The 57,671-nt window shown below is 59.6% G+C and carries 52 protein-coding genes and 9 pseudogenes (2 of these 61 only partly in view); 20 read left to right on the top strand and 41 right to left on the bottom strand.

Annotated features, from left to right (window positions below):
• The 21 genes and pseudogenes from FIU28_RS05170 to FIU28_RS26800 form a co-directional block, all read right to left on the bottom strand.
• Positions 1–126: the 5' portion of a hypothetical protein gene (locus FIU28_RS05170; RefSeq protein ID WP_143571959.1), read on the bottom strand. Its footprint begins 192 nt before the window's first position; the window shows 126 of its 318 coding nt (coding positions 1–126); it begins with the start codon at positions 124–126; its stop codon lies beyond the left edge, outside the window.
• Positions 127–246: 120 nt separating this feature from the next.
• Entirely contained in the window at positions 247–1,452 is a 1,206-nt protein-coding gene (locus tag FIU28_RS05165; RefSeq protein ID WP_143571958.1) for an MFS transporter, read from the bottom strand.
• A gap of 285 nt (positions 1,453–1,737) precedes the next feature.
• Positions 1,738–2,201, bottom strand: a pseudogene (locus FIU28_RS05160) (transposase); the annotation flags it as partial.
• A gap of 352 nt (positions 2,202–2,553) precedes the next feature.
• Entirely contained in the window at positions 2,554–2,907 is a 354-nt protein-coding gene (locus FIU28_RS05155; protein WP_143571957.1) for a hypothetical protein, read from the bottom strand.
• Positions 2,908–3,375: 468 nt separating this feature from the next.
• Entirely contained in the window at positions 3,376–3,630 is a 255-nt protein-coding gene (locus FIU28_RS05150; protein WP_246660874.1) for a hypothetical protein, read from the bottom strand.
• Between the two features lie 194 nt (positions 3,631–3,824).
• A complete protein-coding gene (locus FIU28_RS05145; RefSeq protein WP_143571956.1) occupies positions 3,825–4,598 on the bottom strand; it encodes a COG4705 family protein in 774 nt (257 codons plus the stop codon).
• 42 nt (positions 4,599–4,640) lie between these two features.
• Positions 4,641–5,915, bottom strand: a complete 1,275-nt coding sequence (locus tag FIU28_RS05140) for a type II restriction endonuclease (protein WP_143571955.1) — start codon at positions 5,913–5,915, stop codon at positions 4,641–4,643.
• A gap of 98 nt (positions 5,916–6,013) precedes the next feature.
• Positions 6,014–6,619, bottom strand: a complete 606-nt coding sequence (locus FIU28_RS05135) for a c-type cytochrome (protein ID WP_143571954.1) — start codon at positions 6,617–6,619, stop codon at positions 6,014–6,016.
• Positions 6,616–7,788, bottom strand: a complete 1,173-nt coding sequence (locus FIU28_RS05130; RefSeq protein WP_143571953.1) for an OpgC domain-containing protein — start codon at positions 7,786–7,788, stop codon at positions 6,616–6,618. Before FIU28_RS05130 ends, FIU28_RS05135 begins: the two co-directional genes overlap by 4 nt.
• Before the next feature lie 37 nt (positions 7,789–7,825).
• Positions 7,826–8,317: a DUF305 domain-containing protein gene (locus FIU28_RS05125; protein WP_143576044.1), complete on the bottom strand. Its 492-nt coding sequence runs from the start codon at positions 8,315–8,317 to the stop codon at positions 7,826–7,828.
• A gap of 68 nt (positions 8,318–8,385) precedes the next feature.
• Positions 8,386–8,715: a four-helix bundle copper-binding protein gene (locus FIU28_RS05120; protein ID WP_168202865.1), complete on the bottom strand. Its 330-nt coding sequence runs from the start codon at positions 8,713–8,715 to the stop codon at positions 8,386–8,388.
• A 49-nt stretch (positions 8,716–8,764) separates the two neighbouring features.
• Positions 8,765–9,700 carry a copper homeostasis membrane protein CopD gene (gene copD / locus FIU28_RS05115; RefSeq protein WP_143576042.1) on the bottom strand — a complete coding sequence of 312 codons (936 nt, stop codon included), beginning with the start codon at positions 9,698–9,700 and terminating at the stop codon, positions 8,765–8,767.
• Positions 9,700–10,068 carry a copper homeostasis periplasmic binding protein CopC gene (gene copC, locus FIU28_RS05110; protein WP_143571952.1) on the bottom strand — a complete coding sequence of 123 codons (369 nt, stop codon included), beginning with the start codon at positions 10,066–10,068 and terminating at the stop codon, positions 9,700–9,702. The genes copD and copC overlap by 1 nt, the downstream gene beginning before the upstream one ends.
• Positions 10,069–10,105: 37 nt before the next feature.
• Entirely contained in the window at positions 10,106–11,974 is a 1,869-nt protein-coding gene (locus FIU28_RS05105) for a DUF4396 domain-containing protein (protein ID WP_143571951.1), read from the bottom strand.
• 37 nt (positions 11,975–12,011) lie between these two features.
• The gene (locus FIU28_RS05100; protein ID WP_143571950.1) at positions 12,012–12,350 is read right to left on the bottom strand and encodes a DUF305 domain-containing protein; all 339 of its coding nucleotides are present in this window, start codon (positions 12,348–12,350) and stop codon (positions 12,012–12,014) included.
• A 293-nt stretch (positions 12,351–12,643) separates the two neighbouring features.
• Positions 12,644–13,630: an FkbM family methyltransferase gene (locus FIU28_RS05095; protein ID WP_143571949.1), complete on the bottom strand. Its 987-nt coding sequence runs from the start codon at positions 13,628–13,630 to the stop codon at positions 12,644–12,646.
• A gap of 77 nt (positions 13,631–13,707) precedes the next feature.
• Positions 13,708–14,010 (bottom strand): copper-binding protein, encoded by a 303-nt coding sequence (locus FIU28_RS05090; protein WP_143571948.1) that lies wholly within the window; start codon positions 14,008–14,010, stop codon positions 13,708–13,710.
• 23 nt (positions 14,011–14,033) lie between these two features.
• On the bottom strand, positions 14,034–14,549 hold the full coding sequence (locus FIU28_RS05085; RefSeq protein WP_246660873.1) for a cupredoxin domain-containing protein: 516 nt from the start codon (positions 14,547–14,549) through the stop codon (positions 14,034–14,036).
• Positions 14,550–14,560: 11 nt separating this feature from the next.
• A complete protein-coding gene (locus FIU28_RS05080) occupies positions 14,561–15,952 on the bottom strand; it encodes a multicopper oxidase family protein (protein WP_143571947.1) in 1,392 nt (463 codons plus the stop codon).
• A gap of 14 nt (positions 15,953–15,966) precedes the next feature.
• Positions 15,967–17,433, bottom strand: a complete 1,467-nt coding sequence (locus FIU28_RS05075) for a TolC family protein (RefSeq protein ID WP_143571946.1) — start codon at positions 17,431–17,433, stop codon at positions 15,967–15,969.
• A gap of 8 nt (positions 17,434–17,441) precedes the next feature.
• Complete coding sequence (locus FIU28_RS26800; RefSeq protein WP_143571945.1) at positions 17,442–17,735, bottom strand: hypothetical protein; 294 nt, start codon at positions 17,733–17,735, stop codon at positions 17,442–17,444.
• 295 nt (positions 17,736–18,030) lie between these two features.
• Between FIU28_RS26800 and FIU28_RS26285 the strand changes: the two genes are divergently transcribed.
• Entirely contained in the window at positions 18,031–18,201 is a 171-nt protein-coding gene (locus FIU28_RS26285; RefSeq protein WP_168202864.1) for a hypothetical protein, read from the top strand.
• Between the two features lie 182 nt (positions 18,202–18,383).
• Here the strand turns inward: FIU28_RS26285 and FIU28_RS05060 are convergent, their stop codons facing one another.
• Positions 18,384–18,659, bottom strand: a complete 276-nt coding sequence (locus FIU28_RS05060; RefSeq protein ID WP_143571943.1) for a metal-sensitive transcriptional regulator — start codon at positions 18,657–18,659, stop codon at positions 18,384–18,386.
• A 53-nt stretch (positions 18,660–18,712) separates the two neighbouring features.
• On the opposite strand from FIU28_RS05060, the gene FIU28_RS05055 reads away from it, so the two are divergent.
• Genes FIU28_RS05055 through FIU28_RS05045 form a run of 3 tightly spaced genes read left to right on the top strand, consistent with a single transcriptional unit; the run spans position 18,713 to position 22,342 of the window.
• Positions 18,713–21,400, top strand: a complete 2,688-nt coding sequence (locus FIU28_RS05055; protein WP_143571942.1) for a heavy metal translocating P-type ATPase — start codon at positions 18,713–18,715, stop codon at positions 21,398–21,400.
• Between the two features lie 54 nt (positions 21,401–21,454).
• Positions 21,455–21,880 carry a YeeE/YedE family protein gene (locus tag FIU28_RS05050; protein WP_143571941.1) on the top strand — a complete coding sequence of 142 codons (426 nt, stop codon included), beginning with the start codon at positions 21,455–21,457 and terminating at the stop codon, positions 21,878–21,880.
• 3 nt (positions 21,881–21,883) lie between these two features.
• Positions 21,884–22,342: a DUF6691 family protein gene (locus tag FIU28_RS05045; RefSeq protein ID WP_143571940.1), complete on the top strand. Its 459-nt coding sequence runs from the start codon at positions 21,884–21,886 to the stop codon at positions 22,340–22,342.
• A 255-nt stretch (positions 22,343–22,597) separates the two neighbouring features.
• On the opposite strand, the gene FIU28_RS05040 is transcribed toward FIU28_RS05045, so the two are convergent.
• Complete coding sequence (locus tag FIU28_RS05040; RefSeq protein WP_246660970.1) at positions 22,598–23,866, bottom strand: MFS transporter; 1,269 nt, start codon at positions 23,864–23,866, stop codon at positions 22,598–22,600.
• Positions 23,867–23,868: 2 nt separating this feature from the next.
• Positions 23,869–26,298: a heavy metal translocating P-type ATPase gene (locus FIU28_RS05035; RefSeq protein WP_143571939.1), complete on the bottom strand. Its 2,430-nt coding sequence runs from the start codon at positions 26,296–26,298 to the stop codon at positions 23,869–23,871.
• A gap of 35 nt (positions 26,299–26,333) precedes the next feature.
• Here FIU28_RS05035 and FIU28_RS05030 point away from each other — a divergent pair, with 35 nt between their 5' ends.
• Entirely contained in the window at positions 26,334–27,020 is a 687-nt protein-coding gene (locus FIU28_RS05030; protein WP_143571938.1) for a DUF6629 family protein, read from the top strand.
• Between the two features lie 553 nt (positions 27,021–27,573).
• On the opposite strand, the pseudogene FIU28_RS05020 reads toward FIU28_RS05030, so the two are convergent.
• The 3 genes and pseudogenes from FIU28_RS05020 to FIU28_RS26635 form a co-directional block, all read right to left on the bottom strand.
• Positions 27,574–28,335, bottom strand: a pseudogene (locus FIU28_RS05020) (CHAD domain-containing protein); the annotation flags it as partial.
• Positions 28,336–28,807: 472 nt separating this feature from the next.
• Positions 28,808–29,083, bottom strand: coding sequence for a hypothetical protein (locus tag FIU28_RS05015; protein ID WP_246660871.1), 276 nt, complete (start codon positions 29,081–29,083; stop codon positions 28,808–28,810).
• A 64-nt stretch (positions 29,084–29,147) separates the two neighbouring features.
• Positions 29,148–29,393: a hypothetical protein gene (locus FIU28_RS26635; RefSeq protein ID WP_210245476.1), complete on the bottom strand. Its 246-nt coding sequence runs from the start codon at positions 29,391–29,393 to the stop codon at positions 29,148–29,150.
• A 247-nt stretch (positions 29,394–29,640) separates the two neighbouring features.
• Here FIU28_RS26635 and FIU28_RS05005 point away from each other — a divergent pair.
• The 12 genes and pseudogenes from FIU28_RS05005 (at position 29,641) to FIU28_RS04950 (ending at position 42,261) form a co-directional block, all read left to right on the top strand.
• Positions 29,641–30,402, top strand: a pseudogene (locus FIU28_RS05005) (IS5 family transposase).
• 203 nt (positions 30,403–30,605) lie between these two features.
• Complete coding sequence (locus tag FIU28_RS05000; protein WP_143571936.1) at positions 30,606–31,331, top strand: Bax inhibitor-1/YccA family protein; 726 nt, start codon at positions 30,606–30,608, stop codon at positions 31,329–31,331.
• A 25-nt stretch (positions 31,332–31,356) separates the two neighbouring features.
• Positions 31,357–32,148 carry a polyphosphate kinase 2 gene (gene ppk2, locus FIU28_RS04995; protein WP_143571935.1) on the top strand — a complete coding sequence of 264 codons (792 nt, stop codon included), beginning with the start codon at positions 31,357–31,359 and terminating at the stop codon, positions 32,146–32,148.
• Positions 32,149–32,530: 382 nt separating this feature from the next.
• Positions 32,531–33,091: a Spy/CpxP family protein refolding chaperone gene (locus FIU28_RS04990; protein WP_246660870.1), complete on the top strand. Its 561-nt coding sequence runs from the start codon at positions 32,531–32,533 to the stop codon at positions 33,089–33,091.
• 57 nt (positions 33,092–33,148) lie between these two features.
• On the top strand, positions 33,149–33,406 hold the full coding sequence (locus FIU28_RS04985; RefSeq protein WP_143571934.1) for a DUF2933 domain-containing protein: 258 nt from the start codon (positions 33,149–33,151) through the stop codon (positions 33,404–33,406).
• Positions 33,403–34,095, top strand: a complete 693-nt coding sequence (locus FIU28_RS04980; RefSeq protein ID WP_143571933.1) for a methyltransferase family protein — start codon at positions 33,403–33,405, stop codon at positions 34,093–34,095. The genes FIU28_RS04985 and FIU28_RS04980 overlap by 4 nt, the downstream gene beginning before the upstream one ends.
• Positions 34,092–34,559: a hypothetical protein gene (locus FIU28_RS04975; protein WP_143571932.1), complete on the top strand. Its 468-nt coding sequence runs from the start codon at positions 34,092–34,094 to the stop codon at positions 34,557–34,559. The genes FIU28_RS04980 and FIU28_RS04975 overlap by 4 nt, the downstream gene beginning before the upstream one ends.
• 390 nt (positions 34,560–34,949) lie before the next feature.
• Positions 34,950–35,219, top strand: coding sequence for a metal-sensing transcriptional repressor (locus tag FIU28_RS04970; protein ID WP_143571931.1), 270 nt, complete (start codon positions 34,950–34,952; stop codon positions 35,217–35,219).
• Positions 35,220–35,258: 39 nt separating this feature from the next.
• Positions 35,259–36,473, top strand: coding sequence for an efflux RND transporter periplasmic adaptor subunit (locus FIU28_RS04965; protein ID WP_143571930.1), 1,215 nt, complete (start codon positions 35,259–35,261; stop codon positions 36,471–36,473).
• Positions 36,474–36,476: 3 nt separating this feature from the next.
• Positions 36,477–39,716 (top strand): efflux RND transporter permease subunit, encoded by a 3,240-nt coding sequence (locus FIU28_RS04960; protein ID WP_143571929.1) that lies wholly within the window; start codon positions 36,477–36,479, stop codon positions 39,714–39,716.
• A 20-nt stretch (positions 39,717–39,736) separates the two neighbouring features.
• A pseudogene (locus FIU28_RS04955) lies at positions 39,737–40,339 on the top strand (MFS transporter); the annotation flags it as partial.
• A 735-nt stretch (positions 40,340–41,074) separates the two neighbouring features.
• Positions 41,075–42,261: pseudogene (locus tag FIU28_RS04950) on the top strand (IS3 family transposase).
• A gap of 15 nt (positions 42,262–42,276) precedes the next feature.
• On the opposite strand, the pseudogene FIU28_RS04945 reads toward FIU28_RS04950, so the two are convergent.
• The 6 genes and pseudogenes from FIU28_RS04945 to FIU28_RS26280 all read right to left on the bottom strand — a co-directional run.
• Positions 42,277–42,468, bottom strand: a pseudogene (locus FIU28_RS04945) (transposase); the annotation flags it as partial.
• Positions 42,469–43,088: 620 nt separating this feature from the next.
• Complete coding sequence (locus tag FIU28_RS04940; protein ID WP_168202863.1) at positions 43,089–43,337, bottom strand: phasin family protein; 249 nt, start codon at positions 43,335–43,337, stop codon at positions 43,089–43,091.
• Between the two features lie 141 nt (positions 43,338–43,478).
• Positions 43,479–43,955, bottom strand: a complete 477-nt coding sequence (locus tag FIU28_RS04935; RefSeq protein WP_143571926.1) for a hypothetical protein — start codon at positions 43,953–43,955, stop codon at positions 43,479–43,481.
• A 27-nt stretch (positions 43,956–43,982) separates the two neighbouring features.
• A complete protein-coding gene (locus FIU28_RS04930) occupies positions 43,983–45,182 on the bottom strand; it encodes an IS256 family transposase (protein WP_143571925.1) in 1,200 nt (399 codons plus the stop codon).
• 928 nt (positions 45,183–46,110) lie between these two features.
• The gene (locus tag FIU28_RS04925; RefSeq protein WP_143571924.1) at positions 46,111–46,338 is read right to left on the bottom strand and encodes a hypothetical protein; all 228 of its coding nucleotides are present in this window, start codon (positions 46,336–46,338) and stop codon (positions 46,111–46,113) included.
• A 279-nt stretch (positions 46,339–46,617) separates the two neighbouring features.
• A complete protein-coding gene (locus tag FIU28_RS26280) occupies positions 46,618–46,782 on the bottom strand; it encodes a hypothetical protein (RefSeq protein WP_168202862.1) in 165 nt (54 codons plus the stop codon).
• A gap of 853 nt (positions 46,783–47,635) precedes the next feature.
• On the opposite strand from FIU28_RS26280, the gene FIU28_RS04920 reads away from it, so the two are divergent.
• Complete coding sequence (locus FIU28_RS04920) at positions 47,636–47,821, top strand: hypothetical protein (protein WP_143571923.1); 186 nt, start codon at positions 47,636–47,638, stop codon at positions 47,819–47,821.
• A 516-nt stretch (positions 47,822–48,337) separates the two neighbouring features.
• On the opposite strand, the pseudogene FIU28_RS26795 reads toward FIU28_RS04920, so the two are convergent.
• The 7 genes and pseudogenes from FIU28_RS26795 to FIU28_RS04885 all read right to left on the bottom strand — a co-directional run.
• Positions 48,338–48,664: pseudogene (locus FIU28_RS26795) on the bottom strand (hypothetical protein); the annotation flags it as partial.
• Positions 48,604–49,044 (bottom strand): annotated as a pseudogene (locus FIU28_RS04910) (IS701 family transposase); the annotation flags it as partial. The pseudogenes FIU28_RS26795 and FIU28_RS04910, both read right to left, overlap by 61 nt.
• Positions 49,045–49,388: 344 nt before the next feature.
• The gene (locus FIU28_RS04905; protein ID WP_143571921.1) at positions 49,389–51,107 is read right to left on the bottom strand and encodes an HAD family hydrolase; all 1,719 of its coding nucleotides are present in this window, start codon (positions 51,105–51,107) and stop codon (positions 49,389–49,391) included.
• A gap of 350 nt (positions 51,108–51,457) precedes the next feature.
• A complete protein-coding gene (locus FIU28_RS04900; protein WP_143571920.1) occupies positions 51,458–51,739 on the bottom strand; it encodes a hypothetical protein in 282 nt (93 codons plus the stop codon).
• Positions 51,740–52,376: 637 nt separating this feature from the next.
• Positions 52,377–52,838, bottom strand: a complete 462-nt coding sequence (locus FIU28_RS04895; RefSeq protein ID WP_143571919.1) for a rhodanese-like domain-containing protein — start codon at positions 52,836–52,838, stop codon at positions 52,377–52,379.
• A 385-nt stretch (positions 52,839–53,223) separates the two neighbouring features.
• Positions 53,224–54,261: pseudogene (locus tag FIU28_RS04890) on the bottom strand (zinc-dependent alcohol dehydrogenase family protein).
• Positions 54,262–54,463: 202 nt separating this feature from the next.
• Positions 54,464–54,673 (bottom strand): dodecin, encoded by a 210-nt coding sequence (locus tag FIU28_RS04885; RefSeq protein WP_143571918.1) that lies wholly within the window; start codon positions 54,671–54,673, stop codon positions 54,464–54,466.
• Positions 54,674–55,909: 1,236 nt separating this feature from the next.
• Here FIU28_RS04885 and FIU28_RS04880 point away from each other — a divergent pair.
• A complete protein-coding gene (locus FIU28_RS04880) occupies positions 55,910–56,656 on the top strand; it encodes an endonuclease/exonuclease/phosphatase family protein (protein ID WP_210247752.1) in 747 nt (248 codons plus the stop codon).
• A 19-nt stretch (positions 56,657–56,675) separates the two neighbouring features.
• Entirely contained in the window at positions 56,676–57,638 is a 963-nt protein-coding gene (locus tag FIU28_RS04875; RefSeq protein WP_143576036.1) for a lysylphosphatidylglycerol synthase domain-containing protein, read from the top strand.
• Here the strand turns inward: FIU28_RS04875 and FIU28_RS04870 are convergent.
• Positions 57,635–57,671: the end of a phospholipase D-like domain-containing protein gene (locus tag FIU28_RS04870; protein WP_143571916.1), read on the bottom strand. It continues 1,400 nt past the right edge of the window; only the last 37 of its 1,437 coding nucleotides appear in the window; the start codon falls outside the window, past its right edge; the stop codon is at positions 57,635–57,637. The two genes, FIU28_RS04875 and FIU28_RS04870, sit on opposite strands and share 4 nt — an antisense overlap.

Here is a 57,671-nt window from a genome sequence, read left to right as displayed (position 1 = left end):
TTCCTTATTGACATCTTCTTCACCGAGAATTTTCTGGCATTGAAGCACAACCCCAGTGGTGGATACGAAGAAGAACAACAGGGCAGCAGCTAAGCCTGCCCAGCGATGAAACTGGCGAGATGTCATGCAATAAACTCAGAATAATAAAAGCGTTCTTATCGAAGAGACATGACCAGCTTTTGCAAAACAAAGACTAATTATAGAAACGTTATCGCAATGAGCATGACACCTGTTTCTCGCGTACTATCACGTTGCGACGACTGTTTTCCGGCTCCACACAATCAAAAGGCCAACTAACGCAATTGCGGTGAAAGCTGCGCCTGCGAAAAACGTCATGCGTGGGCCGTAAACATCCCAAAGCCCTCCAGCAATTACGCTGGCAGCCAGCATGGCGACGCCGCTCGCTAGATTGAACATACCAAAGGCCGTGCCACGGAGGTCTGGTGGAGCCGTGTCGGCAACGAGCGTGGCAAGCAGGCCTTGGGTAAGACCCATATGCAAACCCCAGAACACTACGCCAACCAGTACCACGGGCACCGTTGTCCCGAATGCGAGAATAAGGTCGGCGACGACCAGCATCGCTATTCCCACAAATATAATTCCATTCCTCCCGATTCGGTCGGAAAGAACGCCTGCCGGATAAGACACCACGGCGTAGACGACATTCATCACGACCATGATGGCTGGTACGATCGCAATCGGCATGCCGACATTCTGCGCCTTCAAAATGAGGAACGCTTCACTAAAACGCCCAAGCGTGAAGATGGCGGCAATCCCAACAACCACCCAGAACGGCGCAGTGAGGCGCTTGACGTCGCTCAGTTGCATGCGAGGTTTTGTATCTTTGACCGTCGTTGACTTCTTCGGTTCCTCGACGCCGTACACTAAAAGCGCGAACGCAATGAACGCGGGAATGACAGCAATCCAGAACACCAGCTTGAAATTGTTCATGGTCAGAAGCATCAGGCCGATCACCAGTAGTGGCCCGACAAATGCGCCGACCGTATCGAGCGACTGCCGAAGGCCAAAGCTTGCTCCGCGGATGTGTTCAGGTGCGATGTCGGCGATAAGGGCATCACGCGGCGCACCACGGATACCTTTGCCGATGCGGTCAACTAACCGCGCGCCCACAAACCACCCGATACTTGACGCCAAAGGGAACACTGGCTTCGTAAAAGCTGCCAGGCCATAACCGATGACGACAAGCAACTTGCGGCGACCGAGCCAGTCCGAAATCGCGCCGGAGAACACTTTGGTGATCATTGCCGTCGCTTCGGCGATGCCTTCAATGAAGCCAACTGTCACCATCGAAGCACCAAGGACGGTGACCAGATAGAGCGGGAACAGCGCGTGGATCATCTCTGACGAGATGTCCATGAACATGCTGACGAACCCGAGCGCCCAAATTCCGCGTGGAATGTCCAGCCATGATCTGTTCTTAGTTTCGCTCATTGCTCGTCACCCTTTCAAGCGTATCACGAGAGCATGAGCGATCTTGGTCGCATTCACAAGGATGTGGATCCTGTCGCTGCGATGATGGGGGTGTCCAGCGGCACATTGTGGATGTGCACTCAAAGCATACGCGTACTGTTCGTCGCCCCGTGGGCCGACAGGGTAAAGGAAATTTGTCTCGATATGGTATCCACGATGGCAGCTCGTGGACACGATCCTGGACTTCAGCAACAACTATGCGCCAAGAACATCCGTCGTGGCAGGCGGGTCAGGCCGTACGCTTACATATCGTCCGTATTGGGATGCCAGAGAGATAATCGCTCTCGTCAGCGCATCCTCATCAGCCCGGACGATCGTGGTGTAGCGCTGGGTCCCGCGCGGTTGACCGACGATCCGGCAGGCCTGGCTCTCCGAGAGACCATACTTCCCTCGAATGCCCTCTACTGCCTGCCGGTGCCGTTCGGGGCTTACAAGTTTCCCGAGGCAACGTCCTTGAGCACCTGTTTCTCAAGCGACAGATCCGCGACCAGGCGTTTGAGGCGGACGTTCTCCCGCTCCAGGTCCTTCATCCGCTTCGCCTGATAGAGTTCGAGGCCGCCGTACTCTTTGCGCCAGCGATAGTAACTCTGCTGCGAAATGCCCGCTTCGCGACAGGCAACCGGCGCCGCTTTGCCCTGCGACATCAACACTTCGATCTGGCGCAAGAGCACCACGATCTGCTCCGCCTTAAACCTTTTCTTCGGCATCATCAAAGCTCCTTTCCAAGTTCAGTTTCTCACAAAGCTTGGTCCAAAAAAGCCCGGGCAGGTCACGTTGTGGCGGTGGAAGTAAATTAAACTCAAAAAGAAATTGGAGGGAACCCGTGCAGAAAGCAATGTCACTGGTTATTCTTCCAGTTGGAATTCGTAGTCCTTGACGTCGGCTCGGGCCGTCGTACCCGCAACAGCCACGGCAATGCCGATCGCCGCTGCCCGGAGGGCGCGCGTGGAATTGTAGCTCTTCATTGTGAAATCCTCGATGTCCTGATGTACCGCGAAGGCGGCATGCGTTTATCCGCGCGGCCTCTGGCCGACGCAGTGGCAGACGGCGTGTCGACGCCGATCAGATCGAGATTCGAGGGGGATGGTCCGGAGGGACACCGACGAGGCCGTCGGCCGCCACGTCGTAGAGCGCGAACGATAACCGCCGAGCCTGGAAGGAAGTCTGGACGGCGGCGTCGGACGCCGGCTCCGCCTGTGCGACCGTGAGCATGCACCTCGCCATGAGCGGGCAATCCTTGCAGTCGTCGGTCGGGTGTCCGACCGAACAACACGGAGTGTCCCCGGACATGGCCGACATGTCGGTCATTTCCGCAGCGGCCACCCGGTTCGCCGCCGCAGGCGTTACCAGCGGCGCCAACGTCAGCCCAACGATTACGAAGACCGCGAGCGTTAGACGGATAAGGCGACGATTCATGACGGAACCCTAACTCCGACCCGGATATTTGCGAATAACCATGTTTTCCGTAGCCCTTTATGCAGAATCAGAGCGATTTCGGAAGCTGCACCAGACCGTTTTCGAGAGCATCGCCAGTCAATCTCTTAAGTCGTACTGAGAATGTGACGCACTTCACTTCTTCGAAACCCTAGAAGGTTCCGACGAAGTCGCCACCCCACGGCGGCAGATCTCCGGTCCCGTAAATCTGCTGATTAGTTCAAAAGCGGAGTTGCCGCATAAACTGTAGCGATAACCTGACTTTCTTCCGGACTCTTGAATCACAAACAACCGTCCCGAAAGCGACATCGTTGCGAGCTGCGATAAAGCAGCCCTGTACGGCCGGAATCCCCGAATCGCTGACGAAAGCAAATCGGTTCATTGGGGCGCCCATAGCGAGGAACGCATGAGCTCGCCCCGTGGAATCGTTTACGCGGTCGGGGTGGACATCTATTTCTTGTCGCCCATGTGATGATTTTCTGTTTTTGGGCCGCCGCTGTAGTGATGGCCGTTAGTGGTCGGAGCGGTAACCTGCGGCGCAGCTTTGTCCTGTGACACCGGATGCTTCATCATGTGCGGCACGACCGTTTTAGGACCGCCTTCGTAGTGATGAGCATTGGCATCGTCCGAAGCGGCTTGTGCCATCAGCGGGGCGGTGACGAACTGCAGTGCGATGAGCGTTACAATCATTTTTCCGGTAAGCATCTACATTCTCCTTGTTTGGATGCAGTAGGTATATTCCGGAATTTCCTATAACCGATTGACTCAAATCAAGACTGCGTCCTGTTATTGCCAGGTCTGATCACGACGTACGCAGCATTGCGTCTCACCGACGATCAGAGTCGCTTCCGATTGGATCCGTTGAGATGAGCAAGCCGTCAACGATGTGCTTCACGGCTTCACTCCGACGTCCTACCGCTTGGATGGCTACCCGCCTTTTGCGGAAATAGGACGATGCAGACCAGCATGAACACTAGAAGAACGGCTGAGGCTGTGAAGCGTCCGAACGCCATGCCTCCGTCCGCGACCGGCTTGTCGAGCAGGTCGCCTACCGTGGCGCCCAGGGGCCTGGTGAGGATGAACGCGCTCCAAAATAGCAGAGTTCGGGAGGTGTTCGTCCAGAAATACGTCGCGGCGACGGCCGCCAGGCCGGCACCGAATACCAGCGCTCCCTTTTCGTACCCCAGCCCCGTGTCGTCGGCCATCCAATCGCCGAGCGCGGTGCCTAATGTCTGCGAGAAAAGGATCGCCGCCCAGTAGTAAGACTCGATCCTGGGCGACGCCACCGTGTCGACGGCCACGGATCCGGCCGACCAATACCACGTGGCAAGCGTCACCATGAGGAGCACGAACAGAATGGATGCGCCGCCCGCGTAGCCGATCTCCAACGAGCGGTCGGCGAAATCCGCGAGGGTCGTGCCCGCAGTCGTTGTGGCGACGATGACCGCCCAGTACAGAAGCGGGTGGAATTTCCGTGCCGAGATCTGCGCGACCACGGCGAAGATGAAGAGCCCCACGAAAATCGCGCTGCCTATCGCGTAGCCCAGGTTCATCGACATCGTGACCGCGTCGCCTGCGGTCTCGCCCAACGTCGTCGCCGCGATCTTGATCACCCAGAAACCCAGCGTGACGGCGGGTACCTTGGACATGTCGGTCTCTTTGGCTTCCGTCATAAATGGCTTCCTCTGCATGTAAATCTGTTCGTCTCCGGACGCTCAGGGGAGCGCCTTCGAAACCGACCTGACCGCCTTCAGACCCTCCCCGAAACGGATGATCGACTCCCGATGCCGTTCGAGCTCGCCGTAGGCGAGATATCGGACGTCGAGATCGACGACCGCGGCGAAGGCCGGTCTGGCCATCTGCGCCCGGACATCGGCTTCGCGGCCGTCCGGCGCTACCAGAAAGATGCCCTTGAGCAGGTTGCCGCAAGGACCGAGCGCGAGATCGAGCATTCTGACGATTCCGGAGTAGATCGAAGTGGTATGCTCGACCTCGAATGCGGCGTGGATCGCTCCATCCCTCTTGTCCAGCCAGAGCACGTCAATGAGCCTTACGGCATCGATCCCCGCCGATCCGTCGAACGGACGGAGATCTCCGGCGCATCCGTCCGACAGCCGCCCTCCGCCATAAGCACGGTTGCGGTCGTTGGATGCGATCCAGACGTCGTATCCCAATCCAAGACCGATATCGCGCAGGAGACCCTGCATGTCGGTATGGGTCCGATCGGTTTCCGTCTCGCGGCCCGGCGTTTGGGCGGCCGCCTTTTCGCGCACCTCAGCGAGGTCGCGTTCCCAAGCTGAGATGCCGTCGGCGCCTTCAAGCGGAGGGGCCGGATAACGGCCCGTGCCGACGTCGAACAGGAAGCCCGCGACCGCGCCCAGATCGTTCGAAAGAAGGTCGCGATGCTGGGCGTTGAGCCGCAGCACGCCGGCCCGCATCGCCAGGTAGTCGGGCCAGCTACCCAGCTTCACTCGGGATCCGGTGACGGCGTTGTATCCCTTCACGATCGTCGTGTTGAACGGCGCTGCGATCGTGGGATGCAGAAAATACAGCAAGTTCGCCGCTGCCGGACCCAGGCCCTTGATCTTGCGGCCGTCCAGCGCCACGATGGCGGCGAGCACCTGTTCTTCGGTCGAACAGCAGGCGCACGTGTCGAGGAAGCGCCCGAAGGCCAGCTGATTTCCGGCATCTTCGTAGATGTCGGGTATCCGAAGCTTCGGCTTCCAGAGGAACGCGTGGTCGGCACCCTTGAAAATCTGACGCTGCTCGGCGACGGACTTCACCGCGACTTCGAGGGAAGATCCCTTGTAGACGTTGCCAAACGTGCCGTCTTCGATCTGCCGCACGACCTGCTCGATGCCGCGGCGGATGGACCGGAAGTTCTTGAGCCGCTCCTCCCAAAGGAACCAGGACCGGTACGTGGCGCCCGGATCTTCCCTCCAGGCCTCGATTGAGTATCTCAGTCGCCCGGAGGCCTCGCTAGACAACATCCCGCCCTGTCCTTCTTGTCGTCGAGACGGCGTCGACGCTGCGCCATCGTCCCGTTCTCCCACAAGCGAATGCATGCATCCAGCCATCGACCGGACCGTCAGTGCGGATGACCGGGCTTGGAGCCGCTATTTCCCGCGGCCCCCTTTCCGTCGGTTCGCGAATCCTTATCGCCGTCCATTTTCATGTCGCCCATCTCTTCGTCCGGAGGAGCATTGGCCACCATCTCCTTGTAGTGGTCCGCCGAGAGGCCCGGAAGCCGTGTCACGAAGGCGACGATGCTCCAGATGGTGTCGTCGTCGTGGCCGACGCCCCAGGCCGGCATACCGCTCATCTTCAGCCCGTGCTTCACAACCCAGAACGCCCGCTTCGGATCGATGCGCTGTTCGGACAGGTTCGGTGGCTGCGGGTAGAGGCCCGGCCGGATCTCGGAGTCCTTGATGCCCGGCGCCAAATGGCAGTTCACGCACATGGCCGCATACTGCCCCGCTCCCTTAGACACACGCTGCTCGTCCTGAAGCTCGGGCAGATCGATGTTCCTCGAGTGCGCGGCGATCGAGCGGTCGCGGATCGTCTCGATGACCCTGCGGGTGACGTCCCAGTGCGGCGCATCGGCTCCCATGTCGTAGGCGCCGGCGCCGAAGTACAGTGCCACCCCACCTAGACCGATCGATATGGCGACGATGCCCGTGACCCAACGTCTCATGTGACCGCTTCCTGCTGCGCCCGGCGATCGGCCGCGGGACGTATCGTGATCGCCGACGGCGCATCCAGCGTCCGTGACCACGTCCGGTAGAACGCTATGGCGGTCATCAACGAGATGCCCATCGTGCTCAAGGCGATCTGCGTGACGAGGGCGTTCGAATACATCTCGAGGATGAAGTGGCCGATGAATGAAAGGAATATCCCGACGCAAAAGACCTCGAGCGACCGCTTTCCGCACACGATCGCCGGCTTCAGCAACGCAGAGTGCAGAACGGACGAGTCTTTAGGGAAAAGCCGCACCACGATGACCGCAAGAGCCAGCAGATGGATGACGCGGTACGGCGCCAGATTGGTCTTGTCGTTCGGATCGAACACGTCGATCAAATCCGCGGACAGAAAACTGGTAGTGCCGATCCGGACGGCAATCGTGACGACGAAAGCGAAGACCACGAAGACGATGCTTGCAACAAGGACTGTCCGCGATCGTGTGAGGGTCTGCACCCGCGTCCGACCGCCCAGCGCCGCCCATGCACCCATCGTGAAGAGAAGCTGCCAGGCGAAGGGATTGAAGTACCAGCCGCCGGACGGGTACGCCGAGAAGTTCCAGTCGTAGAAACGAGCGGACAAGTAGACGATGACGGAAGCCCCCAATGCCAAGTCCGGCGCTCGCCGCATGAGGATCAGCAGCGGCGGAAAGCCGGCCATGATCACGATGTACAGCGGCAGCACGTCGAGATTCAGCGGCTTGAACTTCAGCAGAAGCCCCTGAGAAAGTGTAGCGACCGGCTGCTCGATCAGTCCGGCGACGTTGAATTCGTCCAGAAGATGGGAGTGGCCGCGCTGCGCGACGTAGCCGATCGCCACCGCGTAGAATACGAACAGCAGGATGTGCGCGACGTAAAGTTGCCAGACGCGGCGGAGGAGCAGCGCCGTTCCGGCAAGAATACCTTGCAGCGCCATCCGCCGCGCGTAAACGAACGCCGCCGTGTATCCGGAAATGAACACGAAGATGTCCGCGGCGTCGCTGAATCCGTAGTTTCTCGTCGTCAGCCACGCCACGGCGTTGTTCGGAATGTGATCGAGAAAGATCGCCCAGTTCGCGAGACCTCGGAACAGGTCGAGACGCAGATCGCGTCCCGGCGAAGGCGTCGGCGGAGCTTCATTCTTCATCGGTACCAACCGGTTCCGGAGTTCATTTGCGTGTTTCTCACTGCGGCAGCCTAGCCGGGAGGTCCGGCGCCCCGGCGGGTGGCGCGCTCCGGCCGAGGTCCGCGATAAGCTGCTTCATTTCAGCGATCTCCTTCACCTGCGCTTCGATGATTCCGTCCGCGAGCTTGCGCACGCGCGGGTCGCGGATGTGGGCGCGCTCGCTGGTCATGATGGCGATCGAATGGTGCGGAATCATCGCCTTCATGTAGGAGACGTCGTCGACCGTCTGCTGGCTGCGAACGAGCCACAACGCGACCACGAAGATGAGGGCGCTGCCGACGAAAATCCCGGCATTGGATCGCTTGTCCGGATACATCTTCATCATGAAGGCGAGCATGAGCGCCGCCATCACCGCTCCCATCACGAAGGCCATCCACATCCGCGTCTGGCTGAAGAACACATGGTCGATCGCATATGTGTTGAGGTACATCAGGCCGAACATCACGACCGTAGAGGCGGCGATCATTGCGCCGAAGCGCGCATAGCTCATTTTCATCATCATTGCTTCCTTGATTGCTGTTGATACAGGATCCAGCGGAACTGCTCGTTTCGCTTCCTCTAAGCCGCCATTGCGCGGCAACTCTCGGCGCAGGCCCTGCAGGCCTTCACGCAGTCTTCCATGCCGCCGATGCGTTCGCAGTCTGCGGCGCATTCGGTGCAGATCTCGGCGCATTCGCGGCAGACGTGTTTGTGATGCGGAGAATTCATCAGCATAAAATGGGCGGAGGTCCGGCAGATCTCTGAGCAGGCCGTCATGAGCCTGAAATGAGCCGGTTCGACGTGCTTTCCGCCGCTCTCCAGGCAATGGTTCATCGCCATGCCGAAACAGGTCTGGTAGCAGCGCAGGCATCGGTCGATGCATTCCTGCATGTGTGCGTCCATCTTCATGGCGGTCCTCCTTCTTGCCGACCGCCGGGATGGCAGCCGCTCTCGCCGGTCATTGTCCGATCGCCGGCCTGATCGTTCCGAGGATGCTCACGCTCAAGAGGACGAGCAGGCCCAGGCCTTGTTCGCTCAGCACGTGAGTCCGCAATTTGCTCCGCCAGACGGCGGACCCGTCCGTGTCTCCCCTTCCGGAGGCTTCCAGGGCCGGCACCAGCCAGAACCGGTTGGCCGCGGCGAGCGCCAGCATCCCCGCGAAGAACGCAAGCTTCGCCATCAGAATCTGCCCATAGGTGCTGTGCAGCAGGCTGGACACCGACCCGACGAGGAGCCAGCTATTGACCAGACCGGTTCCGACGAGTGTCGCCACGGCCGCGTAACCCATGCCCGAGAAGCGCATCAGGACGCCGTCGACGTCGACGGCGCCGGGACCCGTCCTCGTCCCGGCATAACCGAGCAGGATGAAGCCGAGCGGCGCCAGCCCTCCGAGCCACGCGCCGGCGGCAAGGAGGTGGCCCGCGTCGGCGGCCACGTGCACCAGGCCCTGCCATCCTTCCTCGATCTGGGAGTGCCCGGCACCGGCGAGTGAAGCGAGCAGTCCGGCGGCGAGGAAGGATGTCACCAGATCCAGTCCCACCGTGGCGCGCGACGACGACTGCAGGATCGTGACCGCGACGAGCGCCGCGGCGACGATCATGCGCACCGTCCAGACGACGCCGAAGCCGGTGTCTCGGAGGACCGAACCGACGATCTCGGGATCGGCGAGATCCGCCAGCGCGCCGCTCATGTTGGCGACGGAGAAGGCGAACCAGGCGAGGCCGCTGATCAGAGCGAGGAATGCCGACCAGCGCAGAACCTTGCTCCTCCAGCGGACGAGCGTCTCGGGCTCGGCGCCTGCGTAGGCGTAGAGCGGAAAGAACGCCGCCCCTGCCAGCGTGGTCGATGCCACGTAGTGCAGAAAGCGTGCAACGACGAGCCCGAGATCGATCATCAACGCGCTACGCCGAAGGAGTAGCTGCCCTTCACCTTGTGGGTGTCGTCGGACACCGCATGCCATTCGACCTTGTAGTCGCCGGGCGCCAGTTCATCCTTGAGGGGCACGATCATCAGCTTCTTGTTGGTCGGATCGGTGGTCGCCTTGCCGACCGAGATCGCCTTTCCGGACTGATCCTTCAGTTCGATGCCGGAGAACTGCGGGAGAATGCTTTCGTTGAACAGGACGCGGATCTGCTTCGGCGCAGGCGACGCCTTCCCGGCTGCGGGCTCGGCGGACTGGAGCTCCGGATGGGCGTAGGCCACGCCGGTCGTGAGGAATGCTGCGATCAGCGTGACGGCGACGATAGAGGTCTTCTTGAACATCGGTCTTCCTTTTGGTGATGCGGATATCTGTGTGGTTTCAGTGGACGTCCAGAACGAGCATGAGGCCTCCGCCGCCCTTCTCTTCGACGTTGTTGTTGGCCGTGTGGTGGGGGATATGGCAGTGGACCAGCCACTTGCCGGGTTTTCGCGCGGTCCAGACGACGTCGTAGCGCTGCCCCGGCCCGACGTTGACGGTGTCCGCCTGGTATTTGGCGCTGTCGTTCAGCGTCACTCCGTCCACGGCCACGACCTGAAACGGGCCGCCGTGGACGTGCATCGGATGCACGAAGTTGTTGTTTGTGCCGATGAAGCGGATCTTGATGGTCTGGCCGACCTTCATCGGGACGATGTCGGTGGAGGGATACGCCTTGCCGTTGATCGTGAAGTAGTTCGGCAGCGCGCCTTCCATCAGCATGGCGGGATACGTCCGCCATTCCCGTTTCAGCCATTCCTGAAGCTGGATCGTGTAGTCGATGTCGGCCTTGGACTCCGTCGACGGATCCTTCGGCGAGATCAGCAGAGCCCCGTAGAGACCGAGCGCCTGCTGACGGTCCGGATGGTCGTGACTGTGGTAAAAATAGGTGCCGCTCTGGGCGACGTCGAATTCGTAGGTGTAGGAACCGCCCGGCGGGACAGGATCCTGCGTGACCTTCGCCGGCCCGTCCATTTCGTTCGGCACGATGAGACCGTGCCAATGCACCGTCGTGCTTTCCGGCAGAGCGTTGTGGAAGTTGATCCGGACGTGCTCGCCCTCGGTAAGCTGGAGCCGCGGTCCGGGCACCTGGCGGTTGTACGCGTAGGCCTCGACCGCGACGTTCGGCAGGATGTTCCAGCGGATGATCGAAGCCTCGATGTCGAAGACCTTGATGCCGTTCTCGATGCGGGGCTGCAGCACCTGGTCGCCCTTGGCGTCCGGCGGAGCCGTGTACGTCACCTGTCTGGGCTTCACCGCGGCCATGTCCTTCATGGCCTCGCCGGGCAGATCGAACGTGTTGATCATGCCGGGCGGCATGATGGCGCCGTCGACATCGCGGACGCTCAGTCCCAGATTCACCGAAAACCCCGGAACGACCATCCCGGAGACCAGCAGAAATCCCGTGACGCCGGCGAGCGCGGCCAGCTGAGGACGCGTGGCATCGCCGCCCATCGCGTGTCCGCCGCCCTTCTTCATCTGACCGTGGTCCATTCCCGCCATTGCAGGCTTCGCTGCATCGTCCGCGTGGGCTTTCGACGCGTCGCCGGCGCGTACCGTCATCAGGCCGTGCTTGATCTTCTTCTTCACCATCCAGACGTTGAAGGGATATGCGGTGGTGAAGCCGACCATCACGCCGAGGGACATCACGCCCCAGAAGATGAGCTCGAGCGGATCCATCGCGCGCATGTCGCGACCCATCATCAGGAGGCTCATGGCCGGCGCCATGCCGGCCATCATCGCGTTCATGCTGATGAACTCGGGCATGAAGCTCTTACGGACGTTCTCCCAGTAGGTCCCGCCCATCATCTTCTTCATGAAGAGCGACTGGAAGATGAACAGCCCGAACAAGAAGCCGGCAACATACTCGACGATCAGGTCGATCCACATCGGCAGCCCGAGCGATGCCGTGACGACGGCCGCGAGAATGATGCCGGTCGCGTCGCCGGCGACGCAGTGGATGGTGCTTCCGACGCCCTGCTTCCACAGCGGCGACGTGAATTCTTCGTGCTCGCCCGGCCTCGGCTCCTTGTCCGCGAGGACGTAGAGCAACAGCCCGAACGGGCCCATGTAGAGCGTGACCAGGATGAACCCCCATTTCATCACGGTCGGCTCTGGGTTGCCGCTGAACTGGTCGTAGGCGACGTACGCCGTCGACCCGGCCGCGAGGACAAACCATGCGATCAGATAGTAGTCGTAGGGTAGTGCGATCATGGCGTCCTCGCGGGTTGGGGCTTCGGTCGGCTCCGGATCAGTGCTTGCTGATCCAGTCTTCGAGCATCTTCTGCTCGTCGCCCTGATCCTTGATGCCCTTCTCGGCCATCTGACGGATCATCGGGTCCTTGGTCTCCTTCAGAACGGTCTTCGACATGTCGATCGCGCCCTGATGGTGCGCGACCATCATCTTCGCCCAGGCCTTCGTCGGGTCGGGGTCCATGCCCTTCATCATCGCCGCGTCCATCTTCTCCATGGACGCCTTGTATTCCTTGTCGGCTCCCTCGGCCCGCGCGAAGCCGGGCACGGCCAGAGCGAATAGAAGGGCTGCGGCGGAGGCACAATTACGAAGTGTAGTTCGTTCGGTTCTCGTCATGACATTTCTCCATTGTTGAAACGACGCCTGCCGAAACGGCAGCGGAAAATGGTTGTTCCGCGCCGCGATCGATAAACTCCGCCGCTGAATCCGCTTCGTCGGAACGCAGGAATCCGTCGCGCGCGGCGTGTCGCGCGTGCTTGCGGATCGACGGAAGCGAAGGCCGGCCGGCTCTCAATATCTCCAATGATCGGGTGCGGGTTCGACGACGGAACGAGGCGGACGCACCGCGCGTGTCGCGGCGCGTAGCTCCTTGCGGACGCGCGGCACGGCAAGGATTCGCCTAGGCCCGTTCATGACGGCCCTCCGCCGATGCGTTCGAGTCTCTCTGCCCAGAGCGCGCTCGCGGTGGCGAAGACGTTGTAGCCCACCCACGCGTGCCGCTTGATGCGATCGAGTACGGAAAGATCCTGCACGCGAACGAACCGGGATGTCGCGACATCGAAGACGTACAGGCGAAGCGAGGTTGCGCCCATCAGATGCCGGGACACCCGATGCTCGCGATCGGCTCCGTGCTCCTCGCAGATGAACACCGCGTCGCCCGCCAGAAGGTTCTCAGCCCCCTGCAGGGCTTCGATCTCCACGCCCTCCACGTCGAGTTTCACGACGACGGCGCGGGTTATGTCGATCGCGCCTTCGGTCATAAGGGCGTCGAGTGAGACTGTCCGGACCGCTCCTTCCTCACGGGCGCCGATGCTCGCCGTTCCGAACGCCTCGTGACGGGCGCCCGTGATGCGGACGTAACCGCCGGAAGTGCCGCCGACCGCCGCGTGAATGCAGCGGAAGCGATCTCCGTTGAGCCGCGCGTTCAGTTCGAGACGGGCCGCGTTCGCGGAGGATGCCTCGATGGCCAGCGCATGATGAGATCCGAAAGGTGCGCTGGATGCGATCACGGACCAGTAGCCGAAGTTGGCTCCGCAATCGACGAAGACGTAGTCGATGTCGGACGCGCCTTTTAGGAACGCCTCGATCTCTTCTTCGTAGTCGTACCGACGGTTGAGAAGCCTACTCCAATATCCGTCCGCGAAAGGTACGGAGAACAAAGCGTCGGAATTCAGCCGGACGACGATGTCGCGGGCGGCGAACGCGGACGCGACGATCCTGCAGCCCAGCCGGTATCCGCGGTGACCGAAAGGCTGCGTGACGGCGGATCCCGCCTGCAGGGCAAGCACGGCGAGCTTCTGGGCCAAGCGGGCACCGCTCAGCCTTCCGTTGCCGCGATCGTACGCGAGCGACGATCCCATCGGGGCGGTTGCTTCCTGGCCTAGAGCTGCTTCCATGCGGTCTCCCTTGCGCGGCTATGACGACCGGCCCCCTGCCGCCGGCCGTCGGCCGGAGGCGGAGGGCATCAGTCGGGCTACTTGCTCTTCTGGATCTTGGTGATGGCGATGCCGTCGCTGCCGCGCTCGGCCGTGAACTGCACCTTGTCGCCAGCCTTGACCTGCTTGAGCATGGCCGGGTCCTGGACCCTGAAGACCATCGTCATGCCGTCCTCGTCCATGCCGAGGTTCTTGATCGCTCCGTGCTTGAGCGTAATCTTCTTTGCGGTCTCGTCGACCTTCTTCACTTCGCCTTTGACCATCGCGTCCTGCGCGAAGACGGCGGTCGAAGCGAGCAGCGAGACCGCGAGGATGGATGCTGCGAGTTTGTTGTTGGTCATTTTCTTTCCTTTCGGGGGTTGGACTACTTGACGACGACGGTGCCGATCATGCCCGCTTCGCGGTGACCGGGTATCAGGCAGGAGTATTCAAACTCCTCTGCCTTGGTGAACTTCCAGACGAGATCGCCGCTCTTTCCGGAAGCCAGTTTCTTGGCGTTGGGATCGTCGTGCTCCATGTCGGGATTCTTTTTCATAGACTCAGCGTGCTTCAGGTTCTCCGCGGTGGTAGCGAGGACGAATTCGTGATCGAGCGCACCGCTATTGCGCAGCGTGAACCTGATCTGCTCATCCTTCCGGATCTCCACCTTGCCGGGAGTGAACAGCATCTTGCCGTTCGCCTCCGTCATGGTGACCTGCACGATCCTGCCCGGCTTCTTCGCGTCGCCGGGCTCTCCGGTCGAGAAGGCGTCGTCGTGCGCATGACCGCCGTGCCCGCCCTCGGCGAGGACCGGCACGGCATGCAGCAGGACGGCCAGCGCGACGGCTCCTGTCGTTAGAACTAATTTCATCGGTTTCACCTGTTTCGGTTTGATCGGCATGGTCGAGGCCTCTACATCCCCTTCATTCCTTTCATCCCCTTCATGTTTATGCCCTTCATCTCCTGCGGGGCCGCGGGCTTCGCTTTCGTCTTGTCGTTGACCTGGCGCGGCGCGGTGCTTTGCGGCGCCTCGACTTCGTATGCGACCGTGCCTTTCGGAAAGTCGTAAGGGCCGGGATCCTTGTAGTCGTCGCGGGCGAGTCCCTCGCGGATCTTCATCACGGTGAACATGCCGCCCATCTCGATCGGGCCGAACTGCCCGGAGCCCGTCATCATCGGCAACGTGTTGTCGGGCATCGGCATCTCCATCTCGCCCATGGCACCGCCGGTCGTTCCCATCACCATCGCGTCGGGAGCGAGCTTGCCCAGGACCTTCGCCAGATCCTTCTTGTTGACCCCGATCAGATTGCGGACGTCGTGGCCCATGGAATTCATGGTGTGATGCGACTTGTGACAGTGGAACGCCCAGTCGCCGGGATTGTCGGCGGTGAAGTCGAACGCGCGGATCGCGCCCACGGGAATGTCGGACGTGACTTCAGGCCACTGCGCGCTCTCGGGCACCCAGCCGCCGTCCGTACAACTGACGGCAAAATTGTGTCCATGGAGATGGATCGGATGGTTGGTCATCGTCAGGTTGCCCATGCGGACCCGGACGCGGTCGCCCAAGCGCACAGCCAACGGATCAATGCCGGGAAACACACGGCTATTCCAGGCCCACATGTTGAAGTTGGTCATCTCGGTGACCTTCGGCAGATAGGTGCCGGGATCGATGTCATAGCTGCTCATGATGAAGACGAAGTCGCGGTCGACGGGCCGGAACGATTTGTCGCGCGGATGCACGACGATCATCCCCATCATTCCCATCGCCATCTGAACCATCTCGTCCGAATGCGGGTGGTACATGAACGTGCCGCTGTGCTTCATCTCGAATTCGTAGACGAACGTCTTGCCCGGCGGGATGTGCGGCTGGCTCAGGCCGCCCACGCCGTCCATCCCGGCCGGCAGGATGACCCCGTGCCAATGGACCGTCGTGTGCTCGGGCAGCTTGTTGGTGACGAAAATCCGGACCTTGTCGCCTTCCACGGTCTCGATGGTGGGACCCGGCGACTGACCGTTGTAGCCCCACAGATGCGCCTTCATGCCCTCGGCGAATTCGCGTTCGACCGGCTCGGCGACGAGATGGAATTCCTTCCAGTCGCCGTTCATCCGCCACGGCAAGGTCCAACCATTCAGCGTGACCACGGGATTGTAATCGGGCCCGCTGGTCGGATGCAGCGGCGGCTGCATCGTGACCTTCTCCATCGTCGGGGCTTCGGGAATGCTCGCCGCCTGCGCGCGACCAGTGATCGCGGCCGCGCCTGCGAGCGCCGTGGCTGTGCCGAGGAAGTTTCTGCGGGACAACATGGGATTCTCCATCGTCAATGCCCTCCGCCGCCGGACGCTTGCGCGGTCGTCGACGATCTGTTTTCGGGTTGGGATTCGCCGCGACCGCCGCCGTTGACCGCGGTCTGAAGTTCGGATTGCGCGAGCCAAAAGTCGCGCTTGGCCTCGATGGCCGCGCGCAACGCCGCTATGCGCTGTCTTGCCTCTGTCAGCAGCGCGAACACGTCGACCTGCATGCTGCCGAAGCGCAACTGCATCTCGTCCGAGATGATCTTGCGCAGCGGCAGCACCTCGCGCTGGTAGTGTCCGGCGATGTCGTAGGTCGACCGGTAGACCCGGAAAGCGTTGCGCGCTTCGGAGCGGACGTTGACCGCCTTCTCGGTCAGAAGGTTGAACGACTGGTTGTAAGTCTCGGCGGCCTGGCGGACGCGCACCTCGCCGCCGTCGTAGATCGGGATCTGGAACTGGACGTCGAAACCCCGCTCGCGGAACGGCGGCCCCTCCGGGTCGCGGGTCTTGCGGTCGATGCCGGCCACGTCGATCATCGTCACGAAACGGCTGGCCTGGGTGAGGTCGAGTGACTTCGCGAGGGCGCCCAATTCGATCCGGGCGATCTGGAGATCGATGCGATGCGTGACGGCATCGACTTCGATGCCGGGCAGCGAAAGCGGCCGCCGCGGCAAGACCGGCAGGCGCTGCGGCAGCTTGATGGCGACATCGCCGTCCCACAGCCCGAGCAGCCGTATGAGCCGCTCGCGCGAGCTCGTCGCCTCCTGTCGGATGGTCGCCAGATCGGCCGTCGTTTCCGCATAGAACACCTGTTCGCGGGCCTGGTCGAGCTTGTTGAGCGACCCGGTCTCGCCGAGTTTCCCCGCAAGCTGGGCGGTGGATTCGGCCGTCGACTTGGCGTCGGTCAGAAGGCCAACCAGTTCGTTGGCGGCCACCGCCCGGTAGTAGGCGCGACGGACGTCGGCGGCGAGCCGCAGAGTCTCTTCGGCAGCGCGCAGTTGCGCCTTCTGGAAGCGCTGGCGGGCGATCTCCGAACGAAACGGCAGCGTTGCGAGAGCGAGGATGTCTCCCACGATCTGGCGCTCGATCTCGACCGCTCCGCTTCCGGAGATGCGGGATATGGAGAACGTCGGGTTGGGCGGCAGAGTGTCCGCGACGAGGTCGGTCTCGGCGAGCGCCAATTCGTTGTATGCGGCCTGGAGCCCGCGGTTGCTGAGCAGCGCGACCTGCACCGCGCTGTCCACCGTCAGCGAGCGCCGAAGCAGGCTCTTGACCGCACCGTCGGCGCGCAGCGCGTCGTCCTGCGTCTTGATCGAGATGACGTCCTTCTTGATCGTCTCGCCGGCGACGCCTGCGACGACGCCCATGCCGGCATCAGGTGAGAAGGTAGCGCATCCGGAGAGGAAGAGCGACGAAAGCAGGACTGCGGCCGCTGCGGGCCTGGAGCCGCGACGGGCGGGCGAACGGCGGCGGATATGATGCGTGTCGGACATGTCCGCTCCTACTGGCCTGATTTCGGCGCGGGAGCGGCACGGTCGTTCTGCTCCCTCCACGACGACGGCGCGACAGGACGAAGGCCGGTGTAGGGAGCGACGGTCGAACGATAGCCGACGCCCGCGACTCTCGCCGATGGATCTGCCGGATCGGCTCCGGCCAAGGGCACTGTCGTCGGCAGGCAGCCCCCCAGAGCGAGGGCCGCAGCGGCCAAACCAGCGATTGTCCTAAACCTGATGGAATATAGATTCTCAACCACCGAATGAACGGCGGCGAGTCTCGCCCCAAACTGCGCAGACATTGTGCTTCCCTGAAATGACGATGGACCATAGGCGTCCACGCCCTCTCAGGCGCAGCACCCCGTCGACTAGGTCAGGTCAGGAAATGGGGGGACGATAAAGCCTATGGGGAGCGTTATCGGTAACCTTGCGGTACCCCTCGAACTGGCAAATGGCCGTCGGGACCGAAGGTGTCGCGATATCGATCAGCGTCGCCGGAAGCGCGGAGACGCACATGAGCCCGCAGCACTGTCCGTCGGGCGAGTGGGGAGCGTTTTCGGGGACCTGCTTGCCGTTCGACCCTATTTTCGTCGGAATGTGGTCGCCATCTACATCGACTACATGATGGGCTGCGGCGTGTTCGTGAACGTGGCCGTCGGAATGAACGTGCCGTGCCGGCGCATCGCTGTGCACTCGCATCATGCCGGACATATGGCCATCGTGGGTCAGGCATGGAGCGACGGAATGCTCGCCGGGCAGGGCGTATGAGATCGTCGGCGCCAGCACGCACAGAAGATAGACCAGGGCGACGAACCACCCTGCCTTCGTCCGTTTGGTCCTGGTGAGCCTAACGAGCATTTAGAATCGGTTGCTTTCGATTTCTCGGCGAGTCCATACTCGCACCATAGCCGTCGATAATAATTCCGCAAAGCTGGAACTCGAACCCAGCGTCATCGTTCCGCTCGTCCGACCACAGCCATCAGTTCGGCGATCTTCTGGCGCTGATCGGCCTTGTCGCCGCTCGCGATGGCATGTTCCACGCAATGCGAGACATGGTCTTTAAGTACCTCTTCTTCAACGCGTCGCAACGCGGCTCGGACAGCCGAGATCTGCGTCACGACGTCGATGCAATAGCGATCCTCTTCGACCATCTTCGACAGCCCACGGACCTGTCCCTCGATCCGGCCGAGGCGTTTTTTCACGGAAACCTTGATGTCATCCTGCATGAGGCCCATATACCCCTACAAGGTATGGGTTTCAAGTCGTGAGGGAGATTTAGATGACCGGGACGCAGAAAGCAAATTCGCACGGGGGTTGTGGGTGTTCATCGAAGGCTCCGGCGACGCCTGAAGAGTCGGTTTCGGCAGCGTCTTGCTGCGGAGGTTCCGCCAATGGCAAATCCCACGGCCATGAGGATCATGGCCACGACCAAGTCCCTGAAGCCGGGCGCAAGACGATAGACCCCGTCTGCGGCATGACCGTCGATCCCACGTCGAGCGAACACCGGTTCGAGCACAGCGGCGAAACTTATCACTTCTGTTCCGCTGGCTGCCGAACGAAGTTCGCGGCTGCTCCGGAGAGCTTCTTATCTAAGGCCAAGACGGCCGGAGGCGGGTGTTGCGGCTCTGACTCAACACACCAAGCGCACGATCACCAAAAGACCGTTGGCATCGGAAAGACGGTCGATCCCGTCTGCGGCATGGCCGTCGATCCGGAGACCAGCGAACACAAGCTCCAACATGACGGCGAGACATATCACTTCTGCTCCGTGGGCTGCCGTACCAAGTTTGCCGCCGATCCGGAGCGGTACCTGAACAAATCCCAGATCGATGCGAAGCATCCCCCCATCGCGGAAGGGACGATCTACACCTGCCCGATGCATCCGCAGATCCGCCAGGTGGGCCCCGGAAGCTGCCCGATATGCGGAATGGCGCTTGAGCCTGAACTGGTCAGCCTCGACGACAAGCCGAATCCCGAACTGGCTGACATGACGCGGCGATTCTGGATCGGCCTCGCGCTGGCCTTGCCCGCCGTGGTCCTGGAGATGGGCGGCCATCTCATGGCAGGCCACGGTTGGGTCGATCCGACGCTGTCGAACTGGATCCAACTCGCGTTCGCCACGCCGGTCGTGCTGTGGGCTGGGTGGCCATTCTTTGTGCGCGGTTGGCAGTCGCTCGTCACACGAAATCTCAACATGTTCACGCTGGTCGCGATGGGGACGGGCGTCGCCTATGCCTACAGTCTGGTCGCCACCGTCGCGCCCGGCGTCTTCCCACCCGCTTTCCGCATGCACGGCGGCGCGGTCGCGGTCTATTTCGAGGCGGCGGCGGTCATCACCGTCCTGGTGCTGCTCGGCCAGGTTCTCGAACTTCGGGCCCGCGAGGCGACGTCCGGTGCCATCAAAGCCCTGCTCGAACTTGCGCCTAAGACGGCTCGCCGCATCGGAGATGACGGCGCAGACCATGAGGTCCAGATCGACAGTCTCGCCGTAGGCGACAAATTGCGGGTCCGGCCCGGAGAAAAAGTCCCGGTGGATGGCTTCATTCTTGAAGGCCGCTCATCACTCGACGAATCCCTTGTGACTGGCGAATCCATGCCCGTCACCAAGGAGGCAGGCGCTAAGGTGATCGCGGGCACGCTCAACCAGTCTGGCGGCTTCGTGATGCGCGCCGACAAAGTCGGACGCGACACCCTGCTTTCGCAGATCGTCAAGATGGTGGCGGATGCCCAGCGCTCGCGCGCGCCGATCCAGCGTTTGGCCGATCAGGTTTCCGGCTGGTTCGTGCCCGTCGTGATCATCGCGGCGCTGATCGCTTTTGGCGCCTGGGCGTGGTTTGGGCCGGATCCCCGGATGGCGTTCGGCCTGGTGGCAGCCGTAAGCGTGCTGATCATCGCCTGTCCTTGCGCGCTGGGCCTCGCCACTCCGATGTCGATCATGGTCGGCGTCGGGCGTGGAGCGCAGGCTGGCGTGCTGATCAAGAACGCCGAGGCGCTGGAGCGTATGGAAAAGATCGACACACTGGTGGTCGACAAGACGGGAACGCTGACTGAGGGCAAGCCGAAGGTTATCGCAATCGTTGCCGCTCCCGGATTTGCAGAGGCCGATATCCTGCGGCTGGCGGCCAGCGTAGAACGCGCCAGCGAGCATCCGCTCGCCGATGCGATCGTGCGAAGCGCGAAAGAGCGCAATTTGGAACTGGGAAAGGTCCAAGGGTTCGATTCGCCAACCGGCAAAGGCGCGACCGGCAAGGTCGACGGTAAGACTGTTCTGCTCGGCAACTCGAACTTCCTGACCTCGCTCGGCATCGAAACCCAACCGCTGAACGAGCAAGGCGAACGCATGCGCGGCAATGGCGCTACCGTCATCAACATCGCAGTCGACGGCGAGTTGGCAGGGCTGTTTGCCATCGCCGATCCCGTCAAGGCGTCGACGGCGGATGCGCTGAAGGCTCTGGCAGCCGAAGGCATCAAAGTCATCATGCTGACTGGCGACAATCGGACCACGGCGAATGCGATCGCAAGACAACTCGGTATCAACGACGTCGAGGCAGAGGTCCTTCCGGATCAAAAGAGCGCCGTTGTCTCCAAGCTGCAAAAGGCAGGGCGTATCGTCGCCATGGCGGGCGACGGCGTCAACGACGCCCCTGCGCTGGCCGCCGCTGAGGTAGGCATCGCCATGGGCACGGGAACGGACGTCGCCATGGAGAGTGCCGGCATTACTCTTCTCGGAGGGGACCTGGGCGGCATCGTTCGCGCTCGCCGGCTTTCGCAGGCCACCATGAGTAACATCCGTCAGAATCTCTTCTTCGCATTCCTCTACAACGCCGCCGGCATCCCGATCGCCGCAGGCGTTCTCTATCCAACCTTTGGCATCCTGCTGTCGCCCATCATCGCCGCCGCCGCCATGGCGCTATCCTCCGTCAGCGTGGTTGGCAACGCCCTGCGACTGCGCTTTACGCCATTGTAACAAGCCCAACGAAGCCGCAGAGATCCCCGCGACAGAAAAAGATGAAGGACCGTCATGGCCAATTTCACACCGATATCAGCCGCAATCGGCGGCGGGCTGATCGGGCTATCCGCTGTGATGTTGATGCTGTCGATCGGCCGGATTGCCGGCATCAGCGGAATATTCGGCGGGCTGCTTGATTTCAGCGGCGAAGAAAAAGGCTGGCGCGTAGCATTTATCGTAGGGCTCATTCTGGCGCCTTTGATTGCCGGCCTGATAGGCCATGAAATGCCGTCGCCACAAATGCCGGCGAGTTGGGCCATCATCATCGCGGCTGGCCTTCTGGTCGGCTTCGGAACAAGACTCGGGGGCGGTTGCACCTCCGGCCACGGCATCTGCGGAGTGGCGCGGCTATCCGTTCGCTCCGTCGCATCAACCGCCATCTTCATGGTGGCTGCAATCGCAACCGTCGCGATCACCCGCCACGTGTTCGGGATTTGAGTCATGCTGATGATCGCTTCCTTGGTTTGCGGGTTGGTGTTCGGCGCCGGCCTGCTGATTTCCGGAATGGTCCAGACAACCAAGGTTCTCGGCTTCCTCGATATCTTCGGGGACTGGGACCCCAGCCTCGCCGTGGTCATGGGCGCCGCATTGGCCGTTTCGGCTCCAGGCTTCTTGTTGGTACGGCGCCGGGCGCAACCGCTCTTTGCCGCTCAAAACTTCTGGCCGACGAAGATGAGTATCGATCGCCCGTTGGTGGTCGGGGCGGCATTGTTCGGAATTGGCTGGGGCCTCGTTGGGTTATGCCCCGGCCCAGCTTTGGAAAACCTGGCAACCCTGTCGCCGGCCGTCATCGTGTTCGCCCTCGCTATGGCTGCGGGGATGGTCGTGCACCGTCTCTGGCAAGCGACCTCGTCAAAGATGATAAATGAAGCGACCCTTCGGACCGCTGCAGACGGATAATTTTGGTATCACCTCATCAACGCGGAATATGCGCATGGTCCCCTCGCGGGACATGCAGTATCGTTGCTGTGCTGACTATCGCGGCGGCCGAGTATCTGATGGCGCCCCAAATCCTGAATAACTGATGACTTTTTCAAGTCGGGGCGGCACCCGATACACTCAGCGCTAAGGCTTTCGCCTCGCTACGCTGCCCGCCGATGCTTCGCTCGATGGCAGGTCGTTAAGCTGAGAAACCATCAAAGGTTTTCCGCCAACTCAGTGAGTGGGGCGGCGCTGCCCGTCGTTGGCTGCTTCGCGGTGATTTCGCAGCGCTTTTGGAAGGCCGAAACTCAGAAGCAGACCTAAAAGGGTCAACACGGCCGCAAGCAAAAACGAGGCACCGGGCAGAGACGCAACATTAAATAGAAGGCCCCCGGCGGCCGAACCGGCTGCAGCACCGAGGCTCGCTGCAGCCGTTTGCATGCCAAGCTGTGCACCCCTTGCCTTGCCGCCGTTGCTAGATATCCAATATGTCAGAATCGGAGAGAGAATGCCGGCGCTCGACGCGACCGCGGCCACAACCGCAAGCATCAGAGTGAAGTCGGAAGCACGTGGGACAAGGAATAGTCCAACAGCCAAAATGGCAAGAGCGGGTGCAATAAACCAACGCGTCGTGGTGGGCTCGATCCACGGCGCGAACACGATCGCTTGCACGACGAACATCACCAAACTGCACTCTGTGAACATCATGGCGATTTGATATTGCGTCAGTCCGAGTTCCTGCTTTCCGCGAAGCGCCAATCCGACCTCGAACACGCCCACTCCCACTGAGACGAGGAAAGCCAGCATAAGAAGCCTCGCAACGAGCCATGTACGGCCCCTCGCTCTTTCGCCCTCGCGTCCGATCGTGTCCTCAGTATTTTCCTGAGCGGGAACGGTTACAGCCGCTGCGGCCGCCGCCAAGAGCGCCAAGACCGCCGTCCCCGCCAACGGGATGGCCAGTATCCCGATTGCGCCCCCGACGGGAAACAAGCTGGCGGCGCCTCTGGCACTTGCTACGCTCAGCATGGGTCCAAGCAGAAAGCCAATTATTCCCGCCAAACTGATGAAGGTTAGGCGCCGCGCTCTGATCTCTTCCGTACTCGCTAGATCTCCGATCGCAGCCAGCGCTACCGGCGTGACCGCGGCAGCAAACATTCCGCTCAAAAAGCGTTCGGCATACACCGCTGCCAGATTTTCGATGAACGCAAATATCCCCATCGTCATGCTGAATCCCAATAGTCCGATCAAGAGGACGACACGACGTCCATACCTGTCGGACAAATGTCCCCACGCCGGGGCAAAAAGAAACAGTGAGAGCGTGTAGAGCCCGGTAAGCAAACCAGTCGCGCGCGAGACATGGGTCGCATCGGTCCCTGCACCGAGGAGCCGCTCGATTAGATAAGGAAGAAGTGGCAACGTGACGCCGTAACCGATCGACACGGTGAACACGGACAGCATCAATGCGGCCATGGTGCTCGTCGGCACGCCCGACACGGCACGCATGATCAAGACATCGCCGCGGCGGCACTGAGCTCCCCAGGCGAACCAGACGGGCGCTGACGGCGGATACCTGTCAGCTTGGTCCTCTTCAACATCAGGGCGTTGATCGCGACCAACGCAGAACTGCCGGACATGGCAAGAGCGGCGATGCTCGGCCCAAGCAAAAACGGATAGAGGACACCGGCCGCCAGCGGAAAGGCAATAACATTATAGCCGACTGCCCACCACAGGTTCTGATGCATTTTTCTGAGTGTCGCGTGGGACAGTTCGATGGCACCTACCACGTCGAACGGATCGCTTTTCATGAGCACGATGTCTGCACTTTCCATCGCAACGTCGGTGCCGGCACCGATCGCGAAGCCGACATCGGCCTGCGTCAAGGCCGGAGCGTCGTTCACGCCGTCGCCGACCATTCCAACTTTCTTGCCTTGTGCCTGCAGTTCCTTCACCTTCCCCGCCTTGTCTCCGGGCAACACGTTGGCAAACACTTTTTCTATGCCGAGACTCTTCGCTATGCGATCTGCCGTGCCCTGATTGTCTCCGGTCAGCATGGCAACCTCGACGCCCCGCGCGCGCAGGGCCTTGACCGCTTCCACCGCGGTAGGCCGCACCGCGTCGGCGATAGCGATCAAACCAACGAGCTTGCCGCTCACTGCGAGATGAACGACCGTCCGCCCGGCGCCCTGCAAATCCTCGGATTTTGCGCTGAGTTCGCCGAGCTCGATCTTGTTCTCGGTCATCAGCAGCTTATTGCCGAGCAAAGCCGTTTTGCCATCGATATCGGCTTGGGCGCCTTTCCCCTCGAGATTTTTGAAGCCGGTAGCCTTCGGAGCCTTTACGTTGACGGCACGGCGCAGGATTGCTTGGGCCAAGGGGTGGTCCGATCCAGCTTCCACGGCGGCGGCCACGGATAGCAACTGATCCTCGGAGGCACCGGCAGCTATCGCCAGGTCCACGACTTCGGGGTGCCCCATCGTCAGCGTACCCGTCTTGTCAAAGATCACGACATTCAGCTTGGTTGCGTCCTCCAGCGCTGAAGCGTTCTTGAATAGGATGCCATTCATGGCGCCGAGTCCGGTTCCAACCATGATCGCCATCGGGGTCGCCAGCCCAAGAGCATCCGGGCAAGCGATCACGAAGACTGTGATCGTGAGGCTGAGTGCGAACAGGAGCGTCTGTCCTATCCACCAATACCAGACGACGAACGTGAGCAGGCCTACGGCGACCGCAGCCAAGACCAGCCACTGCGACGCGCGATCGGCAAGGAGTTGAGACGGCGCCTTGGAATTCTGCGCTTCCTGGACCAGCTTGACGATTTGCGCGAGCGCCGTGTCAGCGCCGACCTTGGTCGCGCGATACCGAAACGCGCCGCTTTTGTTGATGGTCGCGCCGATGACCGTATCGCCAACCTTCTTGTTCACGGGCATCGATTCGCCTGTAAGCATGGATTCGTCGACTAAGGACGTCCCTTCCAGAACCGTTCCGTCAACAGGGATCTTATTGCCGGGCCTGATCACGACGGTATCCCCGGATATGATCTCCGCGGTCGGCAATTCGAGTTCCTTGTCGTCACGCAGCACCGTGGCCTTGGGAGGCGCCAGATCCATGAGCGCACGGATGGCTTCGGATGCCCCGGCCCTGGCGCGCATTTCAAGCCAGTGTCCGAGTAGGATGAAGACGAGAAGAATTGCGGAGGCTTCGTAGAACTGCTGCCCACCGTAAAAGAACGTGGAGCCAACGCTGAACAGATAGCCAGTGCCCACACTGAGCACGACCAGCACTGCCATATTAGCGACACCGCTGCGGAGCGCGCGGTACGCCGCCACGACGAAGGGCCAGACTGGGTAGAGGATGGCGGCACTCGCCAGAATGAACAGGACAAGGTCTAGCCGCAGGCCGAACGGCGGCGGGATCTTAATGAAGTCCATGCCCATCGGAGAGAAAAGAAAGATCGGCAGGCTGAAGGCCAGCGCGATCCAGAAGCGGTTGCGCATGTCGCGGACCATGACCTCCATGTCCATTCCGGCGCCGTGGCCCATTTCATGCGCCATGGCGTCGGTCTTTCCCCCGCCATGCCCTTTGCTTTTTTCTATCGCCTCGGGATGGCCCATGGCGGGATGTCCGATCCCAGCATGGGCCTTATTCGAAGGCACAAGCTGGCTAATAAGAACTTCTGGACCAGGAACCGACGATGCGGGCTTATCGCAAATATGCCGGGGCAGAGCCACGCCCGCACAATGAAAGCCGCAAGTTTCAATCGCAGCTTGGATCGCAGTTGGTCCGGTTTTCCCGGGATCGAACATAACGGTCGTAGATCCAGAAACCGGGTTGACCCATACGCGTCCGACGCCCGCAACGCGCTGCAACTGCCGTTCGATCCCGTGTGCGCCGAGGACCGACAACAGGTCGCCGACTTCTAGCGTAATCTTGGTCATTGATGCTCGCTTCCGTCGGAGATAGAAGGTGAACTATGTGCTTCTGCGAACCTGTAAGTTTTGCTGCCGGCGGCATCCTGGTCGTCGGCGGACTTTTTGCGGGTTGGAAATCATTCACGACAAACAAGCGCTACTTGCCCGTCTCCCAGATGCCAACTCTGGCCGGTCTTCAGCAGATTATGGAAGGCCATGTCTGGATGGGAGTAAACAACTCCGACCCGTCCATGATCTGGTGGGCGGCCATGGGCTTTATCTTTTTCTCCTGGCTTGTTTGGCCGGTCTGGGTACCGTTCAGCATCTATTTCCTGGAGCCTCCAGCCAGTCCCCGCAAATTTCCGTTGCTCGGCTTCGCGTTGGCCGGAATTGTGTTCGGCCTGGTGCTCTTCGTCCCGCATCTTTTCCATCCGGATTGGGTCGACGTTCGAATAAACCGGCAGTCACTGGCTTACGAAGACACCATGTTTCTCGACTATCTGATCCCGCGCTGGCTGACTTATCTGATCTATGTTGTGCTACTTATTACCCCGACCATGATCTCCACCTACCTGCACATACGTTTGTTCGGAGTGACGCTGATCGCTGTTACGATTGTGGACTACGTGTTTCTGAGCTTTGCCTACATATCGTTCTTTTGTTTTCTCGCCGGCCTCGGAACATTGCACCTGATCTACATCATCGTGTGGAACAAGTGTTGTCGCGAATGCCCGGAATTATTCAAATAGGCAATTGCCTACTGCAAACGAAGTTCTATGATGGACGGGTTCCGGAATGAGCGCTCCGGACGAAGCCGTGGGTCAGCGACCGGATGCCGGTCGTCGACGTTGAGTTGAGCATGCTCGTTGTCATGGATGGCTGCTTTGCAACTGCCACGATGGTTATGATCGATGCGTGTGCTTGGTCTTGTGATCAGTCTCGGAAGAACTTTCACCATGGCAGCAAGATCCGTCGCCTCCCGTCGTCGCTGAGCGCTTCGCCGCTGGGGACGGAGCCGCTTCCGGCTTGGCAACCGCGAGCCCGGCCTTTTCGTTGGAAGTCTGACTGCCGCAGCAACCGTGTGCCGATGTGGGCTGTGAAGTCTCGTTCTTATTGGTCATCTTTTTCTCCTGTTGGCTTTGGCTAGGGGGATCCGGCTATTTAGCTGACCGGCTTGGCATGGTCGGAAACAAGCGGCATGGGCTCCAGATACTCACCTCACGTTGACGCAATCCTGGATTAACATATTGATATAGGTCACGTGCGGAATGCGGCTGCCAAAGACGACGCTTCCGCGACAGTCTAGCTTTTCCAAAATGGTCTCGCATTCAGGAGTCGGCGATGCGCCTCGGAAGCTAAGCCGAGCAGCGCTGCCATACGCTCCTTCTTTGCGCCGCGAGGACCTGCCGCAACGCGCACAGGATTGCATTTCCTAGCCGCTGCCGCATCACCGGAGCGTGCCAACTTGGCCTCGATCTCATGCTCTGCCTGAACATCGTTTTGGTTGCCGAGGCAGGTTTGCAGAGATTCGAGCGCCGCTATGAACATCTTATGCCGACTGCGGTGCTTTGGATCGGCCATGAGACTTGAAAGGAACTCAGACGCATATCGCATTTTCTTGGCTTTGATCCGAATTCGGTGGTGCTCGCCTGGCGAGAGCCGGTCGAAATGACGACTACGGTGTTTCAACCTTCTCCAACGAAGCTCAAGGACGCGGGCGACGAAATCCAGGATCGGCTGATCGCATGCAGATCGACCCTTATGCTCTTTCATACTGCACCGGGGGCCGCGCTCGATCCAGACGGAAAGATTGTCCATGAGCAGGCGAAAGCGCTTCGAATGGAGCGTGCTCATGACGCGCCCGTGGGCGCGATCCCGTTCAGAACGGGCCCGACCAGCGCGCTCCATTGCGCGCGGATGAAGGTCAACGTTTTTAACGGTTTTCGAAAGTGCGCTGCGGGCAATATAGACGTCCAGATCGCGAGCCTCTCCAAGTTTGTGCGAGATATCGCGCAAACCGCGTTTAAGCCGTCCGCATTCTTGGTCCGCCAGAATTGTTTCGAATAGCGATAGTGCTTACCGCAGTCGCCTTAGGGCTACCCGCGCCTAATGCAGCGGCTCCGCTGACAGGCGCGCTATCAGAGCGGACCTATTGAGACGTAACTGCTCGATGCAGGCTTGCGCAACTTGCATATTGGAGTTTAATTCGATCCGCTCGGCTTTGAATGAGGTCGTCCCATCGCCGCCCGGCAACGTACGGCTACGTCCGGATTAGGTGGGTGCGCGCCTGGTCTGTACGCGGCCGAAGCTTGGGGCCGGCTTTAACAAATCGGCCGGTAAACCGCGTCTCATCAGTCTTCTACCTTTATCACCTGGGACTTCTAGCGCGGTTGCAATGAGCCCGTGGCCTGGCAACAAGCTGTTGGACCTTCCCAGAGCTATCCCTTCCGCTAACATACGAATTCGTAGCCAGCAGAAACGACCGGTGGTAGCGTCGGAAACTACTCAGAGCTCCATAGGCCAGCCCAGAGCGTGATTAGCGTTGAGGCACGGATCGCATCGCTCCTTTACGTCCCGTCATCTTCTTCATCAACATGGCACATCCGCGCATGCCGTCTTTGGCCATCGCTATGTTCACCATCGCTAAATGCTTGTACATCTCCGACTTATGCGGGCCGTCAGGCATACCACCGATCATCGTCGTCATTTTAGTGAGGTGTTCCCCGGAGCACATCATCATCTTTGAGGATGCCGGGCTGACTGCGAAAGCACTGGTAGCCATGACGGCTGCGAGAATGATCGCGTATTTCATTGTGGACCCCATCAGAAAGAATCGGCGTGTTTTCCAATCGAACGGTGTGTTGTTCTAGTGTGACTTATGGACTGCGACGACGGAACGCCATGACACCGATAACAAGTACCACCAAGGCGACCACGAGCACGCCGACCCCTCCGAATCCGCCCATTCCGTAGCCCATCCCCCATCCCCAGCCGCCACCCATCATGCCGCCCCCACCCGGCCCCTGACCAGACATCTGTGCCTTCGCAACGGTCGCAAAGCTCAAAGTCGTGAGCGCAGATACCGCGAGCAAACGCGCCGAAGCGCCGAGGATTAAATACATGACAAATCTCCTTAAGACATCAAATCGGAATGTCGTGACTACCAAGGTTCCGAAGGGGCGATTTGTTCCGTTGACTGGGACGAATACAATTGGAACTGGGAAGGTCCGCTTGGAGTCATTCGCGCCCGTGCGAAGCCAGCAGCGAGTTCGGCCATGTCCGCCATGCCGCCGAAAGCGGAAGCAAATTCATAGTATTAGCAGCTCAGCGACCGATGCGATTCAAGCTCCGAAACCGGAGCCTCGAATCATGCGCTACGAACTCAGCGATTATGAATGGACCGCGATCAAGCCGATGCTGCCCAACAAGCCCCGGGCGTTCGGCGGGTAAATGACCGTTGCGTGCTCAATGGCATCTTTTGGGTCCTGCGCTCGGGTGCGCCATGGCGCGACCTGCCGGCGATCTATGGTCCGCGCACCACCTGTTACAATCGCTTCGTTCGGTGGCGTCGGGCGGGGGTGTGGGACCAAAATTATGGATGCACTTGCCGCCGGTCATGACGCGTCGGTGCAGATGATCGATACCTCCATCGTGCGCGTGCACCAACATGGAGCCTGCGTTTCTGACAACAATCACCAGGATATGGGTCGGTCGCGAGGGGGCCTGACCAGCAAGATTCACGCGGTCGTGGACACCAATGGCCTGCCCGTCCATCTCGCACTGACGCCCGGTGAGGCACACGACAATCGGCTTTGTACGGTTCTCCTCGGCTCGTTGCTTCCCGAAACGATGCTGCTCGCGGATCGCGGTTACGACGCCGACTGGATTAGGGAGCTTGCCCGCCAGCAAGGAGCATGGGCAAACATCCCACCGAAACGAAATCGCAAAGACCCGATCTGCTTCAGCCCGTATCTATATCGCGCACGGAACCTGATCGAACGGTTTTTCAACAAGATCAAGCAATGTCGCCGTATCGCGACCCGATACGACAAACTTGCAGCCAATTATCTGGCGTTCGCTAAACTCGCATCAATCCGGATTTGGCTACGCGCTAATGAGGCCACGCCCTAAGTTGGCGTAAGGCAGGTTAGTTTAGGGATGTCTGATGCTCGGAGGACTACTTATATTACTATAGGCGGAACGCTTCATCAAACATTGACATAGATTAATACCGAGCGCTTTGCGTCAAGGTATGTTTCCTGACGGGCGGGTCCCGCGGGATTGATTTATTTCAGCATACCGGCCCCAAGCCTTCGAACGCAGGAGAGCCACCCATGACCGATGATCACGCGACCCATGTGGCCGAGCTTTCGAGAGCAAAGCCTTTGCAAGCGGAGATAGACGCCGGTCTGCGGCAGTTTCTGCTGAGCGTCTACAACTACATGGGATCAGGCCTAGTCCTTACCGGACTTGTCGCCTATGGCGCGGCCGAACCCGGCCTGTACACGTCGCTGGTGCAGACCCCGGTACTTTTTTGGGGCATCGCGCTGGCGCCGCTGGTTCTGGTATTCTTTCTGAGCTTCCGCATCGAGAAGATGGGCCTCGGCACCGCACAGGCTTCCTTTTGGTCTTATGCCGCTCTCGTCGGCTTGTCTCTCGCGGGGCTCGTCCTGCTCTATACCGGCGTCAGTATCGCTCGCACTTTCTTCATCACTGCGGCAACCTTTCTCGCGATGAGCCTTTATGGCTACACGACGCGAACAGATCTTTCCCGTGTTGGCTCGTTCCTATTGATGGGGCTTTTCGGTATCATCATCGCCAGCGTGGTGAACATTTTTCTGGCGTCATCGGCTCTGCAGTTCGCAATATCACTGATCGGAGTATTCGTGTTCGTCGGGCTGACCGCCTACGACACCCAGCGAATCAAGAATGTCTACCTGGAGAGCGATGGCTCCGTCTTGGCCGGGAAGAAGGCCATCATGGGCGCACTAACCCTTTATCTCGACTTCCTCAATTTGTTTATCTTCCTGCTGCAACTCACCGGCAATCGACGTCAGTGAACCCTCTTGAAGTATCGTGAACCGAATGCCGAATAGGATAAAGGCTCGTCACAAGAACAATGGCCACGGACGAAACAAGGCAGAGCTACGCGAGCTCCAGATCGAACTGGTCAAGATTCAAAAGCACATCATCAAGCACGATCACAAGGTGCTGGTTATTTTCGAAGGGCGTGACGCAAGTGGAAAGGACGGGACGATCAAGAGGATCGTCGAACACCTCAGCCCACGGGAAACCAATGTCGTGGCTCTTGGCAAGCCAACCGACCGGGACGGCGCCTCATGGTACTTTCAACGCTACGTGCCTCATTTGCCCGCTGCGCAGGAATTAGTTCTATTCAATCGAAGCTGGTACAATCGGGCAGGCGTCGAACGAGTGATGGGGTTCTGCACCGACAAACAGTATGAGCAGTTCATCGAAGACGTCCTTCCTTTCGAGCACATGCTGATCGGCTCCGGGATTCAGATCCTGAAATACTACCTCGATATCGGCAAGAAAGAGCAGAAACGACGGCTTAAGGATCGACGGCACGACCCGCTGAAACTGTGGAAAACCAGTCCCATAGACGACGTCGCCGTGAAGCACTGGAACGCCTATACTGAGGCAAGGGATCAGATGCTTGCGCATACGTCGAGCCCATTATCCCCTTGGATCGTAGTGCGGGCCGACGACAAGCAGTCCGCGCACCTGAACGTCATCAGGGACCTGCTTGCGCGCCTGGCCTGCCCGCAAACCGACAAGCATCTTGCGGCGCCCGATCTCGGATTCGTCTTTCCGTTCGACAAGGCGCATGACCGCGCCGGATTGCTTGCAACCTGAAGCGACGCTCGAAGGCCCGTAATCGCCAGCAGGACGAAATAATCGTCACGCAAAGCCCGCAGGCACGCGCAGGCACCTTTCTTTCTAAAATGGAGAATTTGACCCGCCTCAAGTGCCCGACATTCGCTTTGGGCCACATTCGACGAGCCGAAAGGCCAAAATATTGTACTTCCCTCGTCAGCAATAGGAGGCCGGCTATGAAGCGACTGATTATGCAGCTGCACTCGCGGTCGCAGCACTTACTGCTCCGGCATCGGCGCAAGCCCCGGCCGAACATGATTCCCACCACCCCTCGGGTAGCGCGCAATCACCCCCTGTCCCTGAAAGCCCGACACCGCCCGCGAACCAGCCGGGCATGCGCTCGATGCAAGGCGGCGCTACCATGCCGATGATGAGCATGATGGAAAGCATGAAGACCATGATGAGTGGCATGTCTATGATGAACACGATGGGGATGATGCGATCGATGGGAATGACGGGTCCTGGCATGGGCGGCATGGCCACTATGGACCACGTAGAAGGCCGCATCGCCTTTCTGCGAACGGAACTCAAGATCACCGAGGCCCAAGCAAGCGCGTGGAATGCCTTCGCGGACGCTTTACGCGCCAATGCGAACAAGCTCGGCGAAATCCGCGCTTCGATGATGGGGGCGACGGGCGACGCGCAACTCCAGACGTCGACGATCACAGACCGTCTGGACCTACAAGAGAAATGGCTTCTGGCGCGCCTTGAGGGAACCCGGATGATGAAATCCGCCCTCGCCAAGCTGAATGAGGTTTTATCGGATAGTCAAAAGGGGACGGCCAACGAACTTCTCGCCCCGCATATGGGCGTGGGAATGATGGCGGTGATGGCTGCCTCAACACAGCCTAGCAAAAAGGGACAAGGGGCGATGCAACCGGATCAGATGGGACCGGGACGAATGCAATCACCACGGAACTGAAGCGGTCGAACGTCGCAATTTATTGCAAGTATCGTCTTCGCTACCTAGGAGTTATCGATGTCGATGCACGATCATTCACACGGTGAAGGCGGGACACCTCAAACCAGCTTTCTGAGATCGCGCGCAGGGCTGGTGTTCATAGGATTTGCCGTCATCGCCGGTGCGCTCCTGTTCACCGAACATAGATCGCACGTCCTTGGTCTGCTCATTTGGTTGCCGCTCCTCGCCTGCCCCCTCATGCATCTCTTTATGCATCACGGACATCACGGCAACGGAGGCACTGGTCTGCCAAGCGAGGAGAGGAAAGCACCATGAATGACTCACCGGCCTATGGTCTATGGGGCCTTGTACTCATCAATTCGTTCGTCTTTATCCTGTTCGCGTACAGCTTCTTCAAGCCTCAGACGACCCGTGACTGGCGCTCGTTTGGCGCCTTCAGCGCATTCCTGGTCGCTCTCTTCACCGAGATGTATGGTTTTCCGCTTACGATATACTTCTTCTCTGGCTGGCTGCAATCACACTATCCTAACGTCGATTGGTTTTCGCACGACGCCGGACATTTGCTTGAGATGATGTTCGGCTGGAAGACAAACCCTCACGCGGGCCCGTTCCATATCTTGAGTTTCGCATTCATTGCCGGCGGCTTCTTTTTGATCTCGGCGGCCTGGCGTAGGCTGTACGTCGCCCAGCAACACCGGGAACTGGCGACGGAGGGCGCCTATGCTTATATCCGTCACCCGCAATATGTCGGCTTCATCTTGGTGATGTTCGGCTTCCTGCTGCAGTGGCCGACCATACTCACGCTCGCAATGTTTCCAGTGCTGGTCTCAATGTACGTCCATCTCGCACACCAGGAAGACGGTAACTCCCGCTTGGAATTCGGCGAGGCCTATGAACGATACGCTGCGGCGACCCCGGGTTGGATGCCGACATTTGGCGACCACAGAGGCGCAAAGTCCTCTCGATCGGCATTTGACGACTATACAGGCCGAGGAGAGCCATGAAGCTTCCTACCAAGCAATGGCCCGTTTCGTCGATCTTCCTGATCTTGTTCGGCTCGGGTTTGCTGGCCGTGGGCGCGTATTTCCTGGTGTTGCGGCCGCCGTTGCTTCCGGAAGACCTCCGCTATGTGGGCGCGTCTCAGGCGCAACTCGAAGCCGTGGCTCCGCAATTGACGTTGTGGCTCACCCAGGTATTCCGGGTGCTGGGGGGATACATCTCGGCGACCGGTATTCTAACGATCGCACTGGCAGCGACGTCCTATCGTTCTCGCCAGTACGGCGCCGTCGCGGCCGCCGCTTTGACAGGTTTGCTCTCCATCGGTTTGATGACAGGCATCAACTTCGACATCAACTCCGATTTCAAATGGGCGTTGCTTGGCCTCGCCATCCTGTGGGTGTGCAGCCTCCTCACGTTTTTTGCCGAATCATTTGGGGTTGCGAACGCTCGTCAATATCTTGGAAGATAAGCGACTGACGCATCTAATTCTGGCTCGACGAACGCGGTCATCCTTCTCGCGGGGGATCCTCGCACCGCCATGCTTTTCGTGGGGCTTAACTCGTCGGCGGCGCTGCCGATCGTCAACGTCGTAGATATTGGCGCCTGCGCCGCCTGGACTTGCTTCCGTCTGGAGCCGCGCTTTGCGTTCGGTCCGCTCGACGGTAAGCGACCTGATCATCACCTGTTCCGTGCGCGCAAGGTCACGCGATGTCGATATCGATCATGGTAGGGGTCGGCCGCGGAGCAGGCGGCGTCCTCATCAAGAGCGCCGAAGCTTTGGCGGATGGCGAAGGTGGATAGACATTTCTGCGACCAATTGTGCCGTTGCCATATCCCCCCCGGGGGGATATGGGTAGGAATGGTACATGATCACGCCCACGAATCTCACTCGAAAATCGTTAAGCGGCTGAAGCGGGCCGAAGGCCATCTGCGGCGCGTCATCGAGATGTTCGATGAGGGCCGCTCCTGCCTGGATCTGGCGCAGCAGCTTCATGCCGTCGAGAAGGCCGTGAGCGAAGCGAAGAGGACGTTGATCCACGATCACGTCGACCGCTGTCTCGACACCGCGGCGAACGGGACCGGCAAGTCCACCGTCGACGAGTTCAAGGCCATCTCAAAATACCTTTGACCCTGCCCGCGCCAGCGCCCGGCCATGTCTGAAAGCAACATGCCCAACCGTCCGACCATGATTGTTCTCGCGTTCGTGACTGGCGCCGCGGTGTTCGCGCTCGCCCCCGGTCTCTCAATAACGGTCCAGCGTACGATCGGGCTCGGGCCGTCCAGTCCGCCCGCGAGCGCAGCGAAGCCATCGGCCGCGGAGCTCGTCTCTGGCATGGCGATGAGCGACGAGCAGATCAGGCTCGCCCAGATCGATCTGGCGAAGGTAGGACCGGGCATGATCGCCAAGCGGCTCGTCGTCCCCGGTGGAATCATCCCGCACGCGGACCGGATCGCGCACGTCTCGGTTAAACTGTCCGGAACGGTCGCCGAATTGCGCAAGAACATCGGCGACGATGTAGCCAAGGACGAAGTGATCGCCGTTCTCGAAAGCCGGGAGGTCGCGGATGCCAAGAGCGAATACCTAGCCGCCCGCCTGACGAACGACCTGCAGCAGGACCTGTCCAACCGGGACCGTTTCCTGTGGGAGGGTAAGGCCGCAACGGAGCAGCAGTATCTGCGTTCTCGCAATGCCGCCGCCCAGTCCGGCATGAGGGTCAACATCGCCCGGCAGAAGTTGATGGCTCTGGGTCTAGCAGAGAGCGAGATCGTGGCTCTTCCGGAGGCGCCGGAAGCCCGCCTTCGCCGGCAGGATGTCAGGGCCCCCATGTCGGGACGCGTTGTCGAGCGCAAGGTCGAATTGGGCACCGCCGTCGGGCGCGACAGCCTGGAGACCGAACTTTTCGTCGTCGTCGACCTGAGTCGCGTCTGGGTCGAATTGTCGGTCGCGTCAGCCGACCTCAATCTGGTCAAGGAAGGCCAAGCGGTGAGGATCTCCGCGCGCGGCCTTGAGGTAACGACCACCGGGAAGATCGTTTTCGTGAGTCCCCTCGTCGACAAAGATACCAGGACCGCGCGCGTCGTCGCCGAAATTCCGAACCCTGACGGGACGTGGCGTCCTGGGTCGTTCGTCACGGCGGCGATCGCCCTCAACGAACGCACCGCCACCACCGTCGTGCCGGTGACCGCGATCCAGAAATCCGACGGCCGGCCCATCGTTTTTGTCCGGACCAAGGACGGTTTCGAGAAGCGCGACATCACGCTCGGTCAGAAGGAGGACCAGTCTGTCGAGGTGGTCTCCGGCCTCACGGCGGGCGAGACGATTGCCACAACGAATACGTTCTCGCTCAAGGCCGAGCTTGCCAAGCCGCGCGACGAGGATTGAGCCGTGATCGAACGCATCATCGATTTTTCGGTCCAGCGCCGCTGGCTGATCCTACTGCTTACCCTTGCGGCCGCTGCGTCTGGTCTGTGGTCGCTGACACGGCTTCCGATCGATGCTGTTCCGGACGTCACCAACGTCCAGGTCCAGGTGAACGCGGTCGCACCCGCACTGACGCCCGTCGAGATCGAGAAGCAGGTCACGGTGGCGCTGGAGACTGTGCTCGCCGGGACGCCAGGGCTGGAATCGACGCGGTCGTTTTCACGAAACGGCTTCGCCCAGATCACGGCCGTTTTCACGGATCGAACCAACATCTACTTTGCGCGTCAGCAGATCTCCGAGCGCATCAACGAGGCCAAGGCGAGCCTTCCGCCCGGCGTCGAGGTCAAGCTGGGACCGATCTCGACGGGACTCGGCGAAATCTACTGGTGGGCCGTCGAGTACGCGAAGCCCGGCGCGATGGCGCCTGTCCGTGACGGACTTCCCGGCTGGCAATCCGACGGGACCTATCTGACGCCCGAAGGCGAACGCCTGACGGACGATTTTCAGCGTACCGTCCACCTTCGCACCGTGCAGGACTGGATCGTCCGCCCGCAAATGAAGACCGTTCCCGGCGTCGCTGGCGCCGATGCCATTGGCGGCTTCGTCAAGCAATTCCAGGTGCAGCCGGATCCGTCCCGGCTGATCAGTTTCGGCCTCTCGCTTAACCAGGTGATCGCGGCCATCGAGGCCAACAACGTCAGCCGGGGCGCCAATTACATCGAGCAAAATGGCGAGGGCTACGTGGTCCGGGCCAGCGGCCGAGTGGAGAACATCGAGGACATCTCGGAGATCGTCGTGACCACGCGGGCGGGCGTTCCGGTGCGCGTCAGGGACGTGGCCGAAGTCACCATCGGCAAGGAATTGCGGACCGGCAGCGCCAGCGTCAACGGCCGGGAGGTCGTGCTCGGCACGGCGCTGATGCTGATCGGCGGCAACAGCCGCACGGTCGCAGCGGCTGCCGACGCCAAGATCAAGGAAATCAGCCGGACACTCCCGCCGGGGATCTATGCGCACACCGTGCTAAACCGGACCCAGTTGGTCGATGCGACGATCGAGACCGTCGCCAAGAACCTCGCGGAAGGCGCTCTGCTGGTGATCGTGGTGTTGTTCGTGCTGCTCGGCAACATTCGGGCCGCCATCGTTACGGCCTGCGTCATTCCGGTGACCGTGCTGGTAACCGCCACCGGCATGCTGCAAGGAAAGATCAGCGCCAACCTTATGAGCCTGGGTGCGCTGGATTTCGGCCTGATCGTCGATGGCGCGGTGATTATTGCCGAAAACAGCCTGCGACACCTCGCCGAGCGCCAGCGTGAGTTCGGCCGCTCCTTGTCGCTCGACGAGCGGCTGCGCACGGTGACCGAGTCCGCCAGCGAAATGATCCGGCCGACGGTCTACGGCCAGTTGATCATCATCCTCGTCTACGTGCCTCTGCTGACCTTCACCGGCGTCGAGGGCAAGACCTTTGAGCCGATGGCGCTGACCGTGATCATCGCGCTCGCCGTGGCGTTCGTGGTGTCGCTGACGTTCGTGCCGGCCATGATCGCACTGACCGTCACCAGGCCGGTGAGTGAGACCGAGAACGTCATCATTCGGAAGCTGAAGGCGGGCTACGCACCGCTGCTGTCCCGCGTGGTGTCGTCGCCGCTGCCCGTCATCGGCGTGGCCACCGTGCTTTTCGTCGGCGCCGGCCTTTTGTTCACCCGGCTGGGACAGGAGTTCACGCCGTCCCTCGACGAGAAGAACATTGTGATGGAGGTCAAGCGTGTCCCCAGCACGTCGCTGAACCAGGCGCAGTCGATGCAGCTTCTGATCGAGAACGGGATCAGCAAGTTCCCCCAGGTCGCTTTCGTGTTTTCCCGGACGGGAACGCCCGACCTGGCCGCCGATCCGATGCCGCCAAGCTCGTCGGACACCTACATCATCGTCAAACCGCAGAGCGAATGGCCGGACCCGTCGCTGTCCAAGGACGAGTTGATCAAGCAGATCGAGGCCGAAGCCACCAAGCTGCCGGGCAACAAGGTGGGGTTTTCTCAGCCGATCGAGATGCGGTTCAACGAGCTTATCGCGGGGGTCCGCGAGGATCTCGCCGTCAAGGTATTCGGCGAAGATTTTGAGGAGATGCAGCGCACCGCCGCCAGCGTGGCCAACGCGCTGCGGCGCGTCGAGGGCGCTCAGAATGTGAAGGTCGAGGAAACCACCGGCCTGCCGTTCCTGGAGATCAAGATCGACAAGGCGGAGATCGCGCGACGTGGCCTGAGCCTTCTGGCCGTCCAGGACGTGATCGAGGCCGGAATCGGCGGCAAGGTGGCCGGGCTTGTCTTCGAGGGAGACCGTCGGTTTCAGATCATCGTCCGTCTCAGCGACGCGCTCCGCAACGACATATCCGCTCTGGAAAACCTCCCGGTTCAACTGCCGCGGCTCAACCCGAACGCCGCTGCGGCATCGGTCCCGCTGCGCGCGCTGGCGACATTCGAGCAGACCGAAGGCGCCAACCAGATCAGCCGCGAGAACGGCAAACGGAGAGTCGTGGCCACCGCCGAAGTCCGCGGGCGGGATATCGGATCATTGGTCACAGAGGCGCAGGCTAGGGTCGAAGAAAAAGTGAAGCTGGCGCCGGGGACCTGGCTGACTTGGGGCGGTCAATTCGAGAACTTCTCGGTCGCCCGCCAGCGGCTCATGGTCGTCGTGCCCGGCTGCTTCCTGCTGATCTTCCTGTTGCTGTTCGGCGCGCTCGGCTCCGCCCGGGATGCCCTTCTGGTCTTCAGCGCGGTCCCACTGGCGCTAACGGGCGGCGTCGCCGCGCTGTGGCTTCGGGGCATGCCGTTCTCGATCTCGGCCGCCGTGGGCTTCATTGCCCTGTCAGGCGTCGCCGTCCTGAACGGGCTGGTCATGCTGAGCCAGATCCGGAAGCTGATCTCTGATGGTCTGGTTCTACAGGCGGCAATCAGCGAGGGCGCGCTGACGCGGTTTCGGCCGGTGATCATGACGGCGCTGGTCGCCTCGCTGGGCTTCGTGCCGATGGCGCTGGCCACAGGCACGGGTGCGGAGGTGCAGAAGCCGCTGGCTACCGTCGTGATCGGCGGCCTGCTGAGCGCGACACTCCTGACGTTGCTTGTCCTGCCAGCGCTCTACGCCTTCTTCGCATCCACCAAGCGGGAGAAGGCTTCAGGACAAGCTTTCATCTCAAGCCGCGCCGCCGAGTAGCCGTCAGAAAGGGACGCCGCATGCTTTCCGTACTGGGCAACCGCACCTACCGTCATTTGTTCGCGGCGCAAGTGATCGCGCTGATCGGCACTGGCATGATGACAGTGGCCCTTGGTCTGCTGGCGTTCAAGATTGCCGGCGACAAGGCGGGTGCGGTGCTCGGGACGGCGCTCGCAATCAAGATGATCGCCTATGTCGGAGTGGCGCCCGTCGTCGGGGGCTTCGCCAATCTTTTGCCGCGCCGCGCCTTCCTGGTCTCGATGGACCTTACGCGCGCCGCAGTGGCGCTGGTGCTGCTCTTCGTCGATCAGGTCTGGCAGGTCTACCTGCTGATCTTCGCGCTGCAGTCGGCCTCCGCAGCGTTCACGCCGACCTTCCAGGCGACCATTCCGGACGTGCTTCCGGACGAGGCCCAATACACCCGCGCGCTGTCGCTATCCCGGCTGGCCTATGACATGGAGAGTCTGGTCAGCCCAATCCTGGCGGCGGCACTGCTCACGGTCATCACCTTCAATCTGCTGTTCGTCGGGACGGTGGTTGGCTCCCCCTGCTCGGCCGCGCTGGTGCTGTCCGTGACCATTCCCCAGCCGCAGGCCTCGCAGCGCAAGCGCGGCATCTACGAAAACTTGGTCGGATCGTCTTTCATCCCGGAAGTCACACGCATTTCGATTTCTCCGAAGGCGTGCGGCCGCTCGCTGACGGGGAACACCCGGATGCGTACGCCGATTGTGTTACAGTGATCGATTGAACCCGCCACCAGAGCCTGACTTTGCCAAAAAATGGCCAAGACCAGATGGCGTTTTGGAAGGTTGCTCCCGGACGGGTGGGCAAGAAATTGAGCGGCACGAGTGTAATTAACAGCATCCAGCAGCGCCGGCCGGCCCTTCGATCGTTCGGAGATAGTGAGGCCGCCGACTTTTTCGACGTTCAGCACGTAGGAAGGCGCGGATGCCACAACCTCCATGCTAAGCGCGGCAGGGTACGTCGCCAGAGCTCCCATTTAACGCAAATTGTCGCCTGGCAGCCGGCGATATGGTGGTAGCAGAGTTGGGTCTTATTCTGGAATTATAGGCGGAAAGTCGACAGGAAGTTTGTTTTTGACCGATATACCCGGGCACCAAATGCATTCCGATTCGGTCCTCCCATTCGAAGAGGGGACCGGCACCAGACGCTTTCCGCAGTTTAGGCAACGTGTTGTGTTGTCCATTATTTCCACTCCCATAGGGACGGCCTAACGGGAGTGTGCGGCTATATGTTCCTTAACCATCGTATGTGGGATAACCCCAACGTCTGAGTGACCTGCCCCTGCCGATTTCCTCCAGTTGAAGTTAGAGTCCGGCCCTCTGAAGGACGGACAGATGAAGCGAGCCAGGTTTACGGAAGAACAGATTATCGGTGTTTTGCGGGAGCATGAGGCGGGGGCGAAGGCCGCCGATCTGGCGCGCAAGTACGGCGTTTCGGAAGCGACGCTGTACAATTGGAAGGCCAAATTCGGTGGCATGGACGTCTCGGAGGCCAAGCGGCTGCGGCAGCTCGAGGACGAGAACGCCAAGCTAAAGAAGCTGTTGGCCGAGCAGATGCTGGACGCGGCGGCGTTACGCGAGCTTCTGTCAAAAAAATGGTAGGGCCCGCCGCCCAGCGCGAGGCTGTCGCGCATCTGCAGGCCGAACTGGGCCTGTCAGAGCGGCGGGCCTGCTCGATCGTCAGCGCCGACCGCACGATGATTCGGTACCGGTCGTGCCGGGCGCCGGATACCGAACTGCGGGAGCAACTGCGCGATCTCGCTAATGCTCGCCGGCGCTTCGGTTATCGTCGGCTGTTCGTGCTGCTGCGGCAACAGGGCGAGCCGTCCGGGCTGAACCGGATCTACCGGCTGTATCGGGAGGAAGGCCTTGGCGTGCGCAAGCGCCGGGCTCGCCGCCGCGCGGTCGGCACAAGGGCGCCGATCCTCGTCGAGGCTCGGCCGAATGCCCGCTGGTCGCTGGATTTTATCCACGACCAGTTCGCGAATGGTCGCCGTTTCCGGATCCTGAACATCGTCGATGACGTGACCCGGGAATGCCTGGCGGCGATCCCCGACACCTCGATCCCGGGACGGCGGGTGGCGCGCGAGTTGACGGCGCTGATCGAGCGCCGCGGCAAGCCTGGCATGATCGTCTCGGACAACGGCACCGAGTTCACCTGCAACGCGATGCTGACCTGGTCGGAGAACCACAAGATCGCCTGGCACTTCATCGCGCCGGGCAAGCCGATGCAGAACGGCTTCTGTGAAAGCTTCAACGGCCGGATGCGGGATGAACTGCTCAACGAAACCCTGTTCTTCGGCCTCGACCACGCCCGTTCCCGGATTGAGAATTAGGCCGACGACTACAACAGCCAACGCCCGCATTCCTCGCTGGGTTACCTGACGCCTGCGGCCTATGCCGCCACCCTCACCGCAACGTGCGATCGGCTGCGCAACCCTGACCAGCTTCGCCGATCGCACGTTGCTCACCCCGCGCCGAACGGCGTAACATCCGCCGAGGCTCTAATCGCAACTGGATGAAAGTTCAGAGGCAGGTCATGAGCCACTCGCGGACGTCGGCATTGATCCCGGCTGTTCCACGACAACAAAAGCAAAACCCGGCTCGATTGCCGAACTCCGCGCTTCACGCCGCCATTTATAAACAACGCTGGTGCACACGTCCGCGCGTCGAGCAACCTCCGCTACGACCGCCCCGGGCTCATCGGCCGCCGCCCAAATCTCCGCCCGTTCTTCATGGCTCTAGCGCCGCCGCCGCTCTATGCCCGTGATCTACGTCATCCGGCCCATGCCGCGTCGCTAACCTAGCTCGTAACTGAGATTTAACTATGCGGCATCGCCATTTCATCCGTCACAACAAGGCGGCCGCTAACGGAGGGATACCCTTTGTCATGCCGCTCGACGTTCCCGTGGTCATGCCGCCGGTCGCGGCACCCTTGCTCATGTCGGTCGAAGAGGGGTTCGCCATAGCGGGCTTGTTGGTGTCCTGCTGACCTGCGAGGCTATTGGTCCGCGCGAATGCGATGACCGTCGACGCCGTTGCGCACCATAGGCCGACAATCAATGATTATTGAGCAGTTTCAAGCTCTCAGATTGGCCGGGTCCGCCTTAAGCAGGAGCGCATTACGCCGGCGTCAAGTCGTCCGCTATGAACAATCGCGTTTTCCGTATACCGGCCGATGAAAATTACCTTTATGACGCCGCTAATGGAGTGCCTATCACCGCGCCTGTGAGGGGCGTCCAGCCGGAGTGCGAGCGATCCGGGTTCGTCTATGGCTCGACTTCCCACTCACTACGTTTAAAGAAAAAACCCGCCAGAATGGCGGGCTAATCATGTAGCGGCTGTACCTTTAAATTTTGGCGGCAGCCGGTTGAAAAGCGGCCTTGTAAAGCTCGCTAATTTTAGCGGCATCGGTGACGAAGGTCTCATAAGCCGACTTGGTGAATTCGGTCGTCAATTCCATAAAATTCTGCGGCGATTTGACAGTGGCAAGCTTCTCGAAATAGCTCTTGCTGGATTCCATGGATGCCTTGGCGAAATCTGCATGGGCGGTCGCGATGGCAGTGAAATTCGCTTGGACGGCGCTGAAATCAGTCAATGTAATTTCCCTTAAAAAGATGCCTGGGGGGCTCCCGTGCAACTATCGGCCTTGTAGGCGACTCCTGATGTTTAATGCAAGTCAAATTGTGCATCGCACAATAAAACAATTGAAGGCCGGGCAACGGGCAGCAATTGAGAATTACTCGCGCGCCAAGCGTCCCTTACCCAGGCACTGCTTACAAGTTAGTGGATAGATCCGGCGGCCTGGCTTGGCCGCCTGCGCCACAGATGGAAATCCAGTGCCTTTGCAGGCTGGACACGCACTTCCGCCGATGCAGCCTTCGACTTTACCTATTTCATCGCAGTCATTTTCCGAAAATAGCGAAAACAGCTGCATGTCGTTGTGCAAGATGGACTGCAGGCACCTGCTGTCCCAGTTGAGGGTGACCCCAGACCAGTTGCCATCGGTGACCGTGCCCTGATCGCTCTTTTCACCGCGCCAACATACGCGGTCGCCGGTTTTCAGAAGTCTGGACTCAGCACCTGTCATTTTTTCTGCCGGCCGTTTGCAGTCTTCCGCGTGGTCCAACACTATCCGTTGAATCATGCAATGGCCATGGCTTTCGGGCAATCCGCGATCGTGTCCCAACGCGTGGTGTAGCTTCTTGATGGCCACCACGATTGCCGGCCACGGCCGGGCTGGTCAGGTTGCGACTGCGGGCAGCCCGACGATGGGATTATCGCTGATGGGCGCGATGGTTTCCAGTGTCATGTAGCGGGCGCGCTGGACGGCCCATTCATCGTTCTGCTCAAGCAGTATGGCGCCGACGAGACGCCGGATGGCGTCCTCGTTGGGGAAGATGCCGACGACCTCGGTGCGACGCTTGATCTCGCCGTTGAGGCGTTCGATCGGATTGGTCGAATGCAGCTTGGCGCGATGCGTCGCCGGAAAGTTCATGAAGGCGAGTACGTCGGGCTCTGCCTCGTGCATCAACCTGGCCAGCTTGGGGATGGTCGGCTGCAACTGGTCGGCGACCTTGCGCCATTGCACCCGGGCCGCCTCGGCGTCGTCCTGGGCAAAGGCGGTGGCGATGAAAGCGGAGACCACGCGCCGCCCGCTCTTGCCGGCATGGGCCAGCGCATTGCGCATGAAGTGGACGCGGCAGCGTTGCCAGCTGGCGGTCAGCACCTTCGACACCGTTGCCTTGATGCCCTCGTGGGCGTCGGAGATCACCAGCTTGACGCCGCGTAATCCGCGCCGGGCAAGCTTGCGCACGAATGCGGTCCAGAACGTCTCGGCCTCGGAGGGCCCGATGTCCATGCCCAGAACCTCGCGCCGGCCGTCGTTGTTGACGCCGACCGCGATGATCGCGGCCGCCGGGACGATGCGGCCATTCTGCCGGACTTTCAAATAGGTGGCGTCGATCCACAGATACGGCCAGTCGCCCTCGATCGGCCGCTCCAGGAACGCGTTGACGCGCTCGTCGATCTCCTCGCACAGCCGCGACACCTGGCTTTTGGAGACGCCGCTCATCCCCATCGCCTTGACCAGGTCATCGACCGAGCGGGTCGAGATGCCCTGGATATAGGCTTCCTGAATCACCGCCGTCAGCGCCTTCTCGGCCATCCGTCGCGGCTCCAGAAAACCCGGAAAATACGAGCCCTTGCGCAGCTTCGGGATCCGCAGTTCGACCGTGCCGGCGCGGGTCTCCCAATCGCGGGCCCGGTAGCCGTTGCGCTGCACCAGCCGCTCCGCGCTCTTCTCGCCGTGGCCGGCGCCGGTTAGCACCGACACCTCCATCTCCATCAGCCGCTCGGCCGCGAAGCCGATCATCTCGCGCAAAATATCCGCGTCGGGGGTCTTCTCCACGAGCGCACGAAGGCTCATCATGTCACTGGTCATCGGTGGTTCCTCGGTTGCGTTGAGTGTTGCAACCCGATCCTACCGGCGAATCGCCGGTGACCACCACATGCCGCTGGCTCGCTACAGCGCTCTTGGAAAGCGCGCTTCGCCAGCGGCACCAGACCAAAAACCTACACCACCACTTGGGGCACGATCAAATCCGCGGGCAAATTCGCAACTGAAAAGATCACTCGGTTGGGTGTGTTTCGGCGTGGAATAAGGGCTCTTACGCAATTTTGACGATGACCGCTCGATCCCGTCGATGGCCGCAGCGATACATGGCGTTGAACAGACTCACAATTCTCAGAAGCAACAGCCGGTTGGAGTGATCCCGCTTTCGCCGCGCTGCTGGAGAAGGCCGGCAACGCCACGCCGGTGGTGTCGTTCACCGTCACCTACGCCGTCGCAAACGTGTTCCTCACGCTATGGGGACCGATCATCGTCGGCTTTTACAAAAACGCTCTGCATCATCTAGCGAAATTAAGTTTCGTATCGGGCAGGAAAGCCACTGAACAACATTTCGTCTTCCTTTCGATGGCAGCACCGGAGTGGTGAGCCTGCGGTAGGCCAATCGCTACCGGTTAGCCCATATTGCTATGGCAATGATAACCACCAGAGCCACCGCAGCATAGCCGATCCAGCTTGAAAGCGTGTCAATCATAAGCCAGCCTCATAGTAAAAGATGGTCTCGCGAGCGAGTCACGCTGCTCATATCGCGGGCTTCGGAATCATGCGGCCGTCCACAATCGTGTGAGTAACGGTTTGAGCGCGATTAGCTGATTTAAATACCTGATCAATAGCAGACCATGCGGCTAGGACTGCAGTATGCCTCTTGGGGCTGTCTCCCGTCTTCGATCCGTTTCCCGTTAGTTGGACTGTCCATTTCCAGCTGGAAGGATTTAACGTCTCGACCAGGGTAAAAGCGTGCTCACGGTAAATCATGGGGCTGCTCCCGCGGCTGAAGATCAGGAGAGGCTATAAGTTTGGCGGCATCGAACCGCACAATCTTTCGATCCTGCTCCCAAAGCTCAACGGCGTTCATTCCGATCATGCCGCGTGCTGCGATTACAGCCGCCTGATCACCGTCTTCAATAATGTCTTTCGCTTTTACGAAACGACCGTCAAGAGCTAGGAAGTAAGCTTTGTAATGCGCCATTTTACCCGCAATGTTTGAGGCGGGAGCGCTACCGAACTCTCTGTCACCGTTAACTGCCTAGGGCGGACGGTGATCTGGAGCCAACAGGTGAACCTCTGTCGGGTTCCAAACAAATAAAAGGCATTTGAGGCCACCTTACAATGTGTGCCGCTGCGGACGCACAGCGCTGCGCAGGCGCAAGGAGACCAGCTGTTGTTTGACCGGTTGACTGTAATTTTGGCTTCAGGTTATCAGGCTGCCAACGCGCTCGTGGCGGCAGCCTGCGCACTGGGTCGCAGGTCAAGCTTTGCGCTCTTCACTGTCCGCAGCTGCTTCGAAAAGCCGCTCCAACTCTCTCACGTATTCGCGAATGCGATCCCGCTCTCCCGGATCGGTGGCACCAACTAGCATCCGCGTTGCCTGATCCAACTCGCGCTTTAGCTCGGTGCTGGTTTTCTTGGTCATGACTGTCCTCTGCTCCGTTTCCAACGCTGCCGTAGCATCATGGTTCCGGTGGCGGTGCTGGTCCTGCGGGTACGCTGCGGCGTACAGTAGAGCGGTGGATTGAACCGAACCGCGCAGTCCTGGTCGGCGGATGAAGGTCGGTCAACTTAGGAAGGGCGGCTTGCCTCGGACTTGCGAAAGGCTAACCACGTCGAAATAGGCGATCGCTCAATCGGTAAAGCCATATGGGGTTGATGGCTATCACCAAAATGAGCAGAAAAAATCCGTAGCCAATCAAATTTGTAAGAGCGTCAGGCATCTGAGCCTCCAAATGCTGGAAGGCATTATTTGCTAAGAAATCGACCGGTGCAAGGGTGGCGCGACGAACGCGCTATACCGACCACGCGATCACCTCGGCATACTGCGAGCCCGGGTTAATCCTTATCGGCCAGCAGCGCTCGGCGAGGGCCAAATCTGCTCTTGCCTCACGTGAGTCGCCCAACGGGGCTATCGGACGAAGGTGGGGGTGAATGGTCGTTTGATCTCTTACGGAACTGTGCGGCATTCCAGGCCACTCACGTAGCCCGAAACCACATCCGCAGGCGAGATGACCCAACTGGGTGACGCGTGGGTGGCCCGCGCTGCGCCAAGGTGATCGCCAACCTTGCTGAAACGTGCTCAAAGTAAGCGACCACACAGACAAGCCAAGCATTTTGATGCATGCTAAACGCTATTTGAGGAGCTTTGAAGATTTTAGATGCCTCCTCCAATTTGCATAAATTGTTGCACGGCAGTGAAGTTCGTGGTGCCGCAGATAGGCGGCGAGCGCAGATATACTTGTTTGAAGTGCGAGGCGCCCCTTGAGGCCGCCGAATTGTCGAAGTCCGACGAAATGATATTGCTCGCTGCTGTCGAATCAGCCCGGCAGATTCTCGCGGATTACTTACAGCCTATCCCGCGTGATTCCGTTAGCGTGCTCGATCGTTTAGCGTTGGTGCTGGGCAATCCGGACGTGGCAATTGCCCTGGCGCGCATAAACCGCCTCGGCGCTCCGCCCTGAGACAGTCAACGGTCTGCCGGCAACACTGCTTCGCCTGCTGAATATGACCTTCTTGAGCAAGCTGATTAAAGAGTGAGAAATAAGCGCATACGCCGAGAACGGGTTAGATTGCGACGCGTACCGATGCGTTGCTGTCACGACGAGAAGCCGACGAAATCGCCGCGTCCAACATCCCCGTTGTGGCCGGCTGTCACTCGGCGTATGCCTAAATGGAATACTTAATTGGCACTTTGGTTCATTTGGCGATAAAGATTGATTCCCAAGCCGATATTGTTTGACGCCGGCAATTGCGGGATCCGACGACGGCGTCGCGCTCTTGGGTCATGTGGGAGTATTCTAGCGCCGGCACCTTGGGCATTGCTCGAAGTCGAGTTCGACGTGCTCGCAGCGGGCGGTCATGCCGCGGACGAAAGATGCGCGCTGCGCGTCGACCTCCGCTGGCGTCATTTGGTGAATCTCGGTAGCGGTCAGCATTTCTTCAAGCGTGGCCTCTCGGCCGAGGACCTTGGTGAGATTGGAGACGCGCTCAGCCCAGGGGTTGGCGGCGATATATTCATCCCAGACAATCACCAGGGTGACGTGCTTGCGCTTCAGCTCCCGATGAACCGTCGGCCAATCCGGCTCGGCGTGACGGCGATGGCCCCGTTTGTTACCGTAATTAGCGTAAAGCGCCGCCTCCAGGTCGCCGTCGCTCATGCCGTCCGGCAAGCGCCAACCCAGCCCGGCGCCCTCGAAACGCCTCAACGTCTCGCGCACCGTCGAGGCGGCTATGCCCAGCCGACGACGTAGGCAGCGAAGACCCTGATCTGGCAGTTCGTGATATTCCCTGCGGAACCAGTGTATTGCCGCGCCACTCCGCACGACGCTTTGCCCTGCTTGAGAAAGCCGGTCTCGTCGATCACCAGGACCGCATCGTCATCCGCCAAATGCTCGATGACATAATCGCGGACGATATCGCGCAAGGCATCCGCATCCCAATCCCTGCGACCCAGGATCGCCTGTTGCCGCCATGGGCCAGGATCGCCCGCGGCCTCCGCGCGCATCCAACCGGTCTTGCGTTGCTCGTCTCCAAGCAGACCTTCCAGAAACAAGCCAGCATTCTTCGCAACACGCTCTTGCCCGAACAATGGACGTATCCGCTTCTTGATCTCCCGAAGCGACGCCGCCCACAACGCAAGCGTCTCTTCAATCGACGCTGTCTGCGTCCACGATGTTCGAATCATGGTTGCCCATGGATTCAGAAAGCCTCGCAAAAGGCAACTGTAATGCTAGGCGGCCTATGAGATCGTCTTCGCAGACGACTGGGTCGAAGCTTTTGAGGCTTTTGTCGGAATCTTCGATCGACTGCCCTATGGCCTACGCGTTTGCTTGCTGCTCGACCGCGGCCGCGACATCGCCGCATGGAATACGGCCGTTATGATCAACACGGTAGCTGCCTATTAGTCCTTCCTCGCTCGCTTATAGCTGGTCGATATGTCTGCCTATGGCGTCTACGGCAACGCTATGCGACCGTGAAACGAAGATGCCCGAAAGCGGAGCTTCGAAAGCTCAATCAGTTAACAGCGCGTCAAGTTTCATGAGCACTTGCGGGGGCTGTATAGCGCCGCGACACGATCTCGCGTATACGCTTGCGACTCTCACTCGAATTCAGGCTCTCATCGGCTTCGATTTCAGCAGCTTCCCGCGCCAGATTGTCATCCTTAATGACTTTACGAAACCAAGTGGAGTAATCGCCGGCGCGCAAGTGGTGCTCCCACGTCGGGGCGTCCACTCCCTCAGCTATCTGTAGAAACAGCATAAGGTTCTGGGCACGCAGATTGAGGGCATTTTCCGGGCCTCGGAAATAGAAGCTACGGTCCGTCCCAAGGTCACCTTCAGCGTATTTTCGGGTGTGCCGTTTGTGCGATTGGCGTGGACGCTCGGCGCGCACCACACGCGGGGCTTCGTTACTTCTGGGCGTCCATAATAGGACTTCGTCTTCCCTAGCTGAATGCACGTGCTCAGGTGCATCCACACCGATGGCGTTGCAGAATGCGGTGATAGTCTCGTTCGCGTTTTCGCCGAGAGCGACAATCGCTTGGACAGTTTTCAATGCGTCAATCGAAATCATTTCTGGGTGCACTGTAATGAAGACCGTAGCCGCAAAGTGATCCGGCAGGACTTGCGCAACGTCATCACGGAAGGCTGGCAGAAGCTGATGCGTTTCATCGATCAGCAGCCAATGTGGCCGACCCGTTCTTGCTCTTAACGACGCGATGTGAGGCAGAAGCTTGGCAAAAAACGGAGGCCGTTCTGCGACGGTCAGAGCCTGGGTATTGATCACGACATTAGCTCGTAGCTGGCGAAGCAGCTTAAGCGCCTCATCGATTTTAGGCGGGGTAGTCGCGTCGCCGATTGAAACCGCATGTTCAAGCTCATCATAATCGCCTTCCGGATCGAAAACACAAAACTCGAATTCCTGCTCGACCATGCGTTCAGCGAGCGCTGTGGCCAATGTAGATTTGCCGGTTCCTGAACTCCCGGCGATCAGCACGCTTCCGCCATGCGGTTCTAGATAGACCTGCTTTCCGTCACGCTCGGTGCCAAGCGGAATACCCTGCCGCTCCCGCGGAGCAATGCGGGCATCGTCTCGACGAATTTTGCCTAGAAGCTCGATCACACCGGCGCCTCGTACACCCGCCAGCACGATATCGGCAGAGGCTTTCACCGTCGGGAGCGCGTTCGCAACCGCGGCCGAACAACCGCAGGCGTGTAGGAATGCATGGTCGTTTTCGGCATCACCTACCGCAACAACATTGTGGGCCGAGAGTTCAAGCTGAACGAGAGCCGCCTCTAGGCCTACCGCCTTGTTCATGCCCGACGGGAGGATCATCACGGCACCCTTGTTAAAGATGATCTGGAGTTCCAATCCGAGATCACGAATGACCTCAAGAACAGCCGTCTCATGCGGCTCCCACGTGGCTACTATTGAGCGACCTACCGACAGTGGCTCGATCTTCCGTTCCTTCAACTTCTCGATGAACAAAGGAGGGGGTACCGATCCGATTACCCACTCCTCTTCGGTTGACGGATCATAAATCAATGCTCCGTTTTCGGCGACAACACGATCGAAGATCTGTAGTTTCGGAAAGACCCTCTTTAGATCCGGTAACTCACGCCCTGTCACGAGGATCAGTCGGCGGCCACCCGCTTTGAATTCCTTCAATGCATCGAAAGTCGCAGGATCAACAACTCCATCATGAGCAATTGTGCCGTCATAATCCGCAGCGATAGCCAAATAATACATGTCTCTCACTTCCATTCGACGTTAAACGCTTGCAATTTGTCACGAGCGCGCGTGAGCTGGAGTCAACAAGTAGACTTCTTGCTACACACCACCAGCGCTACAGGTCACGTGTCGCTCGCGTGACGTCGACGCAGTGAGGCAGCGAAGTAGCACTACATCGCGAGGCGAGCTCTGCTTCAAATAACAAGATCGTCGCTTATGATTCCTCACTTTCGGGGCATCATCTCGTGTCATCACGCCGCGATAGGATAACGCTAAGGGCGGAATAGAGAGTTGGTGATGAGTTGGCGTGACCGTTACTTTCAATGAGAAACAACGCTGTCCAGACGACCCAATTGACGCTCTTCCGACTACATCCCGGACTTCATCATCGTCATCTTTGAACCCTTCATCATCATCTTCATTTTCTTCATTGTCATATTGCATCCGCGAATGCCGTCTTTGGCCATTGCGGCGTTTATGATGGCCAAATGCTTGTTCATCTCCCACTTATGTGGGCCGTCAGGCATTCCGGCCAGCATTGTTGTCATTTTTGACATGTCCGCTCCGGAGCAAGACATCATCACTGCAGATGCAGGGCTGAATACGAAAGCGGTAGCTGCCAGTATCAACGCGAAAACTACGTATTTCATCTTAAACCTCCGTACGAAGAAGACTAGCGCTATCGCCAGCTTAAAGAGACTGAACACACCAGAACGCCTATGCAGCAAGCAACTGCCAACCCGAGAGCGTGCACAGCTGCACATCGGAGAACGTGACTCTCCTTTTCCAATGTATGTTTTAACCAAAATATGAAACCATGGGAGCGTGTTGACTTGGATCAAACGGCGCCTTGACGTGTGTAGAAATGCAAGCGGCACGCTCGAGTGCCAAAGTCCTCGGAAAAGAGCGGTTAGCGTTTCGATTTTGATTTCTTTGTTGACTTCTTTGCTGTGTTTTGCCGACATTCGGTTTCGCCGACGGCGAGTTAGTTGATTTCATTGCTAAGGATTTGTTAGGCGCCTTTTGGACTGCCTTATTTCCAGCCGTTTCTATCGGCTTCGAAGGCTTAAGTTGCTGAGCCAGCATAGGCATCGGAGGTAGCATAGGCGTCGGGAGCAAAAAGGTCCGCGTCCGATGCAGCGCTGCCATTGGAGTATTGGCTACTTGTTTGGCAGCAGATCTTGCAGCGTCCCATCACTGTGGCCGTTGTGTCCTTTATCCAGTCCACAATCTTCTCGGCTATTGATTTTTCATCGTCCTGCGAATTCTCGGGGCACGCAGTTATTCTCACTTCACGAGGGGATTGCCCTTCTTCTGCCAATCCTCAAAATTCATGATTACGGCGATCACGTTGGTGAAACCGATGTCTTGAAGTTGCTTAGTTGCCAGCGTCGCTCGGCCACCGGTTTGGCATTGCACGTAGATCTTTCTACCTGTGTCAACTTGCGCCGGGTGCCCCAGCTGCGTCCAGATGCGGAATTCTAACAGGCCCCGCGGGATGTTAACCGCTCCTGGAACGTGCCCGGCTTTGAACTCTTCTTCCTCGCGAACATCGAGCAGCAACTGCTCATTCGGGCTTTTCACTGCCGCCAAATACCCGTCCATATCCGTCGTTTGGACCGTCTTGCGAATTTGCGCAACGTACTGGTCAACAGAGTCAGGCCAGTTCCTGCTCATTTCGGCAAGAACGGGAGGGTACATTCCGAGCATCGTTAGAAGAATAGCGGCGATACCTAGCCTGCGCATCATGACAGATACTCATGTTCGATTGATTAGAACTTACCGAAACGTCACAGCTGCAAGTTTGGTTCCACGAAATCGCGAAATTTAATCCGTTAGTGATCAAACCCGACTAAGTTGTTCGCAGCAATAGCGAGTGAGGGCGACACGTAGTCAGGGATGCGCGCGTAGCCAGCAAATAAAAGGCGCCCGTTTGAATTATACATAGTTGAACAGCTTCGACGGGTCGGGACAACATCTTCCCATCCGCGAAATCCGGCCCCGCGGTAAGTGTTGGCAAGCGGGTTGGCGGGGACATAAAGTGCCTCAGCATGCGCGCCGTCGAGCTGCGCGACGCTGACCCAGTTCGGGCTGGATGGCAGGAAGTTGGGAGCGATGGCGTCGACAACTAGCCCTATGTCTCGATTATTACCTTCAAGGCTCGCTTGCTGGCGGCATTTCCGAAGGTCTCGTAGGCCTCCAGGATCTGACCGAATTTGAACCGATGCGTAATCAGAAGTTTTGGGTCGATCCTCTTGGATTGCACCGTCTTGAGTAGCATCGAGGTCGTGACCGTATCCACCAGGCGCGTCGTGATAGTGATGTTATGCGACCAGAGCCGTTCAAGATGAAGATCAGCTTTGATGCCGTGGACGCCGACGTTAGCAATAGCTCCGCCTGCTGCGATTATATCCTCGCAGAGAACGAAGGTTGCGGGCATGCCGACCGCCTCGATTGCTGTATCGACGCCGCGACCAGCCGTGAGGGCCATGATCTTCTCAACCGCCTTTGCCGTCGTTGCTGTTAATGGTATGGGTTGCACCGAAACGCCTCGCGACCTCGAGACGGTTGTCATCGATATCGACCATGATGATCGCGGCCGGTGAATAGAACTGCGCAGTGAGCAGCGCAGCGAGGCCGATCGGACCAGTGCCGACAATCGCCACTGTCGATCCCGGCGCAACCTTGCCATTTAGAACACCGCATTCAAAGCCTGTCGGAAGGATATCACTCAACATAACCAGCGCCTCTTCGTCGGCGCCTTCTGGATCGGATAAAAGCTGGTATCGGCATGGGGAATGCGGACGAACTCCGCTTGGGTGCCGTCGATGACGTTGCCAAGAATCCAGCCGCCAGTGGAGCAGTGCGAATACATACCGCGCCGACAATAATCACATTTTCCGCAAGATGAGATGCAGGAGATCAGCACCCGGTCGCCGGGGCGGAAAGCGGTCACACCAGCACCAACCGAGTCGATTACGCCCACCCCCTCGTGCCCGAGGATACGGCCGGGCGCGCAAGTGGCCACATCGCCTTTCAAGATGTGCAAATCAGTTCCGCAGATAGTCGTCCTGGTGATTTGTACGATGGCGTCACCGGGCGACTGAAGTTCGGGTTTGGGACGTTCTTCAATAGCTTTAGCGCCGGGGCCGAGGTAGAAGAGAGCTTTCATACTGGTTCCATTCGTACGTCAGATCACCTTTTTGGAGCTTAATGGCGTTTGCTGACTGCTTGATAAGCATTATGGAAACCTCACCTTAATCTAAGGCTGTCGTCCGACGACAAAAAATGTTTTTCAACAGCATCGAGTAAAGTATTTTAGATCCACAAAATGAGAAATCGGAAAATCATTACTCGGCCGATCGGAAGGGTGCTCACTTTTCTAGAGTGAATCCGATTTTGAGAGTCACTTGGTAATGGCCTATCTTTCCGTTTTCAATGTGCCCGCGGGTCTGGACGACTTCGAACCAGTCCATGTTCCTGACGGTCTTGCTGGCCTGCGCAACTGCTGTACTGATTGCGTCCTCTATGCTCGTTTCGGACGAACCGACGATTTCAATTACTTTGTAAACGTGGTTTTTCATTTAGTCTCACCCTTCTTTTTCGAGTTTATCGACGCCATTTTTTGGCCAGACTTTCAACTGAAATACATTTGTGGCAGTCGGCGGAAGCCGTTCTATCGTCCTAGTTAGTTCGGCCTCTTTTCCAAGAGAGCCGCCTATTTAAGAAACTGCCATCTTGCCATACCGGCACTCCAGCGGTGCCATCGTTGTCGAACAGGTCTCAGATGTCACACTTCCTAATGTATTCCTGACCCTTTAAGTGATTGAGACGCCCAAGTGTACTCTCAAGCTTACGCTCTAAGCGTTGTGGTCGCACCCGCATGGGCGGCTTCGGCGGTTAGCGCTGGTGATTTACCGCTCCCGGTCTCTGCCCCCTCCACTCTGACCTCCATCAAGCAACTCGTCACCGGCGGGCTTGTCGGGGTTTTTATCGCTGATATGCCTCGATCTCGGTCATATGCGGGATGAAACGACTAAGTTGGGTATCGATCACGCCAGAAGCCATGATGGAGTTCACGAACTGGATCTTTGCTTTGTCAGTGCGCAACAAGTTACCAAAAGACAGATCGTTCCTCCCTCGCACTCGAATAGATTGCGATCACTCTTCGCTTAATGCGGTCAATTTTGATCACCTCTTCGGCAAGAGCCCGATTTAATCTGCGTCATCAGTAAGTCGCCTCCCATACGAATGATGTTCCATACTTGGGAACGGAACATGTTTCTCTTTTGAGGTGAAAGCATTTGGTATCTACGCTCAGATAGAGACGCCCACGCCTGTAGTGGCGGAGTGGTGGTATCGATGGTGCCCGGACTTCTGCAGATCGGAGGAACAGACGTCCCTCACGATGCGAATCGTGCCGTATTCGGAGGGCGGGGCATGAGCCATCCGCCCATCTCTTCCGGAAAGCAGTCATCGCCATTGCTCAAATGGTGTCCGTCACCGAGTTCCGCCAGCGATGACGTTCAGACGCCGACGTCAAGGACGTTCGCCTAATTTGCCATCGGGTTCGTTCCAAGACGCTACATGTGGTTTTGCCGAAGACGGCGGCAATGTGCACGTGGTGTGAGCAAGCTCTCAGGGGGCTTTGAACGCTCTCCGGCGGACGACTGGGCTCTCTCGATCTAAAACAATTGCAATATGTTGCGCGCGGAGCAGAGGCAGGCTAACCGTTACTGGGCTCATTGCCGCCCAACCATTAGGTATTTGGTCCGCCCCGCACGCATTCATCGCCGGAGCTTTCCGCATTGGTTCGCATCATGACCTACAATGTCCACGCGTGCCGGGGCCGCGACCGGCAATGGTCGCCGCAGCGGATCGCGGACGTGATTGCCTCGGCTGAGCCGGACATCGTGGCCCTGCAAGAATTAGACGTCGGCCGTGCGCGCAGCGGCGGCGCGGACCAGGCCGAGATGATTGCACTAGCGCTCGGCATAAGGGCGCAGTTCTTTCCCGCGTTGCGGGTGATGGAAGAGCTTTATGGCGACGCAATCCTCACCGCATGGCCCTCGCGCCTGATAAAGGCCGGGCCCTTGCCGCAACTGCCGGGCGTCGGACGCTACGAGCCGCGCGGCGCGCTGTGGGTCTCCATCTCCGTTGGAGGTGCGGACGTGCAAGTGATCAATACTCATCTCGGTTTGCGGTCGCGCGAGCGGCATAAGCAGATCGATGAGTTGCTCGGGCCGGATTGGCTTGGGCATCCCGAATGCCGCAATCCCGTCGTGTTGGTCGGTGACTTCAATGCGCTGCCGGGGTCGCGCAGTTACCTCCAGCTCACCGCCCGCCTTCACGATGCGCAGAAATCGCAGCGCGGACGCGGTAAACCGACCTTTCCCGCGCGCTTTGCAGCCTTGCGGATCGACTATGCCTTTGTCGGGCCCGCGATCAATGTGAGGCGGGTGGACACGGTGCGTACGCCGCTGGCGCGCGTGGCTTCCGACCATCTGCCGCTCGTCATCGATCTCGACATCGATGCAGCCGCCTTGCGCTTACAGGCGGCACAATAAAGGTGGCGGGAAGCGCATGATGGGCAAGCGCGCGGTCACGAGCCTGAAGACGCAAAAAGAACTCCGCTGGACTTGGGTCAAGTACGGTATAGCCATCGCGATCATCGTTCTCGCGAGCTTTTTGCTGTATCGCACGCTCAGCGGCTATAGCCTCAATGACATCGTTCAATCCATAAAGGCGATTCCGCCAAGCCGGCTGTTACTCGCTGGCCTTTTTGCCGCGGGAAGTTATTTCTGCCTGAGCTGGTTCGACTGGCTGGCGCTGCGGTATGTGGAAAAGCCCCTGCCCTACCGCCATGCGGCGCTTGCGTCGTTTTGCAGTCTTTCGCTCGGTCACAATATCGGCTTCGCAGCTTTGAGCAGCGGTGCGGTTCGCTACCGCTTTTACTCCCGCTGGGGCCTGCGGCCTGGCGATATTGCCTGGGTGATCGTGTTTTGCGGGGTGACGGTAGGGCTTGGCCTGATCACACTCGCCGGCCTGTCCCTGCTGCTGCGGCCCGATCTTGCGGCGAAAATCACCGGCATCGCCCCATCGCTTGCCATAATCATCGGTTTGCTATGCCTCGCGGTGTCGGCGGTTTATCTGGCCGCCGCTGCCTTCGTGCGCCGGCGGTTGACGATCAAAGGCTGGTCGCTGCCGATGCCGGAATTCAACCTCGCGTTTGCGCAAATTGCCGCCGGATCGGCCAATTTCGCCTGTGTGGCCGCCTGCCTGCACCAGACGCTCACTGCCGTCGCCGACGTGCCCTATTTCGCGGTGGCTGCGGCCTATGTCATCGCCAATGGCATAGCGTTGCTCACCCATGTTCCCGGGGGGCTCGGCGTAATCGAAAGCGTCATGATGTTACTGCTACCGGGCGGCAAGATCATCGGCGCGCTGGTGATGTTCCGCATGATCTACTTCCTGGTGCCGCTGTGCATCGGCGGCCCGCTGTTCGCCATCACCGAACTATATTATCACGGTAGGAAGCGCGCCGCCTAGCCGGCATCATGCTTTGCGCGTTTGCGCTGGAAC

Source organism: Tardiphaga sp. vice154 (genome assembly GCF_007018645.1).
GTDB lineage: Bacteria > Pseudomonadota > Alphaproteobacteria > Rhizobiales > Xanthobacteraceae > Tardiphaga.
The sequence above is the reverse complement of the archived record's forward strand: the minus strand, read 5'-3'. Positions and strand labels throughout refer to the sequence as shown.

Bases quoted from the DNA above. Each gene is read 5' to 3' on its own strand.
- FIU28_RS05165 (WP_143571958.1), bottom strand. From the start codon at position 1,452: ATGAGCGAAACTAAGAACAGATCATGGCTGGACATTCCACGCGGAATT.
- FIU28_RS05155 (WP_143571957.1), bottom strand. From the start codon at position 2,907: ATGAATCGTCGCCTTATCCGTCTAACGCTCGCGGTCTTCGTAATCGTT.
- FIU28_RS05150 (WP_246660874.1), bottom strand. From the start codon at position 3,630: ATGCTTACCGGAAAAATGATTGTAACGCTCATCGCACTGCAGTTCGTC.
- FIU28_RS05145 (WP_143571956.1), bottom strand. From the start codon at position 4,598: ATGACGGAAGCCAAAGAGACCGACATGTCCAAGGTACCCGCCGTCACG.
- FIU28_RS05140 (WP_143571955.1), bottom strand. From the start codon at position 5,915: ATGTTGTCTAGCGAGGCCTCCGGGCGACTGAGATACTCAATCGAGGCC.
- FIU28_RS05135 (WP_143571954.1), bottom strand. From the start codon at position 6,619: ATGAGACGTTGGGTCACGGGCATCGTCGCCATATCGATCGGTCTAGGT.
- FIU28_RS05130 (WP_143571953.1), bottom strand. From the start codon at position 7,788: ATGAAGAATGAAGCTCCGCCGACGCCTTCGCCGGGACGCGATCTGCGT.
- FIU28_RS05125 (WP_143576044.1), bottom strand. From the start codon at position 8,317: ATGAGCTATGCGCGCTTCGGCGCAATGATCGCCGCCTCTACGGTCGTG.
- FIU28_RS05120 (WP_168202865.1), bottom strand. From the start codon at position 8,715: ATGAAGATGGACGCACACATGCAGGAATGCATCGACCGATGCCTGCGC.
- copD (WP_143576042.1), bottom strand. From the start codon at position 9,700: ATGATCGATCTCGGGCTCGTCGTTGCACGCTTTCTGCACTACGTGGCA.
- copC (WP_143571952.1), bottom strand. From the start codon at position 10,068: ATGTTCAAGAAGACCTCTATCGTCGCCGTCACGCTGATCGCAGCATTC.
- FIU28_RS05105 (WP_143571951.1), bottom strand. From the start codon at position 11,974: ATGATCGCACTACCCTACGACTACTATCTGATCGCATGGTTTGTCCTC.
- FIU28_RS05100 (WP_143571950.1), bottom strand. From the start codon at position 12,350: ATGACGAGAACCGAACGAACTACACTTCGTAATTGTGCCTCCGCCGCA.
- FIU28_RS05095 (WP_143571949.1), bottom strand. From the start codon at position 13,630: ATGGAAGCAGCTCTAGGCCAGGAAGCAACCGCCCCGATGGGATCGTCG.
- FIU28_RS05090 (WP_143571948.1), bottom strand. From the start codon at position 14,010: ATGACCAACAACAAACTCGCAGCATCCATCCTCGCGGTCTCGCTGCTC.
- FIU28_RS05085 (WP_246660873.1), bottom strand. From the start codon at position 14,549: ATGCCGATCAAACCGAAACAGGTGAAACCGATGAAATTAGTTCTAACG.
- FIU28_RS05080 (WP_143571947.1), bottom strand. From the start codon at position 15,952: ATGTTGTCCCGCAGAAACTTCCTCGGCACAGCCACGGCGCTCGCAGGC.
- FIU28_RS05075 (WP_143571946.1), bottom strand. From the start codon at position 17,433: ATGTCCGACACGCATCATATCCGCCGCCGTTCGCCCGCCCGTCGCGGC.
- FIU28_RS26800 (WP_143571945.1), bottom strand. From the start codon at position 17,735: ATGTCTGCGCAGTTTGGGGCGAGACTCGCCGCCGTTCATTCGGTGGTT.
- FIU28_RS05060 (WP_143571943.1), bottom strand. From the start codon at position 18,659: ATGCAGGATGACATCAAGGTTTCCGTGAAAAAACGCCTCGGCCGGATC.
- FIU28_RS05055 (WP_143571942.1), top strand. From the start codon at position 18,713: ATGACCGGGACGCAGAAAGCAAATTCGCACGGGGGTTGTGGGTGTTCA.
- FIU28_RS05050 (WP_143571941.1), top strand. From the start codon at position 21,455: ATGGCCAATTTCACACCGATATCAGCCGCAATCGGCGGCGGGCTGATC.
- FIU28_RS05045 (WP_143571940.1), top strand. From the start codon at position 21,884: ATGCTGATGATCGCTTCCTTGGTTTGCGGGTTGGTGTTCGGCGCCGGC.
- FIU28_RS05040 (WP_246660970.1), bottom strand. From the start codon at position 23,866: ATGCGTGCCGTGTCGGGCGTGCCGACGAGCACCATGGCCGCATTGATG.
- FIU28_RS05035 (WP_143571939.1), bottom strand. From the start codon at position 26,298: ATGACCAAGATTACGCTAGAAGTCGGCGACCTGTTGTCGGTCCTCGGC.
- FIU28_RS05030 (WP_143571938.1), top strand. From the start codon at position 26,334: ATGTGCTTCTGCGAACCTGTAAGTTTTGCTGCCGGCGGCATCCTGGTC.
- FIU28_RS05015 (WP_246660871.1), bottom strand. From the start codon at position 29,083: ATGAAATACGCGATCATTCTCGCAGCCGTCATGGCTACCAGTGCTTTC.
- FIU28_RS26635 (WP_210245476.1), bottom strand. From the start codon at position 29,393: ATGTATTTAATCCTCGGCGCTTCGGCGCGTTTGCTCGCGGTATCTGCG.
- FIU28_RS05000 (WP_143571936.1), top strand. From the start codon at position 30,606: ATGACCGATGATCACGCGACCCATGTGGCCGAGCTTTCGAGAGCAAAG.
- ppk2 (WP_143571935.1), top strand. From the start codon at position 31,357: ATGCCGAATAGGATAAAGGCTCGTCACAAGAACAATGGCCACGGACGA.
- FIU28_RS04990 (WP_246660870.1), top strand. From the start codon at position 32,531: ATGCCGATGATGAGCATGATGGAAAGCATGAAGACCATGATGAGTGGC.
- FIU28_RS04985 (WP_143571934.1), top strand. From the start codon at position 33,149: ATGTCGATGCACGATCATTCACACGGTGAAGGCGGGACACCTCAAACC.
- FIU28_RS04980 (WP_143571933.1), top strand. From the start codon at position 33,403: ATGAATGACTCACCGGCCTATGGTCTATGGGGCCTTGTACTCATCAAT.
- FIU28_RS04975 (WP_143571932.1), top strand. From the start codon at position 34,092: ATGAAGCTTCCTACCAAGCAATGGCCCGTTTCGTCGATCTTCCTGATC.
- FIU28_RS04970 (WP_143571931.1), top strand. From the start codon at position 34,950: ATGGTACATGATCACGCCCACGAATCTCACTCGAAAATCGTTAAGCGG.
- FIU28_RS04965 (WP_143571930.1), top strand. From the start codon at position 35,259: ATGCCCAACCGTCCGACCATGATTGTTCTCGCGTTCGTGACTGGCGCC.
- FIU28_RS04930 (WP_143571925.1), bottom strand. From the start codon at position 45,182: ATGACCAGTGACATGATGAGCCTTCGTGCGCTCGTGGAGAAGACCCCC.
- FIU28_RS04925 (WP_143571924.1), bottom strand. From the start codon at position 46,338: ATGGCGCATTACAAAGCTTACTTCCTAGCTCTTGACGGTCGTTTCGTA.
- FIU28_RS26280 (WP_168202862.1), bottom strand. From the start codon at position 46,782: ATGACCAAGAAAACCAGCACCGAGCTAAAGCGCGAGTTGGATCAGGCA.
- FIU28_RS04905 (WP_143571921.1), bottom strand. From the start codon at position 51,107: ATGTATTATTTGGCTATCGCTGCGGATTATGACGGCACAATTGCTCAT.
- FIU28_RS04900 (WP_143571920.1), bottom strand. From the start codon at position 51,739: ATGAAATACGTAGTTTTCGCGTTGATACTGGCAGCTACCGCTTTCGTA.
- FIU28_RS04895 (WP_143571919.1), bottom strand. From the start codon at position 52,838: ATGATGCGCAGGCTAGGTATCGCCGCTATTCTTCTAACGATGCTCGGA.
- FIU28_RS04885 (WP_143571918.1), bottom strand. From the start codon at position 54,673: ATGAAAAACCACGTTTACAAAGTAATTGAAATCGTCGGTTCGTCCGAA.
- FIU28_RS04880 (WP_210247752.1), top strand. From the start codon at position 55,910: ATGACCTACAATGTCCACGCGTGCCGGGGCCGCGACCGGCAATGGTCG.
- FIU28_RS04875 (WP_143576036.1), top strand. From the start codon at position 56,676: ATGGGCAAGCGCGCGGTCACGAGCCTGAAGACGCAAAAAGAACTCCGC.